54 protein-coding genes, 4 tRNA genes and 1 pseudogene (1 of these 59 running past the window's edge) are annotated in these 57,671 nt (G+C 52.3%); 26 read left to right on the top strand and 33 right to left on the bottom strand.

Annotation, left to right across the window (positions count from 1 at the left end):
* Positions 1 to 8 precede the first annotated feature (8 nt).
* Positions 9 to 701: a hypothetical protein gene (locus QGG23_02255; protein ID MDP6048259.1), complete on the bottom strand. Its 693-nt coding sequence runs from the start codon at positions 699 to 701 to the stop codon at positions 9 to 11.
* Between the two features lie 114 nt (positions 702 to 815).
* Positions 816 to 2,045, bottom strand: coding sequence for an MFS transporter (locus tag QGG23_02260; protein MDP6048260.1), 1,230 nt, complete (start codon positions 2,043 to 2,045; stop codon positions 816 to 818).
* Between the two features lie 254 nt (positions 2,046 to 2,299).
* Here QGG23_02260 and QGG23_02265 point away from each other — a divergent pair, with 254 nt between their 5' ends.
* The 5 genes and pseudogenes from QGG23_02265 (at position 2,300) to QGG23_02285 (ending at position 6,111) form a co-directional block, all read left to right on the top strand.
* Complete coding sequence (locus QGG23_02265; protein MDP6048261.1) at positions 2,300 to 3,430, top strand: ArgE/DapE family deacylase; 1,131 nt, start codon at positions 2,300 to 2,302, stop codon at positions 3,428 to 3,430.
* A gap of 59 nt (positions 3,431 to 3,489) precedes the next feature.
* Positions 3,490 to 3,768 carry a hypothetical protein gene (locus tag QGG23_02270; GenBank protein MDP6048262.1) on the top strand — a complete coding sequence of 93 codons (279 nt, stop codon included), beginning with the start codon at positions 3,490 to 3,492 and terminating at the stop codon, positions 3,766 to 3,768.
* A 21-nt stretch (positions 3,769 to 3,789) separates the two neighbouring features.
* Positions 3,790 to 3,990, top strand: a pseudogene (locus QGG23_02275) (thiamine pyrophosphate-binding protein).
* A gap of 68 nt (positions 3,991 to 4,058) precedes the next feature.
* Positions 4,059 to 5,048, top strand: coding sequence for a thiamine pyrophosphate-dependent enzyme (locus tag QGG23_02280; protein ID MDP6048263.1), 990 nt, complete (start codon positions 4,059 to 4,061; stop codon positions 5,046 to 5,048).
* Between the two features lie 220 nt (positions 5,049 to 5,268).
* Positions 5,269 to 6,111 (top strand): prephenate dehydrogenase/arogenate dehydrogenase family protein, encoded by an 843-nt coding sequence (locus tag QGG23_02285; GenBank protein ID MDP6048264.1) that lies wholly within the window; start codon positions 5,269 to 5,271, stop codon positions 6,109 to 6,111.
* A gap of 39 nt (positions 6,112 to 6,150) precedes the next feature.
* Here QGG23_02285 and QGG23_02290 read toward each other — a convergent pair whose 3' ends face one another.
* The 9 genes from QGG23_02290 to trpE all read right to left on the bottom strand — a co-directional run bounded on the left by QGG23_02290 (position 6,151) and on the right by trpE (position 14,335).
* The gene (locus tag QGG23_02290) at positions 6,151 to 6,420 is read right to left on the bottom strand and encodes a TIGR04076 family protein (GenBank protein ID MDP6048265.1); all 270 of its coding nucleotides are present in this window, start codon (positions 6,418 to 6,420) and stop codon (positions 6,151 to 6,153) included.
* A 13-nt stretch (positions 6,421 to 6,433) separates the two neighbouring features.
* Positions 6,434 to 7,816, bottom strand: a complete 1,383-nt coding sequence (locus QGG23_02295) for a TrpB-like pyridoxal phosphate-dependent enzyme (GenBank protein MDP6048266.1) — start codon at positions 7,814 to 7,816, stop codon at positions 6,434 to 6,436.
* 91 nt (positions 7,817 to 7,907) lie between these two features.
* The gene (trpA, locus tag QGG23_02300) at positions 7,908 to 8,729 is read right to left on the bottom strand and encodes a tryptophan synthase subunit alpha (protein MDP6048267.1); all 822 of its coding nucleotides are present in this window, start codon (positions 8,727 to 8,729) and stop codon (positions 7,908 to 7,910) included.
* Positions 8,719 to 9,891 carry a tryptophan synthase subunit beta gene (gene trpB / locus QGG23_02305; protein ID MDP6048268.1) on the bottom strand — a complete coding sequence of 391 codons (1,173 nt, stop codon included), beginning with the start codon at positions 9,889 to 9,891 and terminating at the stop codon, positions 8,719 to 8,721. Before trpB ends, trpA begins: the two co-directional genes overlap by 11 nt.
* Positions 9,888 to 10,535, bottom strand: a complete 648-nt coding sequence (locus tag QGG23_02310; protein MDP6048269.1) for a phosphoribosylanthranilate isomerase — start codon at positions 10,533 to 10,535, stop codon at positions 9,888 to 9,890. The genes trpB and QGG23_02310 overlap by 4 nt, the downstream gene beginning before the upstream one ends.
* Positions 10,532 to 11,308 carry an indole-3-glycerol-phosphate synthase gene (locus tag QGG23_02315; protein MDP6048270.1) on the bottom strand — a complete coding sequence of 259 codons (777 nt, stop codon included), beginning with the start codon at positions 11,306 to 11,308 and terminating at the stop codon, positions 10,532 to 10,534. The genes QGG23_02310 and QGG23_02315 overlap by 4 nt, the downstream gene beginning before the upstream one ends.
* Positions 11,301 to 12,362 (bottom strand): anthranilate phosphoribosyltransferase, encoded by a 1,062-nt coding sequence (gene trpD, locus QGG23_02320; GenBank protein ID MDP6048271.1) that lies wholly within the window; start codon positions 12,360 to 12,362, stop codon positions 11,301 to 11,303. The genes QGG23_02315 and trpD overlap by 8 nt, the downstream gene beginning before the upstream one ends.
* Before the next feature lie 3 nt (positions 12,363 to 12,365).
* Positions 12,366 to 12,944 (bottom strand): aminodeoxychorismate/anthranilate synthase component II, encoded by a 579-nt coding sequence (locus tag QGG23_02325; protein ID MDP6048272.1) that lies wholly within the window; start codon positions 12,942 to 12,944, stop codon positions 12,366 to 12,368.
* The gene (trpE, locus tag QGG23_02330; protein MDP6048273.1) at positions 12,941 to 14,335 is read right to left on the bottom strand and encodes an anthranilate synthase component I; all 1,395 of its coding nucleotides are present in this window, start codon (positions 14,333 to 14,335) and stop codon (positions 12,941 to 12,943) included. The genes QGG23_02325 and trpE overlap by 4 nt, the downstream gene beginning before the upstream one ends.
* Positions 14,336 to 14,761: 426 nt before the next feature.
* Between trpE and QGG23_02335 the strand changes: the two genes are divergently transcribed.
* Both QGG23_02335 and QGG23_02340 read left to right on the top strand, forming a co-directional pair.
* A complete protein-coding gene (locus tag QGG23_02335) occupies positions 14,762 to 14,935 on the top strand; it encodes a hypothetical protein (GenBank protein MDP6048274.1) in 174 nt (57 codons plus the stop codon).
* Between the two features lie 66 nt (positions 14,936 to 15,001).
* Positions 15,002 to 15,196, top strand: a complete 195-nt coding sequence (locus tag QGG23_02340; protein MDP6048275.1) for a hypothetical protein — start codon at positions 15,002 to 15,004, stop codon at positions 15,194 to 15,196.
* On the opposite strand, the gene QGG23_02345 is transcribed toward QGG23_02340, so the two are convergent.
* The 5 genes from QGG23_02345 to QGG23_02365 are packed head-to-tail and all read right to left on the bottom strand — an operon-like array spanning position 15,183 to position 21,650.
* Positions 15,183 to 15,935: a hypothetical protein gene (locus tag QGG23_02345; GenBank protein ID MDP6048276.1), complete on the bottom strand. Its 753-nt coding sequence runs from the start codon at positions 15,933 to 15,935 to the stop codon at positions 15,183 to 15,185. The genes QGG23_02340 and QGG23_02345 overlap by 14 nt on opposite strands.
* 1 nt (position 15,936) lies before the next feature.
* Positions 15,937 to 17,367 (bottom strand): DUF58 domain-containing protein, encoded by a 1,431-nt coding sequence (locus QGG23_02350; protein MDP6048277.1) that lies wholly within the window; start codon positions 17,365 to 17,367, stop codon positions 15,937 to 15,939.
* A gap of 9 nt (positions 17,368 to 17,376) precedes the next feature.
* Positions 17,377 to 18,354 (bottom strand): MoxR family ATPase, encoded by a 978-nt coding sequence (locus QGG23_02355; protein MDP6048278.1) that lies wholly within the window; start codon positions 18,352 to 18,354, stop codon positions 17,377 to 17,379.
* Between the two features lies 1 nt (position 18,355).
* Positions 18,356 to 19,588: a hypothetical protein gene (locus QGG23_02360; GenBank protein ID MDP6048279.1), complete on the bottom strand. Its 1,233-nt coding sequence runs from the start codon at positions 19,586 to 19,588 to the stop codon at positions 18,356 to 18,358.
* The gene (locus QGG23_02365) at positions 19,578 to 21,650 is read right to left on the bottom strand and encodes a transglutaminase domain-containing protein (protein ID MDP6048280.1); all 2,073 of its coding nucleotides are present in this window, start codon (positions 21,648 to 21,650) and stop codon (positions 19,578 to 19,580) included. The genes QGG23_02360 and QGG23_02365 overlap by 11 nt, the downstream gene beginning before the upstream one ends.
* A gap of 235 nt (positions 21,651 to 21,885) precedes the next feature.
* Here QGG23_02365 and QGG23_02370 point away from each other — a divergent pair, with 235 nt between their 5' ends.
* On the top strand, positions 21,886 to 23,016 hold the full coding sequence (locus QGG23_02370; GenBank protein MDP6048281.1) for an arginine deiminase family protein: 1,131 nt from the start codon (positions 21,886 to 21,888) through the stop codon (positions 23,014 to 23,016).
* Positions 22,997 to 23,287 carry an arginine deiminase family protein gene (locus QGG23_02375; GenBank protein MDP6048282.1) on the top strand — a complete coding sequence of 97 codons (291 nt, stop codon included), beginning with the start codon at positions 22,997 to 22,999 and terminating at the stop codon, positions 23,285 to 23,287. The genes QGG23_02370 and QGG23_02375 overlap by 20 nt, the downstream gene beginning before the upstream one ends.
* A 283-nt stretch (positions 23,288 to 23,570) precedes the next feature.
* On the opposite strand, the gene QGG23_02380 is transcribed toward QGG23_02375, so the two are convergent.
* The 3 genes from QGG23_02380 to QGG23_02390 all read right to left on the bottom strand — a co-directional run bounded on the left by QGG23_02380 (position 23,571) and on the right by QGG23_02390 (position 27,391).
* Positions 23,571 to 24,650: an IMP cyclohydrolase gene (locus QGG23_02380; GenBank protein ID MDP6048283.1), complete on the bottom strand. Its 1,080-nt coding sequence runs from the start codon at positions 24,648 to 24,650 to the stop codon at positions 23,571 to 23,573.
* Between the two features lies 1 nt (position 24,651).
* Positions 24,652 to 25,245: an IMP cyclohydrolase gene (locus QGG23_02385; GenBank protein MDP6048284.1), complete on the bottom strand. Its 594-nt coding sequence runs from the start codon at positions 25,243 to 25,245 to the stop codon at positions 24,652 to 24,654.
* Positions 25,246 to 25,939: 694 nt separating this feature from the next.
* Complete coding sequence (locus QGG23_02390) at positions 25,940 to 27,391, bottom strand: IMP dehydrogenase (GenBank protein MDP6048285.1); 1,452 nt, start codon at positions 27,389 to 27,391, stop codon at positions 25,940 to 25,942.
* A gap of 210 nt (positions 27,392 to 27,601) precedes the next feature.
* Here QGG23_02390 and QGG23_02395 point away from each other — a divergent pair, with 210 nt between their 5' ends.
* On the top strand, positions 27,602 to 28,552 hold the full coding sequence (locus QGG23_02395) for a D-glycerate dehydrogenase (GenBank protein ID MDP6048286.1): 951 nt from the start codon (positions 27,602 to 27,604) through the stop codon (positions 28,550 to 28,552).
* 153 nt (positions 28,553 to 28,705) lie between these two features.
* Positions 28,706 to 28,912 (top strand): hypothetical protein, encoded by a 207-nt coding sequence (locus QGG23_02400; GenBank protein ID MDP6048287.1) that lies wholly within the window; start codon positions 28,706 to 28,708, stop codon positions 28,910 to 28,912.
* On the opposite strand, the gene QGG23_02405 is transcribed toward QGG23_02400, so the two are convergent.
* Both QGG23_02405 and QGG23_02410 read right to left on the bottom strand, forming a co-directional pair.
* Positions 28,899 to 30,017: an ATP-NAD kinase family protein gene (locus QGG23_02405; protein MDP6048288.1), complete on the bottom strand. Its 1,119-nt coding sequence runs from the start codon at positions 30,015 to 30,017 to the stop codon at positions 28,899 to 28,901. The two genes, QGG23_02400 and QGG23_02405, sit on opposite strands and share 14 nt — an antisense overlap.
* Before the next feature lie 61 nt (positions 30,018 to 30,078).
* A complete protein-coding gene (locus tag QGG23_02410) occupies positions 30,079 to 31,335 on the bottom strand; it encodes an ArgE/DapE family deacylase (protein ID MDP6048289.1) in 1,257 nt (418 codons plus the stop codon).
* Between the two features lie 78 nt (positions 31,336 to 31,413).
* On the opposite strand from QGG23_02410, the gene QGG23_02415 reads away from it, so the two are divergent.
* Positions 31,414 to 32,439 (top strand): alcohol dehydrogenase catalytic domain-containing protein, encoded by a 1,026-nt coding sequence (locus tag QGG23_02415; protein MDP6048290.1) that lies wholly within the window; start codon positions 31,414 to 31,416, stop codon positions 32,437 to 32,439.
* A 9-nt stretch (positions 32,440 to 32,448) separates the two neighbouring features.
* Here QGG23_02415 and QGG23_02420 read toward each other — a convergent pair whose 3' ends face one another.
* Positions 32,449 to 32,952, bottom strand: a complete 504-nt coding sequence (locus tag QGG23_02420; protein ID MDP6048291.1) for a GNAT family N-acetyltransferase — start codon at positions 32,950 to 32,952, stop codon at positions 32,449 to 32,451.
* 199 nt (positions 32,953 to 33,151) lie between these two features.
* Between QGG23_02420 and QGG23_02425 the strand changes: the two genes are divergently transcribed.
* The 3 genes from QGG23_02425 to QGG23_02435 all read left to right on the top strand — a co-directional run bounded on the left by QGG23_02425 (position 33,152) and on the right by QGG23_02435 (position 36,799).
* The gene (locus QGG23_02425; protein MDP6048292.1) at positions 33,152 to 34,339 is read left to right on the top strand and encodes an MFS transporter; all 1,188 of its coding nucleotides are present in this window, start codon (positions 33,152 to 33,154) and stop codon (positions 34,337 to 34,339) included.
* A 599-nt stretch (positions 34,340 to 34,938) separates the two neighbouring features.
* On the top strand, positions 34,939 to 35,949 hold the full coding sequence (locus QGG23_02430) for a radical SAM protein (GenBank protein MDP6048293.1): 1,011 nt from the start codon (positions 34,939 to 34,941) through the stop codon (positions 35,947 to 35,949).
* Between the two features lie 13 nt (positions 35,950 to 35,962).
* Positions 35,963 to 36,799 carry a biotin/lipoate A/B protein ligase family protein gene (locus tag QGG23_02435; GenBank protein MDP6048294.1) on the top strand — a complete coding sequence of 279 codons (837 nt, stop codon included), beginning with the start codon at positions 35,963 to 35,965 and terminating at the stop codon, positions 36,797 to 36,799.
* 24 nt (positions 36,800 to 36,823) lie between these two features.
* Here the strand turns inward: QGG23_02435 and QGG23_02440 are convergent, their stop codons facing one another.
* Entirely contained in the window at positions 36,824 to 37,831 is a 1,008-nt protein-coding gene (locus tag QGG23_02440) for a radical SAM protein (protein MDP6048295.1), read from the bottom strand.
* Positions 37,832 to 38,418: 587 nt separating this feature from the next.
* On the opposite strand from QGG23_02440, the gene QGG23_02445 reads away from it, so the two are divergent.
* On the top strand, positions 38,419 to 39,378 hold the full coding sequence (locus QGG23_02445; GenBank protein ID MDP6048296.1) for a hypothetical protein: 960 nt from the start codon (positions 38,419 to 38,421) through the stop codon (positions 39,376 to 39,378).
* 253 nt (positions 39,379 to 39,631) lie between these two features.
* On the opposite strand, the gene QGG23_02450 is transcribed toward QGG23_02445, so the two are convergent.
* A tRNA-Thr gene (locus QGG23_02450) sits at positions 39,632 to 39,704 on the bottom strand.
* Between the two features lie 130 nt (positions 39,705 to 39,834).
* On the opposite strand from QGG23_02450, the gene thiL reads away from it, so the two are divergent.
* Positions 39,835 to 40,827, top strand: coding sequence for a thiamine-phosphate kinase (thiL, locus tag QGG23_02455; protein ID MDP6048297.1), 993 nt, complete (start codon positions 39,835 to 39,837; stop codon positions 40,825 to 40,827).
* A 177-nt stretch (positions 40,828 to 41,004) separates the two neighbouring features.
* Positions 41,005 to 46,548, top strand: a complete 5,544-nt coding sequence (locus tag QGG23_02460) for a DUF4011 domain-containing protein (protein MDP6048298.1) — start codon at positions 41,005 to 41,007, stop codon at positions 46,546 to 46,548.
* Between the two features lie 10 nt (positions 46,549 to 46,558).
* Here QGG23_02460 and QGG23_02465 read toward each other — a convergent pair.
* Positions 46,559 to 46,635 (bottom strand) — tRNA-Asn (locus tag QGG23_02465).
* 210 nt (positions 46,636 to 46,845) lie between these two features.
* Between QGG23_02465 and albA the strand changes: the two genes are divergently transcribed.
* From albA to pth2, 4 genes are all read left to right on the top strand, one after another.
* A complete protein-coding gene (albA, locus tag QGG23_02470) occupies positions 46,846 to 47,121 on the top strand; it encodes a DNA-binding protein Alba (protein MDP6048299.1) in 276 nt (91 codons plus the stop codon).
* Positions 47,122 to 47,181: 60 nt separating this feature from the next.
* The gene (locus QGG23_02475; protein MDP6048300.1) at positions 47,182 to 47,694 is read left to right on the top strand and encodes a hypothetical protein; all 513 of its coding nucleotides are present in this window, start codon (positions 47,182 to 47,184) and stop codon (positions 47,692 to 47,694) included.
* 71 nt (positions 47,695 to 47,765) lie between these two features.
* A complete protein-coding gene (gene aspS, locus QGG23_02480) occupies positions 47,766 to 49,052 on the top strand; it encodes an aspartate--tRNA(Asn) ligase (GenBank protein MDP6048301.1) in 1,287 nt (428 codons plus the stop codon).
* On the top strand, positions 49,053 to 49,421 hold the full coding sequence (gene pth2, locus QGG23_02485; protein MDP6048302.1) for a peptidyl-tRNA hydrolase Pth2: 369 nt from the start codon (positions 49,053 to 49,055) through the stop codon (positions 49,419 to 49,421).
* Between the two features lie 8 nt (positions 49,422 to 49,429).
* Here pth2 and QGG23_02490 read toward each other — a convergent pair whose 3' ends face one another.
* The 4 genes from QGG23_02490 to QGG23_02505 all read right to left on the bottom strand — a co-directional run bounded on the left by QGG23_02490 (position 49,430) and on the right by QGG23_02505 (position 52,434).
* Entirely contained in the window at positions 49,430 to 50,029 is a 600-nt protein-coding gene (locus QGG23_02490; protein MDP6048303.1) for an exosortase/archaeosortase family protein, read from the bottom strand.
* Between the two features lie 193 nt (positions 50,030 to 50,222).
* Positions 50,223 to 50,384, bottom strand: a complete 162-nt coding sequence (locus QGG23_02495) for a zinc finger domain-containing protein (protein MDP6048304.1) — start codon at positions 50,382 to 50,384, stop codon at positions 50,223 to 50,225.
* Positions 50,385 to 50,420: 36 nt separating this feature from the next.
* Positions 50,421 to 51,623, bottom strand: coding sequence for an NAD(P)/FAD-dependent oxidoreductase (locus tag QGG23_02500; protein MDP6048305.1), 1,203 nt, complete (start codon positions 51,621 to 51,623; stop codon positions 50,421 to 50,423).
* Positions 51,624 to 51,633: 10 nt separating this feature from the next.
* On the bottom strand, positions 51,634 to 52,434 hold the full coding sequence (locus tag QGG23_02505; protein ID MDP6048306.1) for an FKBP-type peptidyl-prolyl cis-trans isomerase: 801 nt from the start codon (positions 52,432 to 52,434) through the stop codon (positions 51,634 to 51,636).
* 561 nt (positions 52,435 to 52,995) lie between these two features.
* Between QGG23_02505 and QGG23_02510 the strand changes: the two genes are divergently transcribed.
* Positions 52,996 to 53,133 carry a hypothetical protein gene (locus QGG23_02510; GenBank protein ID MDP6048307.1) on the top strand — a complete coding sequence of 46 codons (138 nt, stop codon included), beginning with the start codon at positions 52,996 to 52,998 and terminating at the stop codon, positions 53,131 to 53,133.
* Positions 53,134 to 53,163: 30 nt separating this feature from the next.
* Positions 53,164 to 53,328, top strand: a complete 165-nt coding sequence (locus QGG23_02515) for a DNA-3-methyladenine glycosylase (protein MDP6048308.1) — start codon at positions 53,164 to 53,166, stop codon at positions 53,326 to 53,328.
* 178 nt (positions 53,329 to 53,506) lie between these two features.
* On the opposite strand, the gene QGG23_02520 is transcribed toward QGG23_02515, so the two are convergent.
* Positions 53,507 to 54,208, bottom strand: a complete 702-nt coding sequence (locus tag QGG23_02520) for a hypothetical protein (protein MDP6048309.1) — start codon at positions 54,206 to 54,208, stop codon at positions 53,507 to 53,509.
* Between the two features lie 834 nt (positions 54,209 to 55,042).
* On the opposite strand from QGG23_02520, the gene QGG23_02525 reads away from it, so the two are divergent.
* Positions 55,043 to 55,870, top strand: coding sequence for a M55 family metallopeptidase (locus QGG23_02525; GenBank protein ID MDP6048310.1), 828 nt, complete (start codon positions 55,043 to 55,045; stop codon positions 55,868 to 55,870).
* Positions 55,871 to 55,937: 67 nt separating this feature from the next.
* Here the strand turns inward: QGG23_02525 and QGG23_02530 are convergent.
* A tRNA-Ile gene (locus QGG23_02530) sits at positions 55,938 to 56,015 on the bottom strand.
* 87 nt (positions 56,016 to 56,102) lie between these two features.
* Here QGG23_02530 and QGG23_02535 point away from each other — a divergent pair.
* Positions 56,103 to 56,178 (top strand) — tRNA-Glu (locus QGG23_02535).
* Between the two features lie 41 nt (positions 56,179 to 56,219).
* Here QGG23_02535 and QGG23_02540 read toward each other — a convergent pair.
* Both QGG23_02540 and QGG23_02545 read right to left on the bottom strand, forming a co-directional pair.
* On the bottom strand, positions 56,220 to 56,894 hold the full coding sequence (locus tag QGG23_02540; GenBank protein ID MDP6048311.1) for an anaerobic ribonucleoside-triphosphate reductase activating protein: 675 nt from the start codon (positions 56,892 to 56,894) through the stop codon (positions 56,220 to 56,222).
* On the bottom strand, positions 56,891 to 57,671 hold the 3' portion of the coding sequence (locus tag QGG23_02545; GenBank protein ID MDP6048312.1) for a ribonucleoside triphosphate reductase. 1,340 nt of this gene lie beyond the right edge of the window; the window shows 781 of its 2,121 coding nt (coding positions 1,341-2,121); the start codon falls outside the window, past its right edge; it ends in the stop codon at positions 56,891 to 56,893. Before QGG23_02545 ends, QGG23_02540 begins: the two co-directional genes overlap by 4 nt.

Consider the following 57,671-nt stretch of genomic DNA (forward strand, 5'->3'; position numbering starts at 1 on the left):
CAACCCCCCTAGGAGCGTGAAAAATCACTTGTACCATCAACTCGGCTTCCCTCCGCATCCCCTCTTCTATACCTATCGTAGATGTCGATGAAGGTTAAATTTAGTATTTGGCCGAAGGCAGCTGCTAGGATACCCCCCACAATGGGGACTCTTTCCAGTACCAAGTAGCCTATGATGGTCACGAGCAGTATTACAATGATGTCCCTCAAGTCCTTGCCGAGGACTCTGAAGGTTTGGTTAAGCGCGTCGCCGATACCCGTCTCGTCAACGACGATTATCACCATCAAGAGTATCGCGATGGGTGTGAGGACTATGGTTAAATAGAATATTCCTGCGATAATAGATGCCACGAAGAATGTCCCAATTCTCCCCGTGGCGTAACTGAAACTGCTTCCCAGATCCAACGGCTCGTTCATATAAAGGTCGCGGGACATATCTATCGCCATAAAGTTTAATATTAAGAGCACGACAAGTCCGAAAATCGAGACTATTAACCCGCCGCTCTCCCAGAACTGCATCGTGCTTGAGATGAGTCCCCCTATAATGACCGGGAGGAAGACCATAGGGTTAGCCATAGCCATATTGAAACTCCAAAATAGATGGTCGCTAGCCCTCGCATTTTTTCCTCCTCTGGCTGAACCTCCTCCGGGCTCCATTATACGTTCCCCACAACTAGGGCAGAAGGCGAGGCCTTCATCCATCTTAACTCCACATTTTTGACAGAAAGACCCGCTATTCATCGCTAGATAAAGAAGAGGACACAGGGTTAAGCCTTCCTCCTCGGACCATGGTCTTGCACAGAGGCGTAGAGTCTTTTATTCTACTTGTTGCAGTCTTACACCCGTCTCTGGGACTTTCCAACGAAGAAGGGGCATTCTCAGCATTAGATCTATGAGGAATGGGATGAGGAAGATCAGATAGGAGTAGCTCCCTCGGTAGAGGAACCCGCTAATGAGGGGTGCCGGTATCCTGATAATGCTGCTGAAGGTGTTCGTGATTCCAAGCCATCTCCCTCTCTGGTTGGGAGGCACGAGCTCCAATGCGATGGTGTCGTAGGCTGTTGAGCTGAGCCCGATCCCCCTGAAGAACCAGGCAAGGACCAGCCATGAGGGGCTGGGAGCCAGGACCGTCATGATCATCCAGATGTACAGGGCGGGCCTGATGAGAAAAGTAGCGAACTTTCTCCCTCTTTTATCTGCAATCTCATTAATCGGGAGTGAGAAGATGATTGTGGCTAGGATGGATACCGTTGTCATGATTCCCAGGGTGAGCGCGTTAGCCCCTTTTATCTTGGCTGCATAGAGGAACGTGAATGGCTCCATCATCCCCCATACCATGGACCCAAGTCCACTCACAATCAGCCAGGTCTTAAGCCCTTTCCCCTCAGAAAGAATCTCTCTAAAGTCTTGGAAAACAGACCTTTTATCAGATCTAGGATGAGGAGGTACATCGTCAAGTCTCCTGTAGATATAGGCGTATAGAATCGCTAGTCCAACTGCCTTTAAGTAGAAGAGGGGGCGGATGCCCTCGACGTTTAGCCCACCGAAGTACCCCACGATGAGAGCGGCGGGGATGGGTGCGATGATCCCTACCGTTTGGCCAAAGATCTGCCTAAGTCCAAAGCCGGTGGCCCGGTCCCCGTCCTTAAGGGCGTTTGACATAATTATAGTTTGGCTGCGGAACATCAGAGCCATCGTGAAAGGATCTAAGGCCATGGAAATGAGGATCCATGTCCAGTCTCTAGCTGATGCCATGAGGGCACTCATGATGATCTGGATTAGCATCCCAACCCCCATCACCTTCTTCAGGTTGTAGTTATCGGAGAGCCAACCTGAGGGGAGAGAGATGATCATGTTCACCGTGGCGCTGATGCTTCGGATCCCGCCCAGAGTGATGGCATTCGCGCCCAGACCAGTAGTGTAAATAGAGAAATAGTTCCTCGTGAGGTTCATTAGGAAGTTTGATCCTGCGCTTCTCACCAGGATCATCCGGTAGTTGTGGCTTTGCTTCTTGATGAAGCCTCGCACTTCATTTAATTTTACCAACCACACTCACCTTAAGTTGAAGACTCCTCAGGGATTCCTTATTTAAGACTCTCTCGTTGATTAAGGTTCTTTTATCTGGGCAGGGGTTACCCTCTTTCTGTTTGAGAGCCAGTGGAACCTCGTGTTTTTTTTGATATAGCCTGATGGTATTCTGGACAAACTAACTTTGTGTAAGGTCTTAATAGCCTCTGAGATCGTGACCAAAAGGGGTGACACATGGATGAGTTCACGACCTAGTTGATGCCTATGAGACCATAGATCTTCTAAAAGACCTCGTAAGGATCAACTCGGTCAACCCTAGTCTTGTTCCAGGTGCTCCTGGAGAAGCGGAGATAGCTGGATACATAGGGAAATACCTGCAAGACCTCGGCATGGAGACACATATAACAGAGATAAAGCCGGGTAGAGTGAACGCCGTTGGCGTCCTCAAGGCTGAGGGCGAGGGCCCCGTTCTAATGCTCAATGGACACACAGACACCGTGGGAATAGAGTACATGGAGATCGATCCTCTAGACCCTGTAATCAAGGAGGGGAGGCTTTACGGAAGGGGGACTAACGACATGAAGGGAGGTCTCGCAGCGATTCTCACCGCTACAAAGGCTCTCGTGAATTCAGGTAAGGAGTTCCGAGGCGATCTGATCGTCGCGGCAGTCTGTGACGAAGAGTTCGCAAGCATCGGTACTGAGGCCCTCATGAAGGAAGTCGACATCGACGCTGTGATCGTCTGCGAGCCCACCGAGTTCCAGATCCTCGTTGCTCACAAGGGATTCGCGTGGATTGATATTGAGACTCGTGGGATCTCTGCCCACGGGAGCGCTTGGCAGATCGGTGTGGATGCCATTGCAAAGATGGGGAAGGTCCAAGTGGGCCTTGATAGCTTCCAAGAGGAATCGCTGATGAAACGCTCTCACAGACTGGTGGGGCCCCCCTCAGTCCACTCCTCTATCATCGTCGGGGGAAGAGAGTTAAGCACTTATCCCGATCGCTGCAATCTCAAAGTAGAGAGAAGACTCATCCCTGGGGAGACAAAGGAAGATGTCGAAACCGAGCTGGAAAGCCTTTTGACTTCTATCAGCGATATCGATCCAAAGTTTGACGGGAGTTATGAGATCACCTTTTTCAGGGGTCCCCTCGAGGTTTCCACTGACTCCGAGATATGTAGGGTACTCATCGAGTGTTCCCAGGAGGTAAGAGGGGAGACCCCTCACTTCGTTGGAGGTTCAGGTTGGATGGACACCCAGATCATTGCAAAAAAAGGAGCCTTCGCTGTGGCCTTCGGTCCAGTAGGCTCAGGGTCCCACGCGGCGGTGGAATATGTTGATATTGACTCTGTTGTCAATACTGCTAGGGTTCTGGAGCGGGTGGTTCACAGGTTCTGCGGCTGAAGCATTCTTTATAACCGGATTTTTTTCCTAGGGTGGGACTTAGCCTAGGGGGTATCCTTTTGAAAGCCGAAGCCGTAAACGGCCTGGTCAAGATACTTAAGGCGGAAGTATTAACGGAAGTATGCACTTTTCCTACCAACATTTTCACTAATGCATGCTGCGAGGAGGGGATCCCCAACTTCATGGTCCGAGATGAGTGCTATGCCGTGGCGGATGCCGATGCCTTTTTCCATGTATCCAACGGGAAGCGTTTCGGTGTCTGCTCTGTGATGGAAGGTCTCAACCTAGCTGGCACACAGATGGCGTACGGTGCCCTTGCCCAGGCGTACGAGGACTAGTCGGCCCTTCTCTGTCTCACCGATGGGGTACCCGACGATTCACTAGGGATGCCCAGATATAGTATTAATGACGCGTTCCAGAGCGTCACCAAATGGAGCGGATACATCAACGCAGCTAAAAGGGTCCCGGAGTTCATGAGACGAGCCTTTACAAGCCTCAAGAACTGGCTCCCCGGCCCAGTACTCCTTCAGCTTCCTCGGGCCTGGGGAAATATGACATAGAGGAATTCCCCTACTCCCGGTCAAGAGTTGGAAGACTATGACCCGATCCCAAAGACGTTGAATTTGCCATCAGGACATTTCACTCCTCAGAGAGACCCCTCATCATCGCAGGCCAGGGGACCTTCTACGCTGATGCATGTCAAGAACTCCTTAGCTTCGCAGAGCTGGCAAAAGCCCCTGTCCTCACTACCTTGAATGCAAAGAGCTGCTTCCCCGAGGACCATCCTCTATTCATTTGTGTCCGGGGGGATCCCGCCGAATATTTCATTAAAAGATCCAATCTTGTTCTCGCCATCGGTTGTGGTCTCTCGCCCTCGCTCTTCAGCCAGGGTATTTCAAGCGCGTCGGCGAAGAAGATCATCCATTACGTTGTTGAGGAGTCTAATATTAACCGAATATATCCAACAGAGCATGCCGTGGTTGGGGATACAAAGCTCGTACTTTGGCAGCTAATCGTGGAGCTTGATAGACGGGGGGCTCTCAAGAGGAAGGATATTACAAATGAGATCGAGGCAGTCAAGAGAACGAAGGCGGAGAAATATGACTCCTTAATGGAGTCTGGAGAGCCCCCCGTTAATCCTTACCGGGTTTATGCTGAGATCATGGCCTCTCTAGACCGGAAGAACCGCTTCGTTACACACGAGTCTGGAAATACCCGGGACCAACTCAGTACTGTCTATGAAGCCATTATCCCCTACGGATTCATGGGCTGGGGAAACGTTTCCACTCTTGGCTTTAGCCTTGGGGTCGCAATGGGGGCCAAGCTCGCGATGCCTGGACGCGAGATAGTTAGCGTAAATGGGGACGCCGGCTTTAGCTACCAGGTAGGCAACTATGAAGCGGTGGTCAGTAGCAGGTTGGGGATCACAACGGGTCATATTAACAACTCAGGATACAGCCCTGTCTTTTGGGGCAATGGTCACTCTCCCTACACCTCAGAGGTTACCCCTTTTGATATCGTTAACACCTCCAGAGTTGTAGAAGGTTTGGGGATCCACTCAGAGCGGATTGAAGACCCTGATGAGGTCGCCCCAGCGTTGGGGAGCGCTTTGAAGTAGAACGCTACAGGGAATCCGGCGTTTATTGAAGTTCTCTGTTCCATGTACCCGGTCTACGGTGGATGGTTAAGAGCGTGACTTTGTAGCCTCAGAAGCAAGTACCCCCCTTTTTCTCCTAGTCCCCCTTGAATGGGTATGTAAACCTAACGAGAAGCATTAAATAAACCCCGTTTCACTATTTGGTTCCATCTAAGGGGGATCGGGATGATAACAACCATTCTTGGAGCCGGAAAAATGGGTGAGTGTTTTTACCAGGCTCCTAACGGAACAGGGTCATACAATTAAACTGTACGATGTCAAACCGAGAAAAGCAAAAGCCTTGGCGGAGCGTTACCGCTTAGAGCATTCGACCTCACTTCCTGAGGCGGTATCCGGTGTGGACCTCGTTTTAATCTGTGCAACGACTGAAACAGTGCCCGGGCTTGTAACTGATGTAGAGCCCCCTAAAGGATCTGATACTATCATCAGCGAGATAGCCTCGTTTAAGATGAAAACGATACCAGCTTTAAAAAAATCCGGGGGAATCCGACCTCTCTCAGTTCACCCCATGTTCGGACCTGATATAGACACATTCAAAGGGGAGACTTTCGCGGTCGTCAGCGTCAACGATTCCCTGAAGGAAATGGAGATGGCCAGAATGCTTTTTCCAGGGGCGAAACTTATCCCTTTGACCCCAAAGGTCCATGATCGATGCATGGCCTCCATTCTGTCCCTCCCTTATTTCATGAACCTCGCTTTCGCCTGCGCGTTAACGGAAGGGGATCTCCAACTCATGAAGGAGCTAGCTGGCCCCACCTTCAAGATCCAGATGTCTGTAACCCAGTCCATCGTAGGGGAGTCGCCAGAACTCATCCACTCCCTAGTTAATGATAACGTGTTCTCGTGGGCGTTATTCCAGAAATTCATTAAGGAGACCCAACATCTCGCCACGCTTTTCGAATCCGGGCCCAAAAGCGTAGCCCCTCTCGTCGGAGATCTAAGGGACTTCTTTGGGGGAGACGTCAAACTAAAATCTGCCAGGGCCTTAAGGAACCTGATGTTAGAATCATTGAAAAAAAATTAGCGGTGTAATTCATCGTTCCCGAAGGGAATGTAGCTCACCTTAGAGAGGTTCTATGGGAATTATTTCCATGATCACGTTTCCTTGGGGGTCCGGGCAGTGGACCTCCCAGGTCGTTGACATCCAGTCCCCGGGTTCATCGATCTTCCTCTGTTTGGCCGGCAGGAGGGGGAGGATGGCGTTAAGGGCCCAATAGCAGAAGTGGCCATCTGGGATGCTTATCTGTCCTCCTCTGACGATGAAGTAGTCCCCCATCTCGATGGTGTCACAGTGTCCCTGGATATCCTTGACCACTATCTTTAGATCCTGCATCAGCACATCTCCGTCATTTATTCAGGCCTGGGTACATCATCTTAACCCTATTAACGCTCTGATCGATCCGTTCCTGGGACATCGAGAAGGGCTTTAGATTCCCGGCAAGGTAATCATCGTAGGCCTTCATATCAAAGTAGCCGTGGCCGCAGAGCAGGAACAAGAGCGTCTTCTCCTCTCCGGTCTCCTTGCAGCGGAGAGCCTCGTCTATGGTGGCCTTAATGGCATGGGCGGGTTCTGGTGCAGGGATTATCCCCTCCGTCTGGGTGAACAACTTGGCGGCCTCGAAGGTCTCTATTTGATTATAGGCCTTGGCTTTGATAACTCCCTCATTTGCCATAAGGCTGAGGCTTGGGGCCATGCCGTGGTACCTAAGCCCCCCGGCGTGGATGGGATCCGGAACGAAGTCATGGCCAAGAGTATGCATCAGTACTAACGGGATCATCTGCCCCGTGTCGCCGTGGTCGTACATGTACTTCCCAGCTGTTATACTTGGGCAAGCTGTGGATTCTACAGCGGTAAACTTAACATCCTTAGGTGCAATCCCTTTAACCTTATCCAAGTAGAAGGGCTCCATGATCCCAGCGAAGCTGCTTCCCCCCCCAACACAACCGATGATCTGATCTGGGTAGTCCTCAGCCATAGCCATTTGCTCCTGAGCCTCAAGGCCAATGACAGTCTGATGCATCAACACATGATTTAGTACACTGCCGAGGCTGTATTTTGCTCCCTCGTCTTTAACGCAGGCCTCAACGGCCTCGCTAATAGCCATTCCCAGGCTCCCTGTGCTATCTGGGTTCTCCGCCAGGAATTTCTTTCCAATATCTGTGCGATTGCTGGGACTAGGGTGAACGTTTGCTCCGAAAAGTTCCATCATGTTTCGTCTGTAAGGTTTTTGATCATAGCTGATACGGACCATATAGACCTCGACATCAATATTGAAGCATGATCCGGCAAAAGCAAGGGAGGACCCCCATTGACCTGCTCCCGTCTCGGTGGTTAGCCTCTCGACTCCCTCTTTCATGTTGTAAAAGGCCTGGGCGATTGCCGTGTTGGGCTTATGGCTCCCTGTTGGGCTGACCCCCTCGTATTTGTAGTAGATCTTGGCGGGGGTCTTTAGCGCTTTTTCGAGGCCCCTAGCCCTGTACATGGGCGTTGGCCTATAGAGACGATAGATATCCCGTACCTCTTCAGGTATCTGCACATATCTATCCTGGCTGACCTCTTGTCTGATTAGCTCATTCGGGAATAGCGCCTGTAGCATCTTTGGATCTACTGGCTCTTTGGTCGCTGGATTCAGAATGGGCTTCAACGGAGCAGGAAGATCAGGTAGAACACAGTACCATTTTTTTGGTATTCGATCCTCTGTCAGGAGGATCTTCTTACTAGATCCGATTGACACATCGCTTTCTCCTTTTTATTAAATATGGTTTTCTTCACGTTATTACTTTAAATAATTACCGTCTTTGGGTTTGAAATCATATACTCTATCCTTTTCTAGGGTAACCGTTAATGCATCCTTTCTTTATTCGTATGGAAAGCTCCGCCACTTCTTCGAGGGTAGCTTCAGGCATCCTGGTTCTTTTCTCGTATATCTTAGCGAAGACGCTTCCAGCGATGACACCGTCAGCACCCGCAGCCATGAGAGCCTTTGCTTGATCGCCCCTCGATATGCCAAAACCGGCCATAAGCGGGATTTCAGTGTACCTTCGCACTCTCTTGATGAGCTTCAGGGTTGATCTGCTGACGGAATCCCTGGCTCCCGTGACCCCCTCGACGTTCATGACGTAGAGGAATCCGGAGGCTTTTTCCGAAATACGCCTAAGTCTGGACTCAGTCGTGGTAGGAGCTACTTGAAGAATCACATGTATCCCCTTCTTTCCTCCCTCTTCCAACATCTCCTCTGCTTCTTCAAAGGGGAGATTGGGGACGATGACTCCTTGGGCCCCTGCTGACCCTATTTCCTCCAAGAATTTACCGACGCCCATATTGTAGGGAATGTTATAATAGGTCGTAACTATGATTGGTTGCTTTATTCCTGCTTCCCTCAGCTGTTGTATTCCCAGTATGCACTTTGAGGGAGTGGTTCCCATAGCAAGGGATCTCTCGCAAGCAGCTTGGAATGTAGGCCCATCGGCCGTGGGATCTGAAAAAGGTATACCCAACTCGATGAGGTCAGCTCCATTGTCAGCGAGAGTCTTTATCAACTGCTGAGAGAAAAGAGGAGTCGGGTCTCCATAATAGACGTGCGGCATGAACGCACCTTCGCTACGATCTCTGAGTCTTGACAGCGTTCCCTCAAGTTCCATAAATATGCCTCATAATTGTGTCAATATCCTTGTCGCCCCGTCCCGAGTAATTCAAGATTATAGCAGCATCATTCTCGAACTCCTCTTTATGCTTCATCATATAAGCCACGGCGTGGGCAGTCTCGAGGGCGGGGATCATCCCCTCCATCTTAGCCATCGTCACGACGGCATCAAAAACGTCGACATCAAAGGAATAGCCTGCCTTAACCCGGCCTATCTCACAGAGATGGGATATTTCAGGGCCCCTAGCAGGATAGTTCAGACCGGCCGATCTGGTCTTTGATGGCATCACCTGTCCCTGCTCGTCTTGGAGGACCTGCATAAGGGCGCCGTGGATGATTCCCGGCCTCCCTAACTGGAAGGCTGCTGCGCTGTTTTCCGCCCCAAGCCCTTCTCCGCCCCCTTCAATGAAGTAGAGTCTGACCCCCTTGTCCCCAGTGAAAGCCTTGAACATTCCCAAGGCGTTACTCCCTCCGCTCCCTGCTGCGATGACCGCATCGGGAAGCTCCTTTTCCTTTTCAAGAAACTGCTGCTTGGATTCCTTCCCGATGACGGATTGGAAATCCGCCACAATCAAGGGAAAGGGGTGAGGCCCTACAGTGGACCCCATCAGGTAGAGGGTGTCCCCGGAACATGACGCCCACTCTCTCAAAGTATCCGAGACTGCGTCCTTCAATACACCGTTACCTATATCTACGGGGACAATCTCTGCCCCGAGGAGCTTCATTATCCTCACGTTACTGGCTTGTCGCCTGATGTCCTTCACACCCATGAAGACCTGAACCTCCAAGCCACATACTTTCGCGGCCATAATGGTGGCGATCCCGTGTTGCCCTGCGGCTGTCTCGGTGATTACCCTTCTCTTCCCCATCTTCTTGGCAAGCAGAGCTTGGCCAAGGGTATTGTTGAGTTTGTGGGAGCCGCCACTGACAAGATCTTCCCTCTTCAGGTAGACCCTGCAGCCGACTTCTTCGCTCAACCTCTCGGCGTGATAGAGGGGGGTCGGCCTCCCCCCGTAGTCTTTCAGGAGCTTTTGATACTCTTCTTGGAATTCGGTGTTCGGGATTATCCGTTCGTAAGCTTCCTCCAGCTCTATTAAGGCGGGCATAAGGATTTCGCTTACATATTGTCCCCCATATCTCCCGTATCTTCCCTTCCTCATAGTTCGATCTCCTTTACTTTTCCAATAAACGACGCGATCTTTTCATGGTCTTTGATTCCGGGGCTCGATTCAACCCCTGTACTGACATCTACCGCATAGGGTCTTACTGTCTGGATAGCTTCCCAAATGTTTATTGGGGTTAGCCCTCCAGCCAGTATGAGCCTCTCTGGGCCTATGTTTTCTCTAATCTTTTTGCCAATCCACCAGTCATTAGTGATTCCGGTTCCTCCGTGTTTTCCGGGGATGAATGTATCCAGCAGAACCGCATCAAATCCCCATGCTTCTTCCGCAGCTTTCAACACCCTTCCCGGCTCTGATCTAATACCTTTTATCAGAGTGGCTCCTGGGATCGCCTGCCTAATCTCCGCAACCTTAGGAACGCCTTTCCCGTGTATTTGGAGAATATCCGGCCTGACTCTATCATATGTCTCTGTGAGGTCGCTAAGAGTGTTAGGAACCATCACTAGGACGCTAGAGGTGAACACAGGGACCTGCCTTACGAGACTCGCCGCCTTTTCGGGAGAGAGATTTCGCTTGGACGTGGGGACACCAACGACGAATCCTATAGCGTCTGCTCCAGCACCTATAGCTGCAACTAGGTCCTCGTCCCGGGTGATTCCACAGATCTTAATTCTGATCTTCAAGCTTTGACGAACCTCTTTACAGTTTCCCTTATATCCCTAGTCTGCATCAATGCCGAGCCAATGAGGAAAGCCCGGGCGCCGGTTTCCTTCAGGCGAAGAAGGTCTTGCGGAGTCTTGACGCCACTTTCGCTTACTATTATTTTATCTTCTGGATGGATGCTCTCAAGGATCCTCTCAGTCACTCCAAGGTCTACCTCTAGAGTCTTTAGGTTTCTATTGTTTATCCCGATCATATCCGCGTCGCTTTGCAGAGCTCTCCTAAACTCCTTTTCCGTGTGGGTTTCTAAGAGTACTTCTAGACCCTTTTCGTGGGCCAAGGAAATCATCTCATCGAGCCCATATGCGCTATGCCCTCTTTCGAAGAGGGCTTTTATGAGTAGAATCACATCTGCTTGTGTACTGGAAGCGGCCTCAATCTGCTCTGTATCAATGATAATGTCCTTCATCAGAATGGGTACCTGAACCGCCCCTCTGACTTTACGTATCGAATTTAATTCCCCATTAAAATGGATCGGCTCTGTGAGCACGGAGATCCCGGTAGCCCCTCCGTTAACCATCTCCAGCGCCATTTCTGCGGGATTGATATCGGTCCTTATTAAGCCTAGAGAGGGGGAGGTCTTTTTAATCTCTGAGATGACGGCATTCGTCTGGCATTTCTCAATGGTATCCTTCAGGCTTAGTCCGGAGTGGCGAGTCTTGTGGTCAACCTGGTAGTAACCTTTTGATACCGTTTTTTTTGCATCAGCTGCAAGGATATCTAAAAAATCACCCATACCTGTCCTCGAGCTCCTCAAGCCTAGATATATCTCCGCCAGATGTCTTCACAAGAGTCTTGAGCTTATTGTAAGCCCCTCCACTCCCGATCGCCTCCCGGGCCACTTCCATCCCGCTCATAAAGTCATCCGCCTTCCCGCCGATGACTATCCCCGCCGCGCCGTTCACCAATACGATCTCTGTCTTAGGATCTTTAGACCCCTCGAGATCATTGAGTATCCTGTATGTGAGCTCGGCGTTCTCATCTGGACCTGCTCCCCTAATCTCTTCCGAACTAACCTGCTTCACTCCAAAGTCCCCGGGCATCGCCTCGAAGGTCCTAATCTCTTGGTCCCTCAGCCAGGAGATCTTTGTGGCTCCTACAGTTGAGATCTCGTCCAAGCTGTCGAGACCGTGGACCACCATAGCTTCCTCACTCCCCAAGCGTTCTAGGACCTTTGCAAGGGGTTCAGTAAGAGCCGGGTCGTAGACGCCAATAAGCTGTGCTGATGCTCCAGCCGGGTTGGTGAGGGGGCCTAGGATGTTGAAGACAGTTCTGAGGCCTAGCTCCTTCCTAGGCCCAATTGCGTGTTTCATCGCAGGGTGAAAAGCTGGTGCAAACATGAAGCCTATACCCACCTCCTCTATTGACCTTTTAACCTCATCCGGGCCTAAGGCGAGGTTGAGCCCTAGCCTCTGGAGTACGTCCGCGCTACCACATAGGCTTGTGACCGAACGGTTTCCATGCTTCGCGATTTTCACACCAGCCCCTGAAGCGACAAATGCTGCGGTGGTGCTGATGTTGAACGTGTCCATCTTGTCCCCACCTGTGCCACAGGTATCTACCAAGCGTCCGTTAACTTTGGGGCTAATCTTATGACAATACTTCCTCATGGCTGAGGCGAAGGCGGATATCTCCGCTATAGTCTCTTCCTTCATCCTAAGCGCTGTTAGGAATGATCCTATCTGGGAATCCGTTGCCTTCCCTGACATGATCTCTTCCATGGTTTCCTTAGCCTCCTCGAAGGAGAGACTTTGTTTCTCAACCAATTTTCCGATTGTTTTCCTGATCACAGTTTACATCTCCAGGAAATTGGTAATTATCCTCTTCCCGCTAGTTGTAAGAATAGATTCAGGGTGGAACTGGACCCCCTCTATTGGGAACTCAACGTGCCTGACGCCCATGATTTCACTGTCATCAAGGGATACCGCGGTCACTTCAAGACAGTCTGGGATAGAACCTTTTTCCCCGACAAGGGAGTGATAGCGTGTTGCCTCCAGGGGATTCTCGATTCCCTTAAAAAGGCCCTTCCCGTCATGCGTGATGATACTGGGTTTGCCGTGTACCACCTTTCTGGCCCTAATCACCTTTCCACCATAAGTTGCAATGATTCCCTGGTGGCCCAGACAGACGCCTAGGGTGGGGACCGTGGGGCTCATCCTCCTTAGGATCCCCGAGCAGACCCCGAAATACTTGGGGTCCTGAGGGTCACCAGGCCCTGGAGAGATGACTATCTTGTCAGGGTTCATCTGTATCGCCTCCTCGAGGGTTATCTGATCGTTCCTGTAGACAACGGGGGCTCCTCCAAGCTCCCCTACGTACTGGACGAGGTTGTAGACGAAGGAGTCATAGTTATCGATTACGAGGACCTTCAGCTGTCATTACCTCCTGCAGCCTCGAGTGCCTTTAAAAGTGCTGCAGCTTTGTGTTCCGTCTCATACCATTCCTTCTCCGGGTCCGAGTCAGCCACGATGCCTCCGCCTGCCTGAATGGTAGCTCTATTCCCAATGGCGACTAGGGTTCTTATCGTGATGGCGAAATCCGCATTTCCGTTATAGCTAAAGTAGCCCACGGCGCCGGCGTAGGGACCCCGTCTAGTTGGCTCTAATTCATCTATGATCTCCATGGCCCTTACTTTAGGGGCGCCAGAAACGGTGCCTGCGGGGAAAACGGCTCTCAAGGCGTCGTAGCTGTCCATCTCCTCTCGGAGGGTGCCCCTGACCTGGGTCACGATGTGCTGGACGTGACTGTACTGGTGGACCTGCATGTACTCTGGTAGGTGAACGCTACCGTACTTGGCAACCTTGCCGATATCGTTCCTCCCGAGGTCTACGAGCATCACATGCTCCGCCCGCTCCTTAGGGTCTGATATGAGCTCTTCTGCGAGACGCTTGTTCTCAACAGGGTCATCTACTCTAGGACAGGTCCCCGCTATGGGGAAGGTGTCAACGGTGTCCCCATCGACCCTTACCAGCATTTCGGGACTCGAACCTATGACCTGACGGTCCCCCATCTTCAAATAGTACATGTAAGGCGAGGGGTTGATCTCCCTGAGGCTCCGATAGAACGCAATCAGGTCGCCCTTAAACCCAAACTCGAAGCGCTTGGAGGGAACCACCTGAAATATGTCACCCGCGGCGATGTGCTCTTTTGCCTTGGCCACGGCTGCCATGTAGTCTTCCATGGATATGTTCGTCATCGGCTTCTTGAACTTAATGGGAGCGAAGTCGTTGGGCTCCTTGAGGAGACTATTGATCTCTCCAAGGCGGTATTCATCAGTGTAGCAGTAGTATTCTTTCCCCTCCACATGGTCAAAGATGATCCCATCATCGTAGACCCCCATCTCCAAGTCAGGGAAACCCAAATCGTCTATAGCATTAGAGGGGAGTTTCTCCCAATGCCTTATTGCATCATATGTGATGAAGCCCACGGCTCCCCCCACGAGCCTGAACCTCTGGAATGTCGACGCCCTCCCCTCGAGGGTTTTTTTTACTATATCCAAGGGGTCGGAGGTATTCTCGACCCTTCTCTCCCCTGACCTCATATTCTTGATGACCGCTTTGCGCCCCTTAACAGTGATAATGAGACGCGGATTGAACCCGATGAATGAGTACTGCGCCAGCTTCTCAGGGCCCTCGATGGATTCTAACAGATAGGCATAGTGGCACCGCTTAGAGATCTTTGTGAAGATCTCAATGGGGGAGTTACTGAATGAAAGCTTGACTAGATTCACCTTTAGTGGTTGCTTCAGATTCTGAACCTTCACCCTTTTTCCCCTCTCCCTCTTTTTTTAGGCGTATGAGTGGTCCGCTTTCCAGCTTTTTCTCTTCTAATTAAACTGTTCGTTGAGAATGGTACATGATGCATATCGGCATCAATGGGACCCTCTTGGAGTCATAAGCGTTTCTCTAGGTCGATTATTTTTAGAATTTCTTGGGGCATTCTGTCCTCCGTCAGGAGGATCTTCTTATCCAGTCCAAGTGATACACGCACATTTCTCCTTTATGGATACTTTCAATTCCCCTACCTAGCCTTATAATCGTTTTGTTATCAGGCGCCCAATTCAGGCTAACCTATTGAGAGCAGGATATTGACAACAATCACCCCGTCGCGCGCTCCACTATCCTCTATATGACGAAAAGGCATAACGCCGATAATTAAAATGAATTCACATTATGGATGAACATAACCCATGAGACTTAACGGCGGAGTTCAAGCGGCTCATAAAGACGCTGAAGCTCTCCCAAATAGTCCCCTTAAAACACTAAGAGCCGACCCCTATGTTGTAGATGGAAAATCCATTGTTGCCCTTGTCCGGTCTGATGACCGGAAGAAGGGGATAAATCACGCACTGCCCCTCATTTGAGGCATAAGACCCCTAACGAAAGGGGTTAAAGGAGAGATCATAATCAAACCAAATGGCAATCACGACATGCCCTTTCCCCGTAACTCCGACCCGGAGACGGTCAGCCTCATAGCTGAATCATTGATAGCTGACGGGTTTGACCCGGGGATGATTGTCATAGGTGAAATGTCTGGAAAATACCGGGGTCTCCCAACCCGTGTGACGATGAAGAACTTGGGTCTTGAAATTTTTATCTATTCTTCTGTCATCAAACGCCTTTAGATGCCCTAGGAGGCAAATTACCTGCTCCGCTCTGGTTTCCCCCTCCTTTAAGATATAGGACTGTTGCGGCTGTGATGAGGAGGATAGAGACGACCCCGATAATTAGGTGGGGATATGGCAATACGGCGGCTTTCTCCGTCAGTAACTGGTTCACGTAAGGGAACCCGAAGTAGACCCCCGTAGATATCACCACCGTTCCAGCTACAAGTTGACTCAGATAGACCATCTGTCCTCGGGAAATCTCTTCGATGTCGTCTTCTTCAGCGCCCCTCTCCTTAAGCTCCGACCGCATCTCCTTAAACCTCATAGTGTACCTGAGGGTGAGGTAGGTGGCTTGGAGGAGGAGGCCGACAACGAAGACCCAATGTACCGTCACGGCCGTTAGGGACTCATAGGGTAGGATGAGGTTGATCCAGTTGAATGTTGAGAAGTCGAGAACAGAGGGGAAGAACATAAGCATATTGAGGCTAAAGAGTCTCCCGAACCCAGTCTCGTCCCCTTTCCGCCAGAACGTAAACGAGAGGGCCAGAGCCAGACCGATCATAATGAGGTCTAGTGACGACCCGCTCTCACCAGTGGGAGAGCCTCCGAGAAAGGACGCTATAGGCCCAAAAATGATAGCCATGTATGGCCTCGCCCGCCAGTAGAGGCTCGTCTGTACCATGGTTACAGCCGCCATGTACGTAGAGACTATCGCGAGCACAAACTCCGAGCCCCTGATGAATGTGGCTGTATTCATATTATGCCCTCTGCTTGATTAGTGCCTGAGCAAAGCTCTGAGTATGGGGGTTCCAGTTCACCACAGTAGCCCCCATCTTTCTTAGGACCCCCGTAAGGGGCTTGTTCCGGAAGTCGAGGAGCTTTGCCGCGATTTCCTCTACCTCCCTCTGCGCAGCAATCTTATAGCCCTGGATATTGAATACGATTATGGAGGGCTTCATCTTTAGCCTCCCTGAGTATTTGTAGAGTTCCTTTATCCCTGCGTAGAGTGCGTCCGTCTTGGAGGCGTCGAGCATCGTGATGATTATAAAGAGGGGGAGTGTGCCCACGATATGGCGGCGGCAACTATGGATCGCCTCCTTGAGACTCTCTCCACTGTATCGGATGTCCACGTTAAGCATCTCCCGTAAGATCCTAAACTGCTGCTTCTTTCCCGTGTCGGGGAAGAGGTACCGGCTGAGGGAGGGTTCCCTTGTTCCTCTGGCCTCCTCTACCTTGACTTTAGTTTCCATTTGATCCATCCCGAAGAATGTGTTGTCGAGATCAGGGGTATCTTGGGTCCTTTGGTAACTCCCTTCCCACTCATGGGCATCGTAGTCGTAGATGCAGAGCCCGACTTGGCACTCCCTGCTCAGATAAAAGTCGGCGAGCCCCAGGGTGGCTCTCACCGCATATTCCATGGTGTTCTGCACTGTGGTGCCCAGTGACATATGGGTAGCACTATCTAGGAAGATCCAGACCATCTTCTTCCCCTCCTTCTCGTACTCGTTAACCTGGAGGGCCGAGGGGGAGCTACTGAGTCGTCGGGCGGTGACCTTCCAATTGATGTTTCTGTAAAGATCGCCAGGCTGGTAGTCCCGGACCTCAAGGAAATCTGTGGTGGGAAATCCAAACGTGATCCGGGCCTCCATGGGCATCGGGATCCGTGTAATAGCCTTTTTTTCACGTATCCGGCGCACGAACATGGGTCTCGGCTGGACGATATAGCTCCGGGGCGCCTGGGCTTTCCCTATTTGGTTATCTGTAATCTGGAGGGGGTGGCGGGTCTCGTACTTGACATCGTTGAGCTCGTACATGCCACGCTTGGCACAGGTGGCGCGGTAGCTAATAATCACCTGTTTGTCCTTGACCCCCTTCCAGAAGAATTTAACGTTGGTTCCCTCGTCAAGATTGAAGCTAGAAGGGATGCAGTCGTTGAAACTGACTAGACCAACGCCCCCTTTTACTGTGGCGGTTAGGGTGTCCGCTATTTGGTTGTCTACCCATATCTTAGCATCCTCCCCTTTTCGACTAACTGTGATGTCTTGAGGTTGCCTTATGAGGACTCCGATAGCAAGGAAGACGATGGGGAAGAGGCCCAGGACAACAAATATGAGGTTCCCCAGAAACATTCCCATCACCATGAAGGTAATGCCGCTTACAATGATTTCTTGGGTGCTTTGTGTGATCACCTAATCCCCTCACGGATTGGAAGTGAACTCCTTGGGGACCTCGACCTGATCCACGATCTCCTTCAGGATCGCGGAGACGCTGAACGTCCCCTCGATGGCGTACTCCATCTTCATGATCATTCTGTGGCCTAAAGCATTGTTCACAAACATCTTGACGTCATCGGGGGTCACGAAACTCCGTCCCGCGATCGCAGCGTGGGCTCTCGACACTTTAAGGAGGCTGAGTCCCCCCCTCGGGCTGGCGCCTACTTCAATCATAGGGTGGCGCCGGGTGAGCCTGACAATATCGCTGATGTAGTCGATGATCTGGTCATCGACATATATCTCGGTCTCGATGAACTGCTGCATCGCAACAAAGAGGGCCTGATCTGTCACCGGCTTAATGAAGTTGGTGGGGTCATCCCTGCGCCAGCCGATGCGTCGCTTCAATATGAGGCTCTCTTCGGCCTTTGTGGGGACATATCCCATGCTGAGCTTTATGAGGAATCTATCCATCTGGGCTTCAGGGAGTGGATAGGTGCCCTCGAGTTCGATGGGGTTCTGGGTCGCGATGACAAAAAAGGGAGCGCTGAGCTTGTGGGTCTCCCCCTCAATTGTGACTTGGCGCTCCTCCATCGCCTCTAGGAGGGCCGACTGGGTCTTTGGTGGGCTCCTATTGATCTCATCAGCAAGAAGGATGTTTGTGAAAATAGGGCCCTTCTCCAATACGAACTTTGACTCCGCCATCCTCCAGACCCTGGTTCCAAGGATATCAGCAGCCATAAGGTCCGGGGTAAACTGGACCCTTCCCCAGGTGCAGCCTGTAACCCTTGCGAAGACCTTTGCAAGGAGGGTCTTACCCAGGCCCGGGTAGTCTTCGAAGAGGATATGGCCGTTGGCCAGGCCTGATGCCAGAAGTTTCTTGAGCAATAGGTTGTTCCCTACGAAGTACATACCTATGCCGTCTAGGACCTTTGTACAGACATCTTTTACTTCCCATACGTTCATCTTAGATTTCTTTCCTTAATTCCGTGACTTTACTCGATTCTTGCTGAAGGGATTCCCCGCCCTCCACAGGCCCCCTTGAACCGGGGGGAATTATTCTTCCTATCGTTTTCTGGAGAAGGCTGAGGCGCCTCAGCTTATTTTCTTCTTCCACCGCTTCAGCTCGTCCCGAACGGGCCATCTCTGGGGGATTCTCATCTCTATAGTTGATCAGGGGGGCTAAAAGCCCCGAGATCTCGTCGTGGTCTGCCTGGTTCTCGTAGAGGAATAGTGCAAGCCGTACTAGGAGCCTCTCCCTGTTTCCCCGATCCACGAAGTCGTCGATAACCTCAGTGAACCCAATGAACCTATCCCCCTTGTATGTCCTGATCTCCTGTATGTGTTTTTTCCACTCCCCGCGGCGGTTCTTGATTATGATGGATCCCTGCATTCCCCGGCGCATCACGGTGAAGATGATCGCCGCGAAGACGCAGATGCCCGTCCATTCAATATATGGGCTTAGGTCCTCTATGCCCGGAGCGTATGATTTGAGACCTCCGAGGAAGAACCCGAAGTATAGGGCTCCTATGAGGCTTAGGGAGACCGAGAAAAGATAGTTCCCCGCGATATTACCCGTCGCAGCCAAGTAGGTGTTCTTCGAGGACTTAAAGATAGCAAATAGGGTGAATACCCCAGCGATGGTGATGCCGAGGCTCACGAAACCCGTGATCCCCTCCGCCATACCAGGGGGCATCGACGCTCCGCTGGTGCTTATGAAGAGTGAGATCAGTTTCAGGACGATCTGGCCTATCATGAAGATGGTGGCGCTAATCGACGCTGCTTTAAGGGCTAGGGATTTCCGTAACCGAGCAATAGTCGAAACAACATTGTAGACTAGGAGCACACCAAAGGCCCCCGAGATAAGTAGCCCCGCCTGAGAGAATGCTTGCCCTGGTTGAAGGACCAGAAACAGGGCAAAGAACGAGGCGAATCCCGCGGCATAGAGAGTTCCTGTCAGGACCTCAGCGAGTATCCCCTCCAGTGTGATGGAGATAATGCTCGCGATGTAGAATATAGTGATTGATGTGAGAAGAGGAATCAGGATGATATCCATATTCGCCTTGGCCATCTGGTCAGACATGGGGAGGAAGTTTCCGAGGTCCCCGAGGCGAAGGTCGTTAAAATAGATTAACCAGCCTAGTAACCCAGCTAAGGCAGCCCAGATCACTGTTCGGCGGACGCCTTCTCTATTTTCCATATTCAATCATCCCTCCAAGCAGCTCGACAGCAGCAAGGCTTTTCTCATACATCTCCTGGCTTGGGTTCGATGCGCTGTAGTCTGCAATCTCGAAAGCAGTTATGAGGTACTCGAGGGCAGGTCTCCCATTCTCTGGGATCCCAGGCAAGACAGCGTCCTGGAACTCTCTCGGTGTCAAGCTGTCATCGATCCCCACAAGCCTTCTCCTAGATCTAGTGTAGAACCAGTTGAAGAGTTTCACTATCCCCTCCTTATAATCTCCGTATTCTCGGGGAATCTCTTCTTCGACCTCTTCGACAACGGCAGTTTGTGCAATGGCCTCCTTCTTGCGTGTAAGGGTCAAAACACTCCACATCACAACAGCGAATCCTATGAAGATAATCAGATTATAGGGAAAGGTCGTGATGAACATGAACACGCTGGGCTTTAGCGAAGGGAGGATCCTAATAGCGACCCCGAAGCTGCTCTTGGAGCCTATATAATAGTCTGAGTCTTCCAGTACTAGCTCTACCGTTTCGTTCCCTATGTTATCGAAGGTGTGGCTGATGTGAATATTTCCGTTCTTATCTGTGCGGAGATTCCGGGTCTCGCTATCCACTGTGATCGCGAGGGTCGCGTTCGGGATGGGCTGCCCATTGGATTTATCCAACAAGATCCCGTAGATCAAAACCCGGTTGCCAACATAGGCCATTGGCGGGGCCTGAATAGTAAGGTTAGTATCCGCCATGATCCTGATGGGGGGGTCGCTCCACGACTCGCGATAGGCCCCTCCCGGTAGGGTATGGGCTATCAGGTTGTAGTCTCCCACTGCCAGCTCTGAAGCGGCACCGCTCGTGATGTTGAAGACCCCGTTCCGGACTATCCCTGAACCCGAGGATGCGTCAGTCTCATTCTTTTTAAGGGTGAGGAAGACTTCCACAGTGAGACCATGAACCCCTGTCCCGTTTTTCAGGGTAACTGTTCCGTGGACCTGGAATGTCCCACCTTTGAGGGCGACAGGATCGTTGTATGTGATGTTGGTCACCGTCTCATAAGTTTTCACCTTGGGATCCCTCTCCTCCTCCCTCTGAGGGGTCGCATCAAAGGTGATCCAGCCCAGCTCCTCAAAGTGGACCTCTGCCCAGAAGTGGGCATCTCTTTGGAGCACAAACTGGAAGTCTGCATCTGGTTTGATAAGGTATCCCGCGACAGGTCTCACAGCCATGCCTAGGCTCCGTGCTAGGAGGACGAAAGCAGAGTTAAACTGGGTGGAGAGCCCCTTCTTCTCCTCGAATAAGAACCACTCGACTGGATCGGTACCATTTGGGGCCCTCTTATAGGCTTGGCTGTACTCATATTTTGACTTGAGATAATCCTCGAGGGCCTTCAGCTTCTCGTAAGGCGAGGAGACACCTACAACAATGCCTTGTGCCAGTTCCCTGAGACTATCACTCTTCTCCTCTGGGATCTCGAGATAATCTGTGAACGGGGTATCCTTGGCAGATCTGAAGGTTCGCTCCGTGAACCGGTATACCTCACGATCGATCCCATAGGTCCTGTTGAGAGCCTCAATGCTGTTGAAGAGCTCGAGGTGATGGTTGTACTCTATATCTTCAAGTCCCCCGATGCGGATGGTGTACAGGGTCCCTGGGATGGTCCCAATTATCGCGGAGATTGGTCTAACCGTGAAGAAGAACCTCTGCGCGAACGCCGCTCCCCGGGGCTCGGGCTCCATCTCCTCCCCACCATATGGTACCCATCCCCCTGCCTCTACAGGCTCCCATGTCCCATTCGCATATCCCGCCCCGACGGAGGTTCTCAGATAACGAGTCCCAGGTGAATAAACGATCTCGAAGAGTATCCTCTTCCCTCTACCATTACCCCCCTCAACCTGTAGTACCTTAGTTTGCCGCAGTTCCCCTTTTCCCCTCTGGGTGCCCACATCGGCCCCAGGTACGCGCTTGGTCCCGGTGTTGAACTCGATTTTTGTGATATCGCCCAGAATGTCTATGGCGACAGATATTAGCCCCACGGAAAAGAGGAGCACTGCTAGGAACACCGCGAGCTTTTGATAACCCTTCATCCGTTCAGTTATTCCCTTCAGGTGTTTTATCTTTTATTGGATCAGCGGCTATGTCTTTCTAACCTTTAAGCTTAAGGACACCCACTTGATTTTATTTTTCTATACATAAACGGACTAACAATATCCCATTGTTTCAAGCAAAAAAGTTATAATTCAGGACCCTTCAAAAACTTTGCTTGTTTTCAATTGTCTCTTTTCTTATTAAACTACCAATTTTCATAAGGCCTTAGGGCCAATGGATTCCTATATGTGGAGAGTCAGATCTGAGGCTGGCCCCCTCCGGGCCGTCTTGGTACAGGAGTCCTTAGAGCAGTTCTGGGAGGGGAAGCTCCCCTTTGTTGGAATCGAGTCAAACCCCAATTACTTGGTTCGGTGCCCCCATGCCGATATCGAAGGGGGCCGGGAGCAATGGTTGATGCTTCCCCGATTCCTTAAGGAGGAGGGGGTCCAGGTCTTTGAGGTAGCATCGATTCTGGAGAAAGCCGTTGATGGAGCCACAGAGGGGGAGAGACGGGAGATGGTGAAGGCAGTCTGGAAGGGGATGTCCATCGCCCCGGAGCCCGTGGACCTCACGGCCGAGCATCTCCTTTGGGGGTATCCCTCCAAGGCCTACTACGACGAGGAGGCCGATAGGGTTGTGCTCCCCGACTTCCAGAGGGTTGGCTGGCCCTATCCTCGGGATACCAGCTTTACCACTCCAGTGGGCACAGTAATTTGCAACATGAGGCGTTACAGCCGCCGCTTTGAGCCTAGGGTAGTAAAATTATGTTACGAGTATGACCCTGTGCTCAGGGACAAGATGAATGTGATCTGGGACGCCAACGAGGCGGATCCGGGATTCACTGAACCCCTTTGCATTGAGGGAGGTGATACACACATCATTGACGAGGAGACAATTGCGATAGGTCTAGGCCAAAGATCCACATTCACCGGTTTCACGATGACCGCGAGGAAACTCTTCGAGGCGGATTGCAATGGGGAGATCCGGAACATCTTGGCAGTGAAGATGCCCGACTATCCTGCCTCTAATTATATGCATCTCGATGTAGTCATCAACTATCTGGCAAGGGGAAGAGCACTGGTTATGCCATATTTCTTCGAGAGCGATCTCGTCCCGGATATGCCTCCAAGGGGGCTGTTCCTCAAGACCCTGGAGGCAGTAAGGATGGGGAGCGAGGCGGATGACAGATCCATGGAGCCCGTGGTCCATCCCCACGACTTCAAGGATGCTGGGAGCTGCGCAGTCTACACCAAGGGGAAGAGTGGTCCTGAGCTGGTGAGACGAAAGGCTAGCTTGGTCGACTACCTTATCGAGGAGGAAAAGCTCGAGCCTGACGGCATAATCTATGTCGGGGGGGCTCCCTGAGCGTGAAAATGATGTTGAGCATCTGATGTTAGCCCTGATGGAGCAGGCGCGAGGAGCCTCTAACATTGTCACGATCAGGCCCGGTCTTGTCGTCGCATTCGAGAGGAACAACGCCACGAACAAGACCCTTAGGGATCAGGGGATAACCGTGAAGGAATGGCCGGATAGCTATCTCGACCTGCTGGGGGCCCCCATTGTTCCACCTCACCCCTATGGCGGGAGCTTGCTTGAGACGCGCGCGTTAGCGACCCCATTTTTCCATAGGTTGTAGATCCTAGTGGGGCACTCGAGTGAATTTTGCAATCCTCTTGGCGTGACAGCTGTCGCATATGATATCATCGAGAGTTAGAGGAAGCTCATTGCCTGACCAGCTCTTCACAACTACACTGAACCAAAGCATGAGGCATAATTTGCCTGGGTGGCAGGATAGTCCTAACACGCGTTGCATTTGATATTGCAGATCCCCCAGTTTGTTTCATCTATTATATACGCTTGAAACGGGAAACTCTAGATTCAACGGTTCTGAACGATAAAACTTTTTTTAGGTATGGTACCTAGAAATGCCTGAAGCAACGTTCATCGGTTAACACCATTGCGATTCCGTTCTCATCGCTGGCCTTCCTGACCGACCTGTCTCGTATCGATCCACCCGGCTGTACGCAGGCGGCCACACCATAATCCGCTAAGAGATCGATGCTATCCCTGAAGGGAAAGAAGCCGTCAGAGGCTAGCACCGAGCCGGGAAGCTCTTCACCATGCCCTCTTGCCATCACTTTCTCTAGGGCTAACCTCACCGCGGCGATCCTGTCCTGCTGGCCGGTGCTAACCCCGAGGGTCGCCCTGCCCTTTGAGATAACAACTCCATTGCTACGGACGTTCATGCAGACGTACCATGAGAAGATAAGGTCGGCGAATTGTTCGTCCGTAGGCCTTCTCTCAGTGACAACCCGGAGGTCCTTGGGACCCCTAATTTTTGTGAGCATAGGGGCGGAGAGGACGATGGAGCCGTCCATCTGCATTGAGACCATAACGGGTCTTAGGGGCTCCCCTGCAAACCTGCTCATCTCCCTAAGGTTATCGACCTGGATCACTCTGAGGTCTTTCTTCTCCCCAAACAGCTCGAGCGCTTTATTATCATATGCGGGAGCCACGACTCCCTCAACGTAGCTCGCTAGAATCTCCTCAGCTGTCCCCTTGTCGACGTTGGTGTTAAATCCTACGACACTCCCAAAAGCTGCTAGACTATCGCAGTCCCGTGCTCTAGCATAGACCTCCCTTAGGGTGTCCCCGGGTCCCCTTAAGGTAGCTACGCCTGAGGGATTAAGGTGTTTCATTACCGCGCAGGCAGGCTCGTCGAAGTAGCGAACGATGTTCATGCTGTTGTTGACGTCCTCAAGGTTGGTCTGGCTGAGCCCCCCCTTCCCCGTCTTTAGTACCTTCATGGCTCCCGTGGTGAGGGGGCCCCTACTGGGACTGTAGAAGGCGGCTGGCTGGTGGGGGTTCTCACCGTACCTGAGACTTTTGGACTTGGTATACTCGATCTCCTCATCACCTATCACAAGTTTCATGGTCTCGGGAAAGCCTTCCTCAATCCTCGTCCTGTAACTCTTCCTCAGCGATTTTGGCTTTGACACCTTAGTTCTTCTCCAGGTAGTTTACGATAGCTAAGTCGTATTTCTTTGTCTGTTTAAATGCCTTGAGAGCATAATATTTCCGCATATCGGTTGTGAATTCCCCCTCGTTTTTTTCGAGAGCCTTTATGGTCTCAGGGTACTGGGCAGGCTCGGTAACCACAATAACGGAGTCATAAAGCAAGGCCGCCTTTGCAGCGGAGCGGACCAAAGTGGGTCCTCCGATGTCGATGTTCTCAACAGCCGAAACCAGGTCGGCGCCTCTTGCCGCGGCCTCCTTGAAGGGGTAGAAGTTACTCACCACTAGGTCGATGGGCTTCACCCCGTTCTCATTCATCCATACAATGTGGGTCTCATCATCCTTGTCGAGGAGGAGACCCCCGTGGACCTTGGGGTGCAGTGTCTTCACGAGCCCCCCGGGACTTTCAGGGTGGCCTGTGTAGACGGAGACCTCTACGAGCTCCTCATATCCAATATTCCTTATCCTTCGCGCTGTGCCCCCGGAGCTCACAATCTCGACCCCGAAGCCTCTTAGGGCCGTTACTAGCTCCTTTAGGCCGCTCTTGTCATAAACACTGATAAACGCTCTTTGTATCACACAATCCAACTCCTGGACAGTTCCTCAGCCTGCGCATCCCCTAAATGAGCCTTTCCATAACTGTCATTCTAAGTTAAGCTTGAAACCTACTGAAGGATGGAAGCCATGCAGGTGCATAATGGTAAATAAGGTGAGTAGGGATCCGCTCTGGTGGTTTGATGCCTGTACCCCGGAAAAGAGTCTTTCGCGATCGTTGCGCATTAACGTCCTTGATGGTACGTTCCACCTCCCTAAATATCTGGAACCTAAACCCAAGATCGCTTCCGCTTCTGTCTTCCCTCATCATGGTAACAGTATTCTCTGGATATAGAGCGTCCCAGATTTTGTTCACCTATTAAGCTCCTCTCTAGGGGCAGATGTGACCCCTGTGGTTTCAGTTATAACTAAGACGCATGTTCGTGTTGATAGAGACCATGGTGTAACCTGAATCTGGTGGGTTGTCGAAATGGTAATCCTCTGAATAGTCGACGCTCCTTTTCACTATGCGGACCAAACCCCCGTTATCAACTCTGAATCCTCTAAGATGATAAGTCAGGGTTAACGTGACATAGGAGCCTTGTGATGGTCTTGCCAGCGGGCTTGTTTTCGGCTTTTCTCAGCCAAGATCTATTCCTTAAATCTCAGGGACATTTTTTCCCTCCTTTTTGTGAAACCTTCCATGTATCGGAATATGGTTGGATGTTGAAAATGTGAGTCAGAGTTCCCTATTGGGGCCTGGTCTCATGACATCATGGGGCGCTATCTCCTTAGCCCCCCGTGATGTGATCCGTGCGAGCTTCGCCTTGTCCCAGATCTCGGGAACAGTCCTCGCCCCGATGTATCCCATCGCGGCTTTAAGGCCACCCACGAATTCGCTGAGAATATCGGTGACCGGCCCCCGGTAAGGAACCCAGCCCTCCACGCCCTCGGAAATGGCCTTACTCGGTTGGGAGTATCTGTCCTGGACGAAACGTTTCCTCCTGGCTCTGGGGCTCCCCATACCATAATACTCTTTGTAATATCTGCCCTCCAGTGCCACGAGCCTCCCCGGGCTTTCGCTGCAGCCCGCAAAGACGTTCCCCATCATGGCACATGAGGCCCCCACTGCGAGGGCAACTGCTATATCTCCCGGGTTCCTGAGGCCCCCGTCTGCGATGATCGGGACATCAGAGCCATAGTCCTTCACTGCGTCCGCTGCTTGGGAAACCGCATACAGGGTGGGCGCCCCGGCCCGGGTCACGACGCTAGTGCTACATATGCTACCGCTCCCAATTCCGACCCGGAGCCCAGCAACTCCGTCTAGCTTGGTCAGGCAGTCCTCCGCGGCCTCGTAGGTGCCGATGTTTCCGACAATAACCTCCGCTTTGGTCTCCTTGAGGATTTTTTTTGTTGCCTCGAAACAGTTCTTATTGTGGAAGTGGGCGACGTCCATAATGATGATATCCACATACGCGTCGAGGGCCTTAGCCCTATCCAGGTCGAAGGGTGAAGTCGCAGCGGCACAGATCAGGCGTCCCTCTTCATCTCTGAGTGCTTCAGGGTAGGTTCCTTTGAGTGTGATATCCTTCATCGTCATGAGACCACTGACCCTTCCCTTTTCATCTACAATAGGGAGCTTCTCGATCTTGTGCTCGTGGAGAATTCTCATCGCCTCTTCGAGGCTCGTCTCCTCGGTGCCCGTAATCACGTTTTCGGTCATAACCTCGCTAACCTTGAGCACCTTGTTTGCGAGGCGGACGTCTCGCAAAGTGACGATACCCGTAAGGTTATCCCCGTTCCCCACGACAGGGAATCCGCTGATATTGTGCTCATTCATCAGTCCTAGGATCTCTTCAACGGTGTCCTCAGAGTTCACCGTGACGACATCTCTTATAATGAGGGCCTCGGCACGCTTCACCGCCCTGGCCATGTCTACCTCCTCCTCCGCGGTACAGTTCCTGTGGAGGGCCCCCAGACAGCCGTTCCTAGCAAGAGCGATGGCCATTTCGCTCTCGGTAACGGTGTCCATAGGGCTAGCAATAAAGGGGGCATTAAGGGGGATGTTGGGCGTTACATGGGTCTTCACTAACGCCTCTTCAGGCTCTACGTTCGTCCATCCAGGGAGAAGAATCACGTCGTTGAAAGTAAGAGCGTTATCCGCATTTTTGAACTTGTCACGGAAACCCATTTTCTCTCACTCGATTTTAAAATCTCAGCAGGATCAAGACTTTTAACACTTTCGTTTTAAACAAAGGGGGCAATACCAATGCTCTCTATACCCGTATAGTGGGCTTGAGTATTTCAGATCACTGAAATCTATCCTGCCGAGACCCTTTGATGGACGCTAAGGTTTTATTCTTTTGGCGTCTAAACCGACCGTGAACCGGATTTGAGTAAAGTGCTGGTGGGAACCGGGAAGATCAACTTCCCTAAAGACCTCGCTGAAGGGCTTATGGACCTTGCTGAAGTGACCTATGAATCCCCGATGGATGAGTCATATTTCAAGGAGCTGAAGGAAGCTGATGCATTGATTGCAGGTATGGAGACTGTCGATGACGACTTCCTAGACAAGGCCCCCAAGCTTGGGATCGTGGCGAGGTTCGGGGTCGGCTATGATAGTGTTGACGTCAAGGCCTGCACCAAGCGAGGTATCTATGTCACCCACACTCCAGGGATTTTATCTGGGGCCGTGGCTGACCTCACGTGGGGGCTTATTCTCTCCCAGATGCGTGGCATCATCGAGTCCGATAGATACGTGAGGGAGGGCTGGGCTGGAAGGACTCGGAGCCTCCCCCTAGGTAGAGACCTCAAAGGGAAGATTCTAGGCATCATCGGACTCGGGAGGATCGGCATTGAGGTCGCGAAGAGAGCCCAAGGCTTCGACGTTGTCATCGTATACTCTGACATCTACAGGCGGAAGGACCTTGAGGAGTCTTTGGGGATGAGATACGTGAAGCTCGATGAGCTGCTTACAGGCTCTGATATCGTCACAATCCACGTCCCGCTGATTCCGTCGACGAGGCATCTCATCAGCAGCAGGGAGCTCAAACTGATGAAGGAGAATGCGATCATCATCAACACCTCCCGGGGGCCTGTAATTGACCAGGCAGCACTTGTCGAGGCCCTGAAGAAAGGACAGATCGGTGGCGCCGCTTTAGACGTGTTCGAAGAGGAGCCTTTGCCCGCCGGAGACGAGTTAGCTGGGTTGGGGTATACAGTACTCACGTCCCACATCGGCTCAGCTACAGTGGAGACCCGTAGGAAGATGGCGGAGGTTGACGCCATGAATGTGAGGGCATTTCTGGAGGGGAGGACTCCTCCGAACCTGGTCCCCGAGCAGAGGAAATAGCTTCCTCCGATCACTCCACTTATCCCCCTCTTTTTCGACCGAGTCTTTTTCTCATCCAAAGGATAATATTATTAGCCGGTTTCCATACGAAACGATTTACCAAGGGGTGGCGATGATTTCATTCACCCTTATATTCCCAACCCAGTCCTTGATGTGAAACAAGAGATGCTCCGGGAGATCGGGCTTAAGATTCCGTGGAGGCAACAGTGGACTCCGGAGGAGGTGGGAGAGCTGGTGCTCTTCTTCACCTTGTATGAGTCCCCGTACATCACGGGGGTCATCATGGTCGTTGAGGGTGATAACGCTCTCCAGGAGGAGTTCCTTAGTCCTACCCCCGAAATAGGGATTATTGTGCCCTGACCTTGTAGACAGATCTCCTGGCGTACCCAATGATAACCTTGCGGTAGCCAGTAAGCATCTTATCCACTTCAGGGTCCCCAGTGTCCACCAAAAGAGTTCTACCTTTGAGGTTAGCTAGCTTCCCGGGGGACGCGACGATAATCAGATTCTTCTCCCCCACGCTCCTGATCACCTCTGGGCTAATCTGCTGGTTTCCCCTACCTAGGATAAATCCCTGCCCTCCGATGATTGTGACAATGATCTTTGCCCGTTTTCCCTCGATGAGCGTGAGGAGCATCTTTTCGTTCACATCAGAGGCCACAAGGCTCCCGTTCTCAATAACATCCACCCCGAGCAGGGTTTTTTCAAGCCCCAGCTCTTTGGCGATGGGCCTCGTAGTGGTGCCGGGGCCAATAATATAGAGGGTGTCCACCTCCATCCCCTCCACCACCTCGCTTGCAATGGCCTCTAGCCTGATCTCCTCGGAACCCCTGGTGGCCTCTTTGGAGCCCTGGACCAGCGCCTCCTCGTAAACGACCCTAAGGTAACCATAGAGCCGAGCGGAGAGCCTATTATTCCTGTAGGCCTCCTCGTCAATATCCATCACCTCGAGCTCTTGGACGGTTGTCAGATCCCCCTTCATATATTTCACTGCGATGTCTCCGGCCCGGGTGGGGTTGATGGCAAACACTCCTGACTGGATCTTGACGCCAGCAGGGATGCCGAGGACAGGGACCTTTCCATTCACCGCTGCATGAATGTCTCGAGCGGTGCCATCCCCCCCGGCAAACAGAATAAGATCGACGCCCAGCATCATGATCTCCTTGGCGGCTGCCCTGGTGTCATTAGAGGTTGTGTTCCCTTTGGTGATCTCGCCGATAACAGTGGGATCGAAGCCCGCCCCTCTTGCTTCTTCTTCTCCCATCTCGTGAGGGTATGTGATGATCTCTATCGAGTCCTTGAGGGATACGAGCCTCATCAACGCTTCGACTGCGCGGCTCGGAGCAATGGAGACTGCACCGAGTTCCCTCGCCTTATCCAATGTCTCCTGCCCGTCGGTGCCCTTAAGCCCGACCCGGCCCCCCATCCCAGCCACGGGGTTTACGATAAGTCCAAGCTTCTTCAAGTCCTCTCCCCGGAATTCTATTTACTTCCCTTTTCCTCACTAAAAAATAGGTTGTGGGGCCTCAGGGCTCCTCGTATCCACAGAACCTGAGGGCGGTGAGGGCAAGGACCCTTGCGGCGGTCACCAGCCCCTCAATTTCGACGTACTCATCAGACGTATGGGCCTGCCTCACGTCCCCGGGGCCGAACAGGACCGTGGGGACACCCCCCGTGTTCACAAGGTGGCGCATGTCGGAGGCGTAAGTCATCCCCTCTAGCTGCGCCTGTTTCCCTGTAGCATCAGAGTATGCTCTCTGCACCTTCTCTACGATGGGGTGGTTAGTCTCGATGTTAGCTGAGTCGAACTGATATCCGTTCCAGTCCAGCCTCGGAGGGTTCTCTTTTAACCATGGGTCCGTCTCGGCGGCTATGGCCTCCTCAACGCTCCTTCTGGCGTCCTTGACTCTTTCCCCCACGATGACACCAACTCTCCCCTGGAAGACAAGACTCTCGGGGACGGATCCGGGCCAGTTGCCTCCTTGGATAGTTCCAACGTTTATTGGGTAAGGGATTCCGTAGCGGGTATAAAGGGGGTCATCGATCCCTTTATTCCTCCTAGTCTCAAGATCTCTAAGGACCTTGAAGAGGATTATGAACTTTTCAATAGCACTCACCCCCTCCTCCCTGATGCAGGCGTGGGCAGAGCGCCCCGACACCTCAACGGTGAACGCGAGAGCGCCCGAGTGGGCGGGGGCCACCTTCCCCTCGGTTGGCTCCATGACTATGGCGGCGTCGGCGATGTGTCCCCTGAGGACGGTTGAGAGGGCCCCGACTCCGCCGTCCTCCTCCCCGATGACGCTCTGGATAGAGAGATCCCCCTTCAACTTGACACCGACGTCGATAATTGCCTTTGCGGCGTAGATGGCGCAACAGAGACCCCCCTTCATATCGGCGACCCCCCTGCCATAAATCCTATCGCGTACCACGATACCCTCCAGCGGGGGATGCCTCCAGTTCTCCTCTTTCCCTAGGGCTACGGTGTCAATGTGACCGTTGAAGATGAGACTACGGTCCTTTTCCGTGCCTTTTAGGGTGCCTACGACTCCGAGTCCCTCCTCCCGTTGGATGGACATACTGAAGCCAGGATGGCTTCGAAGGGTGTCGAAGTCTAGATCCCAGATATCGACGTTTAGACCCAACTCTCTTAGCTTCGCGGCGACATTCCTCTGGGCTGAGGACTCTCTGCCTCCATAGCTGGGGATTGAGACTATCTCCTGCAGGTACTCCAACATGGAATCGGTGTTTATACTCTTCAGCACCCTTCGCTCCATGTCATTCATGTGCATCCATCTCCAGTGTCAACACTTAGTCTTCCCTTGGGAAACCGTTAAGAGATTTTAGGTCAAGTTGTCATCGACTTGAAGGCTGTCGTGAAGGCAAGGCCGGAGCCAGGTGTCGAGGTCAGGGAGATGGACATCCCCGTGGCAGGGCCTGGAGAAGTTCTTGTCCGTGTGAGGGCAGCATCCATCTGCGGGAGCGACTTGGGGATATATGATTTCACCTCTGCATACTCAGGCATGGAGCTACCGGTGGTGATGGGTCACGAGTTCTCCGGGGTGGTTGAGGCCATTGGTGAGGGAGTCGATGCATACTCAGTCGGGAACAGGGTGCTGAGCCGGTCCATAGTCTCATGTAGGAAGTGCCGGTTCTGCGTCGCTGGTATGGACAATCTTTGCGAGTTCTCTAGTCTCTTCGGAATACATCAAGACGGGGGATTCTCGGAGTACATCTCGGTGCCCCAAGGGGGCCTATACCAGATCCCCGAGGGGCTATCATTCGAGGAGGCCGCCCTGGTGGAGCCTCTGAGCAACGCGGCTCACTTCGTCAACGACGTGACCCCGGTTAACCTCGGAGACCTTGCCGTAGTCCTAGGTATAGGCCCCATAGGACTATTCTCTGCCCAACTCCTGCGACTCGCGGGGGCTAATGTGCTTATGACTGGGATAAGTGTGGACACCGAACGATTCAAGATCGCGAAGAAGCTGGGTCTCGAGGCTGTGAACATCGACGAGGGGGATCCAGTTGCCCTTGTATTGGGGCGCACCTCGAAGAGGGGCGCTGACATAGCATTGGTAGCGGTTGGGGCCTCATCAGCGGTGCACCAGGCTATCAGGTTAGTGAGGAAGAGGGGACACATCACCATCGTGGGTATATTCCCAGGAGAGATACCTATCCCTATGACCGAAATAGTTCGTAGGGAGATAACCCTAGCTGGGGCCTATGACGCGAGGGCAGAGAACTTTGAGGAGTCCATTGACCTCCTCCGGTCGGGGCGAATCAAAGCCACTGACCTCGTGACGCACAGGTTCTCCTTGGATGAGGCGGATCAGGCCTTCGGAATAGCCAAGTCAAAGGCGGGATGCAAAGTCCTTTTCACGCCTTGAGAGGGGTTCTTAGAACTTTTCAGCGAGGTTTTTTATCTCCGGGGCAAGCATCCGGAAGACTGTCCACTCGTCAAGGGGGAAAGCTCCGAGTTTATTGTAGAACTCCCAGCTGAGTTTGTTCCAGTCTAGGACGATCCAGTCCATCCTGGCGCAGTCCCTCTTCACCGCAATCTTCGCGAGCTCAACAAGGAGGCTAGTACCTATCCCCTGGCCCCGATACTCCTCAGGAACGAAGATGTCCTCCAGGTAGAGGGTAGGTTTACCGGTGAACGTTGAGAAGGTAAAGTAGTAAAGTGCGATGCCGAGGTAGTCGGGGCCCTCTCCCCTGGTCCTCTCCACAAGGAGGGCGCTGAAGATAGCGTCCTCACTGAAGCCGTACTTGCAGTAGAGTTCCTCTGTGGCGGAGAAACTGTCGATGAGCTTCTCGTAGACGGCGAGCTGCTTGATGAGGGTCATCAGGACAGGGAGGTCCTCCTCTACAGCGGGCCGGATCTTATATGATACTTCATCCATAATGGGATTTACCTCTTTGCGTTTATTGTTCTTTCGAGACCCAGCGCGTCCCTAACTCCATAGGGTAGAACGTGAATCCGTACAACGCGCGCGAGTGACTCAGGCTTCTAGACGATAATCCTTTTGTGAATTTTTGCCTTATAGCTAATCATATATTGAACCAACTGCGTATCCCTCTCCTCTAATAGGATTGATCGTTGTGGATATCCCCGAGGAGAATAAGGATCAACAGACACCGTTTATGGTCTATATCGCGATAGTGCTGCACATGTTGAACCACATGATTAGCGGGGCCCTGCCTATGCTCTATCCAGATATTATAGCCGAGTTCTCGCTTTCCTACTCCCAGTTAGGCCTCCTCCGGTCAGCCAACACCTTCGCGACCGGATTCCCCCAGATGTTCGTAGGATACCTTCGCCGCTGGACCGGCGGTAGGGTCCTTCTCGGGGTTGGGAACATGATCAACGCTATAATGAACGTTTTCGCCGCGATGAGCCGAGGGTTCTTCCAGTTCTTCAGTTTCAGGATCCTCGGGGGTATCGCGAGTAGCCCCCAGCACCCCATAGGCACCTCTCTGGTCACCTCTGCAACTGATCCATCAAAGCGAGGGCGGATACTTGGGCTTAACCAGTCGATCCCCTCTCTGGCGTTCACCTTTACCCCTCTCGTAACGGCATATCTGCTAACTAGGATGGCTTGGAGACCTGTCCTCGCTCTGCTTTCCATGCCCGCCCTCGTAGCATCGCTGGTCCTCCTCTTGTTCGTGAAGGGGACGCGCTCCTCGGAGGCAAAGTCAAGGAATGCTCTCTCCTGGACGAGGCTCCAGGAGGCGTTGAGGAACAGAAATGTGCTCTCTATCAGCGTCCTTCGGAGCGTAATGGCCTTTAGGATGGGGGTCCGGGCCTTCCTCCCCCTATATTTCATTGATATACTTGGCTTCACCTCTGGAAAGAGCGGCCTCTTATATAGCGTGTTGCTCAGCGGCGGTGTCCTCGGCCCCTTCTTCTGGGGGAATATCTCGGATAGGATGAACCGGAAGCCCCTCATCATTTGGATAACCATAGCTAGCGGTCTGGGCTACTTCCTCCTCAACTACGTTACAGGGTTCTGGGCCCTCGCGATGCTCCTCTTCTCTATTGGATTTATGGTACAGACCGTAGTGGTTCAGAGCGTTCTAAGTGAGAGCGTCGAAAAGTCCCAACTGGACCAGATTTTCGGGCTCTATTTCACTATAGGGTTTACAATCGCCTCCTTCTCTAGTGCGATATTTGGGTATATCGTAGAGTTCTACAGCTTTAACTGGGGATTCATGTATATCACAGTGATGACTCTTATCTCGCTTCTCCCGGCCTTATTTATTCAGGAGCCTCGGAACATTTCCTCCTAGAACAGAGGGGTATTAACCTCAGGACGTCGGATTCAGTTTAATCATAGTCGCGTCTGAAAATCTCCCAGGCTATAACACTCAAGATAAACAGCAGCAAGAGGATAACGAAAGCTGTGACGAGCCCTACGATAATTCCAGAGTTTATTCCATCACCCCCAATGGATCGACAATAACGATACTGTAAGGTGTTCTTTTATTTTTGGGAATATGACTCTAAATAGACTTGCGTAAATCTCAATAGTAAGCTTATCCAATCTGCGTCTCAATTAATATCTTCTCCATTAAATTTTACCGTCTTCATTTTAACTTAATGAAGCTGCTGTGTCCTTACTGTAACCTTGAAACAAACAGGCTGTCTCCTTGTCCACACTGTTATCGGCAATTCTGTCCTAGGTGCACCCCGTCTACAATCCACGAATGTCCGTTTAAAAGTGACTGATCCATTATCCGTTTGGGATTGTCTAGAAAATTTTCCGATCAGTGATATCCGCTATGCTGTTGATGATGACTAGCCTCCCGTTAAACGCGCGCTTCCCCAGGAGTAACGAAGTATATATCAAGCGGCTGGGATATTCCCATAAATCGCCTTGGTGATGCGGATGATCCCTGAGAAGGTGAAGGTGAGCACCGGTACTGCGGGGCTGCTTGGGCTGGATAAAATCAAGCTCAAGGTCAAACCAACCACTGCATATCTTATGACTCACACCGAGGAAGGATGCGTGGGCAACTGTAAATTCTGTCCACAGGCTAGAGAGAGCCCCTCCGACAACTCCCGGCTATCCCGTGTTCTCTGGCCCACATACTCCGGCAAGGCTGTTCTTGAGGCTCTAGGCCGAGCATCGGAACGGGAGCTGATGCGCATCTGTATCCAGGCCATAAACTACCCCGGATATTTTGATGACGTCCACGGTCTCCTCCAGGGAATCGCGGCTGTCACGGATATCCCTGTCTCCTTGGACACGTGTCCCCTCACCGGGGACCAGTTGCGGAAGTTGAAGAAGGCGGGCCTGAATAGGATAGGCATTCCCTTGGACGGGGCGACCCCTGGGATCTTCAACAAGGTAAAGGGGTCGGAGGTTAAGGGACCTTTCAGCTGGGGTGAACACATGAAAGCCTTGTCAGAGGCGGTGGAGATCTTCGGGCGGGACCGGGTGATGTCTAATCTGATCATCGGCCTTGGGGAGACTGAGGAGGAGGCGGCGAAATCCATACAGGATCTGATGAATAGAGGTGTCCAAACTAGCCTCTTTGCATTCACACCAATCCGTGGTACCCTACTCCATAAGCATCCCCAACCTGCCTTGGACATGTACAGGCGGGTCCAGATCGCCCGGTATCTGATTACCCTCAGGCACGTCCGATTCGATGACATGAAGTTCGACGCCAGGGGGACCATCATTGGCTTCGGGGCCGATCCAAGCGTATTCTCCGGGGTCCTCGAGAAGGGGGATGCTTTCTGTACCAGCGGCTGCCCCGGATGCAACAGGCCCTTCTACAACGAGAGACCCTCGGCCCCATTGTTCAATTATCCCCGAGACCTCACCCCCGAGGAGGCGGTAACGGAGGCCGAGCGGCTAGGCCTGAGGAATTGGATACCCCCAAGAAACTAGGAGGTATAAAATCATGGAAAGCCTCACCGATCCACCACCTGCGACTTGGAGGCTGATCAACACTAAGTGGTCTGACGGCGCTATGAACATGGCCATTGACGAGGCCATTATGCTTTCGGTGGCTAAGAATCAGTCCCCGCCCACGCTGAGGTTCTACAGATGGGAGCCTCCCTGTGTCTCGGTGGGGTACTCTCAATCGATCCGTCATGAGATTGACCTGGAACGGTGCCGGGAACGGGGGTACACCTGGGTGCGACGTCCCACCGGGGGCCGGGCGTTACTCCACATTGACGAGTTGACCTACAGCGTTGTAGCCCCCCAAGAGGAGCCCCGGGTAGCGGGGGACATTATAACTTCTTATCGCGGACTGAGCCTGGGGCTGGTGGAGGGTCTCAGGACCCTCCACGGTGGAGTCGTCCAGGCGGACCGTATAGAGACCGGGAAGGAGGCCGAGAAATCTGCTGCATGTTTTGACCTGCCTTCCCATTACGAGGTGACGGCGTACGGGAAAAAGCTCATCGGTAGCGCCCAAGTCCGCAAGAATGGGGTAGTACTACAGCATGGCGCATTGCCATTGGAAGGGGACGTGTCGCGCCTTGTCGACGTCTTGGCCTTGCAAGAGCCAGACAGAGTTACACTTCGAGGTAAACTCTTAGAGAGGGCAATAGCTTTGGATGAGGTGGTAGGTCGAGTGGTGCCCTTTAATAAAGTGGCAAAGGCTCTAACTGTTGGCTTTAGTAGGGCTTTAAATATAAACTTCACTACAGGGAAGCTGATCCCCTTTGAACGAGAGATGGCTAAGCGTCTCATCATACGATACACTGGGGACGAGTGGACGTTCGTCAGATAGAAAGAGTCGTTCTTTCCTAAATATTTAGGATACCTTTCTTATGGTCAGGTATTCGAGTTGCTTAGGTATAGCGCAGCAGCCGTCTAGATGCTTCACAATGAATCCTTCGTTGTGAGCGTACTTAACCGTGGATCTGGAGGGGAGGACGACCCTGTCGGCACCTGCCTGAATCGCGAGGCGCTCTTCCAGAGTTTTCTCAGCTTTTGGGCGCATACATCCGATGGCGATGCTTGTGTCGCTGTGCATCAACCTCGCCGCGGCCACTGTCTTGGCTATGACCTCGACAGAGGGAGGTGTCACGTTCTCCATGCCTGTCCCCCTAGTTGGGACGAGTGCAATGATGACAATAATGTCTGGGTTGATGTTTCCGATGATCTCTAGCGCCCTAGCTTCTCCCCTGATCTCCCCAAAGTGGAGGCCAGCGCATACGTGAGGGATAAGGTAAGAGACTTGGGCGTCCCTTAAATTGATGAGAGTTTCGGCGTAGTCCTGGACTGTTGCGTCCAGCCCATAGACCTTTTTGATGGTATCGTTGCTCCCGACGACATCCATAGAGACAACGTCAGCTCCTGTGGAGGCTATTTCCTCAGCCTGTCGGGGGTTCAGAAGTCCTGTGTGGAGGTTTACTATGAGAGATGTATTTTCCTTCACCCACGTGATCGCGCTGAGGAACTCTTCGAGGGGAACATGCCCTCTTGGATCCGAGCCGCCGCTCACAAGGACCCCTACCCCGCCCTCCGCATCAAGTCTGGAGCAGTAGTCCTTGAGCTTCTTTGGGGTATCTGTGTTATCCATCCCTGAGAGGAAGTGGCCATTGCAGTGCTCACATTTCAGCGCGCACTTGGCGCCTGTAATCGAGACACTGGGGAACCGGGGCTGGGGGATAAGGAATCGGAGCTCCCGCCCAAGCCGTTCATCCCTCAGGGCTCCAGCGATCTCCAGCATGCTCCCGGGGAGACACTCTAAGGATAGTATGCTCTCCGCCTCATCGACAGAGATATTTCCCTTCTTCAACACGTTCAGATTCAGCAAGCAATCTCCCTCGGGCTCATCACGTGGCGTTATCCTCTACCCCCATTTTAAAACCTTTTTCAACGTGGGATATTCAGGACGTGGGAGTTTAGCTTCTCTAAATAAAAGCGATGTTGTCTGGGAAAGCCGCGGTAGGGTGTTTTGTGTTGCTTCGTTTGAAATAGAACCTTCCATTCATCCTCACAAGTGTGGCAAATTCCAGGAGAACGAAGACCCCCGTATCGGTTGTTACCTTAAAGATTTCTCGCTTTGATAGCTGACCACCAACCTAAATATTTCCCTGAACCTCTCTTTCGCGCGATGCTGTCCCGCGTCATGGTCCATTTTGGGGAGTCGGATAAATGTGGGCTATGCTAGTTGATGATGAACACGCGCGCCACTTTTTGGGGGTCGAGAGGAGTTAAGAAGGAAGAGAAGGCTCCTCCCTTTTCCTATCCTGCTAATGATCAGCATAAGGATGAGAACGAAGTCTACGCGCCTGATCGCGAGAAAGGGGGGCCTCAGGAAATAATTAGCCTCCCAACAACGATGATATTAACCCTCACTAAGATAGTTTTTCTGAAATGGTTTCCGTGCGCGCTGAAAGATTGCTCGATGAACCGATCATCACTAAGGCCACGCATCCGAGCATCGGTGCGAACATTCAAGGGCCCTCACTCATTCGAGTGCCGGACTGGCTGGAAGAGCGGTTAGGTCACTACTACCTTTATTTCGCAGACCACAAAGGTAGCTATATCCGGCTGGCTTTCGCTGATGACCTTCTGGGCCCGTGGACTGTGTATCCCCCGGGGAGTCTAAAGCTGGAGCAGTCAAAGTTTCCCACTACTCCCCTAAAATCCACCCCGGCAAAGGTTGAGGACGCTAGGACACGTGTCAGATCGACGGGCTTAAACTTAGAGGGGTTGGGGCATCACCTCATCAAGGAGTGGACGTGGCCCCACATCGCATCCCCTGATGTCCACGTGGACCACGGAAATGAGCGCATTGTTATGTACTTTCACGGCCTAGAATCCTTTGGCGAGCAGTTGACCCGGGTTGCCACCTCCCTGGATGGAATCAACTTCAATGTTAGACCCGAGATACTTGGTGGAAACTACTGGCGTGCCTTTACCCGAAACCGCTACACATACGCCTTAGCAATGCCGGGGCAGTTCTACCGTTCGAGAGACCCTCTATCCGGATTCGAGGAAGGACCGTTGCTTTTCAACCCGGACATGCGACACGCGGCGCTCCTGAAAGACAACGACACACTGAATGTATTTTGGACACAGGTAGGACACACACCAGAAAGGATCCTGCTGAGCACCATCGACATTTCGGGCGACTGGAAAAGCTGGAAGGAGAAGGATGCAACAGAGATACTTCGACCCGAAACCGACTGGGAGGGAGCAAACGAACCCCTAGAGCCTTCAGTGCGAAGCGTTGCATATGGGCACGCCAATCAACTGAGGGACCCCGCAGTCTACGTTCAAGACGACGATATATATCTACTCTATGCGGTCGCCGGCGAAAGTGGCATCGCGATTGCTAAACTGCACTTCGATTAAGAACGGGGATAAACTCCCCTGAAACTCAAAGAGTGTGCAGAAAAATCCAAGTGGGATGAACGGCAGGACCCTTGAGCTTTTTTCGACCGTCCTCTTCTCGTCACTTTGTTTCTCCGTGAAATGTCTTGCAAAATCCTGAACTCTCGACAACCCCCTGTCAGAACCAAACTTTAGAAACATGTAGTCCTAGCCTTAATCAAGAAAAAGACCTATCCGCACGCGTAGTTCTCCCAAACCATCCGCATTAAATAAGAGCCTCGGGCGGGAGTCGAACCCGCGGCCAACAACTTACGAGGCTGCCGCTCTGGCCACTGAGCTACCGAGGCATACTCACAAAACCCTAGACAATCCCTGATTAAAAATAGCTACGGTTCAATCCCTTGCCCTAGGGTCGCGATCCTCAAGGCACTCTCAAACGTTTTATCTGCATCCTTCCCAACACACACCCGATCACATATGGCAACGGCAGGGGAGATCGGCGAACGGGCTCTTATAGAGCGCATGCATCGATGGATCACCCCCATGCCCGGAACGCCTCTCCCCTTATGGGAGGACGCTTCTGCCATAGACCTCAGGGATGGCAGAGTCGCCGTCCTGAATACCGATATGCTGGTTTGGGAGACCGATGTCCCTCCTGGGATGACCCCCTACCAGGCGGCGAGGAAGGCCGTTGTCATGAACTTTAGCGATCTTGGGGCAAAAGGAGTCCCACCCCTAAGCTTCATGGCATCCATCGGGATACCCCGAGACCTCGAGGTGGAGATAGTCGAGGAGATGGCCAAAGGATTTGAGGCCGGCACTCGGGAGTACGGGGGATACGTTATCGGAGGAGATACAAATGAAGCCTCGGACATCGTTATTAGCGGAGTCGCCTTTGGTGTTTCATCGAAGGAGAGGATCATGACCCGAAAGGGGGCCAAGCCCGGTGAAATCCTTGCCACCACGGGGCCCTTCGGTCTTACTGCCGCCGCCCTCAAGACCCTCCTCACGGGACTGGAGGCTCCCGAGGGCCTAAAGGAGGCTCTGGTCCAATCAATTTATAATCCGAAGGCCCGGATTCGGGAGGGAATCGCCCTCGCCGAGTCTGGCGCAGTAACTTCCGCCATCGACTCCAGCGATGGACTCTCCGCGAGCCTCCACGACCTCTCCCGGAGCAGCAAAGTCGGCTTCAGGGTTGAGGCCCTTCCGATCCCCCCCGAAGTGGTCGCGTATGCTGATCATCATGAACTAAACCCGGACGATCTTGCCCTTTATGGTGGGGAGGAATACGAGCTGGTCTTCACCGTAGAGGAGGGACGTCTCGAAGAAGCCCGGGAAGCCTTAGCCCTTGTAGGATGCAGACTCCTAGAACTCGGCGTAGCTACCTCTGAAACAGACATCAGAACCGCCAAAAACGGAGTGGAGACCTCTATTGAAAAACGGGGCTGGGAGCACTTTATGGGGGCCTAAATTGGGGCTAGAAACCCCCTTAGAATTATTTTTAGTTAATGAAACATGTTTATACCCTCTCAATATAGGCTTTTTCCATGCTTTCCTGCGTGATTTTTCCTGCTCCATCTTGGGAGGCTGGAAATACCTTTATTCATGAGAAACGCCATGTTTATCACAGGAGGGTTAAAACAGCCTATGAATTCGGCTTCCCTATCCAAAGTTCTAAGCAGAGTCGACGATTGGAGGCTCAAACTCATTGATCTGAGCAGGAGGAATCGCTTAGTCAACTTCAGGCCCACCCGCAGCTCTAATCTTGAGTTTTGTAGACCTAGTATCAACCCTTTCTTCGAGAGACTCGTTGTAAAGGATAAATCTTGGTCGATCTGGGAGCCCCCTGAGGACTCTGGGGAACCCCCACGCAGGATCCGCCCCCGGAAAACCCAGATTGTTCCCAAAGAGATCAAAGCCGCCCGAGTACGTCGGGTCCTTAGGAACCTCTCGAGGCGCTCCGCCTCTGAGTACCGAGAGAGAGGGGTCCGGATCCTCTACGTCGCCTTCGGGACGCTCAGCTGGCGCGAGGTAGGGTCTAACCAGCCCCTTGTCTCCCCCATAGTCCTTACCCCCGTGGAGCTCACCCGGAAGACCAGCAGGGATCCTTACACGGTCCAGATTCCCGCCGTTGAGGACGAGGCTATTCTCAACCCTGCTCTCAGGCTCAAGCTTCACTTAGAGCACAAGATCGAGCTCCCCCCGCTCTTCGACTGGGACGAAAACTCCCTTACAACCTACCTCGCTGAGGTCCAAGAGACTATCCGAGAGACCGGCTGGGAGGTAGAGGACCGGGTTCATATGGGCCTATTTTCGTTCCACAAGCTGGTAATGTACCAGGACCTTATGGATAATGTGGATACCATCATAGAGCACCCCTTAATCCAAGCCCTCGCCGGAGTGAATCCCCCCCCTGTAGCGAGGGGGCCTCTGCCCAAAGCCGGGGAGCTGGACAACCTCGACCCCAAGGAGGTCTTTCAGGTTCTGGACGCTGACAGCAGCCAGCAGCTCTGCATCCAGTATGCTCTTGCAAGGCAGAGCTTTGTGATGCACGGCCCCCCAGGCACCGGAAAGAGCCAGACCATCGCGAACATGATCGGCGAGTTTATCGCCCGGGGAAAGACTGTCCTTTTCGTCAGTGAGAAGATGGCTGCTCTTGAGGTTGTTTACAACCGTCTCCGAGCTCGGAACCTGGAGGATTACTGCCTTGAGTTACACAGCCACAAGGCCAACAAACGGGACGTGGTGGCCGAGCTCAACAGGGCCCTCAACGAACACCTCAAAACTCAGGGCGCGATGAACGAAGAAGACCTAGAGCGCCTTATCGCTAGGCGGAATCAACTCAACGATTATGTGAGTGCACTTCACAACCGCAGAGAGCCCATCGGGTATAACCCCTACCAGATCTTTGAGGCTTTAGTAAGCCTTGAAGAGATCCCTCTTTTTCCAACAGGATTCAGGGCCTTCGACTCCTTGGACCAGAGGAAGCTCCTTGAACTCGAGGACAAGGTCAGGAGGCTCTCCAATGCTTGGAGGGTTGTCGAAGAAGGAGATATCTTTCCATGGAATGGGTGCATCGAGGAAAATTACACCCTAGAGACACGGTCTCAATGGATTCACCTCTTAGAGAACACTATAGCGACGGCAAACGATATGGAAATAGCCTCCGAAGAATACGCTCAGATCCTGGGACTAGAAATCCCAGGCACGATAGAGGAGTACGAGCGTCTCCAGAAGATTACTGAGCTCATTAGCGCGACACCAAGGCCCCTCCGGAAATGGCTTGTAGACGCAGACCTTCGGACTATACAGTCTCTCGTTGAGAAGAGCCGGAAGCAGTGGGGCGAGTACTGGGCCTGGGTGGGGGCCCTCGAAAAGGATTACGATACTAGACTGATCCTCATACCCCCAGGAACTGCGGGCAGGATCGAGGAAGCTTGGGAGGGCCTCGCAGAGCTCCTCGCCCCGATATCGGAGGGTGACGGGGGTCTTCTCAAACACTTGCTGGGTCTGGAAGCCTTCCTGAGGAAGGTCTCGAAGAGGCTCAAGGAGCTGAAGGGGAGCGCCGAACAGATCTCCTCATTCCTTGGGTTGAAGGGAGAAGTTGAAACCCTAGAGAAGGTCACTTTTATTTCCAAGCTCGCCCGAATGTGCAAGACTGAGTTCAGGCCCATGAGGTCATGGCTCGACCGGAGTGGCCTAAATGAGGCCACACAGCTTTTGGAGACACTAAAGAACGATCACTCTCATAGGGAAAAGCTTAGGGAGAGGCTTAAAACCTATGATGACGCTGTCTTAACCCTGGAACTCGACGAGATAATCGAGTACTTGGAGGGCCCCGGTAGCTCTTTCTTCAGGGTATTGATGCCCAGCTACTACAGGGCCAAGGGAGCCATCTCCAAGGTGACACAGGACGGGGGGTTCCCAGCGACGGCCGTCGAGGATCTCAAGGCTGCGCGAGAACTCCGCGGAATTCTAGAGAAGCTGGACGCAAACCTCGAGAAGGCTAGGAAGACTTTGGGCATCTACTACAAGGGTAAGGACCCCGACTTTGATGGAGCAGAGGTAGCCCTCAAGAACGCCTCCAATACCCTCCGATTAGCCGGGACCTCTAGAGCCCCAAAGACCCTTAGGGACAATCTATCCGTATACTCGGAACCGAACGAGACCCTCCTCCGGTACAGTGAAGCGCTGTCTGGATCCCTTACCGAATGGAGAGCTGACGAAAGGAAGCTACGAGGGGTGCTTCCCTCGAAATTAATGACGAATTCTGGGGTCTCTATGCGGAAAAGTGGCTTCCGGGAGGTGGAATCTTGGGCGATGGACTCGTTGGAAAAGCTTGTAAACCTTTCTAGGTTATCATCGGGAGCGTTGGCAACACGTCTCCACAAGCACCCGGCGACCTTTGTGGGTCTAGTGAAAGACCTGAGGACCGTAGAGGAAATCCAGAGATTCGAGGATGAGGTGGACAGCCGCTCTGAGGAGATGAGGGACATTTTTGGCCTACTCTATAGTGGCCTCAGGACGGACTGGAACGGGGTCCTCGAGGCACTGGGGTGGACTCGGACGCTAATCAGAGCCCTCCCCCGAGGGGTCTCTGAGAGGTTAGCTCAGGGCATCTCTCAGGATGGACCCCCTCTTCCCCCTGATCCCCTTATCGGGGAGAGGTGGAGCAATATTTCTCTATCCTTGGACTCCATCGATGACCGTTTCGAGAGAGAGCTTTGGCCTGAGCCAAGGGGACGTTTGACTCTTGAAAAGGTGAGAACAAGTCTAGGTGTCCTTCGATCCAGGATTGATGACCTCCAGACCTGGGTGGACTTTAACACCCAGGAGACCGAGATCAGGAATGCAGGGCTCGGGCAATTCCTTGAGATCCTCATAGCCGAGAGGGTCGAGAGGGATCGTCTTGTAGACGTCTTCAGGAAGGCCATGTACCAGGGGCTCTTGGATGCCGTATTTAAGGAGGATGCAGTCCTCAAGAATTTTAGGGGACAGGACCATGAGCAGCTCATCAAGGATTTCCAGGATCTGGATCTCCGTTTCATTCAATTGACCTCCCAAAGGGTGATCGAGATCGCCAACGAGCAAAAGCCCCAGGGGGTCTTCGTTCAAGCCCCAGACTCGGAGATCACTGTGTTGATGCGGGAGGCTGCGAAGAAGCGTCGCCATATGCCCTTGAGGTACTTATTCGAGCGTATCCCGAATCTTGTTAGGAGGTTGAAACCCTGCCTTATGATGAGCCCTATCAGCGTGAGCCAGTTTCTGATCCCCACGGGGGCCCAATTCGATCTCGTGGTCTTCGATGAGGCCTCTCAGATCTACACCGAGGATGCTGTGGGCTCCATCTACCGGGGGGATACCCTAGTGATCACCGGGGATCCGAAGCAGCTTCCGCCCACCCCCTTTTTTCAACATACTATAGATGATGACTTTGACTGGGACGAGGAGGGCTACGAGTTTGACGTCTTCGACAGCGTCCTCGATGAGTGCATGAGTATCGGCCTCCCTGTCAGGATGCTAAAATGGCATTATCGTAGCAAACATGATTCCTTGATCAGCTTCAGCAACGACAGATTTTACAACGGCAATCTCGTGCTTTTCCCCTCCTCAAGGATGGACTCAGACCTAGGTCTCGAGCTAATCCACGTTAAAGACGGCCTTTACGACAGAGGGGGCAGGAGAAATAACGTGAGGGAGGCCGAAGTAGTGGCTGATCTCGTCTTCGAGCACTTCGAGAGGCACCCTGAGAAGACACTTGGCGTGGTCACTTTCAGTTTGAGCCAGATGAATACCGTGCAGGACGCCGTGGAAGTCCGGCTCCAGGAGCATCCCACGTTCGAGAAGTTCTTCGTAGAGGATAGGCTCGACGGATTCTTCGTAAAGAATCTAGAGAACGTTCAGGGTGACGAAAGGGACGTCATGATCTTTAGCGTTGGATATGGCTACGACACAAATGGCAAGATAACGATGAACTTCGGTCCTCTCAACAAACAGGGGGGAGAGCGTCGCCTTAATGTAGCTGTAACCCGTGCCCGGGAGAAGGTGGTTCTTGTGAGTAGCATCAAATATGATGACATCAACCTCCAGGCAACACAGGCCGAGGGGGTTCACAGTCTTCATCATTATATGAGGTTTGCTGAGAGGCGCCCCCGGAACCTTAAGGACGTTGAGGCCCAAGAACATATCCTCATCTCCCAGTTGGACGAAAAGGTTGCCGAGGAGGTGAATCGCCTAGGTTACAAGACGGTGCCCTTGGTGGGCTCCGGGGCGTTCAGGGTGGACCTAGGGGTTTTAGACCCGGCTGATCCGAGTAGGTTTATCCTGGGCATCATGTGCGACGGGGAGAACTATGTGACCGCTGACACAGCCCGGGACAGGGATCGCCTTAGAATCCAGGTCCTGGAGAACCTTGGGTGGAGGATCCACCGTATCTGGGCTCCTGACTGGGTGCAAAGGCAGGATACCGAGGCGCAGAGGCTAGCGAAGGCTCTCAAAGATGCCAACGAGGAACCCAGACAGGAAGCGACGAAAAAGGCCTTGAAACCTCCCACCACGCAAAGGAACATCCTTAATCAGGTGAAGGTAGTGGACACCCCCCCAGGGGAGCTTCCTGGTGTGGAGCCCTATAGGTTTGTGAAGCTGAAACCCGATTACCTTTTCACTAGATACTCTCCGGATCACAGGGAGCGATATTTGAGGGAGTACCACTCCGAAGTGAGGCGGCTCCTACCCCAGCTGGTTAAAGGGGAGGGGCCCATCCACGTGGAGCTCGCGTTTAAGAGGATGAACAACGCCTTTAGGCTGAGCCGGGCAACGAACGCATTTAGAGTGGCCTTCCAGGAGGAGGTAGAGGTACTCGAGAAAGATCAAATTGAAATGAAGGGCGATTTCCTCTGGCCAAAGGGAATTGATTCAGTCCGGGTGAGAGCCCCGGTAGATGGCGTTACCGAGAGCTTCAGGCCCATAGAGTACATCTCCCCTGAGGAGATACTAAAGGCGTTGACTATGGTCACCGGGTACTCCTTTGGGATAAGGAAGGAGACTCTACTCAATGAGACAGCACGCCTCCTCGGATTCAAGCGGATGGGACCTAAAATTCTGGAAGCCTTGCAGCTAATCTATCATAGGGCTCTTAACTCCGGAAAGATAGGTCTAGAGGACAAACTCGTGGTCCTCAAGAAGCGTTAATTGAAGAATCTGGCGCCGCCGATCGGATTCGAACCGATGACCAACTGGTTAACAGCCAGACGCTCTACCGAGCTGAGCCACGGCGGCAAAGTCTACAAGCATATGGTAATACCCATATTAATCTTTGACTAGTATCGGTCGGCTACAATTCTAGACACTAAATCCCATATTTATCCTATTTTTATTGGATGCAAACAGTTTTTCACCGTTTTCCAAATTATTGAGAACGCGACAAACTTTTAATAGGTACGTTCAACAAGTAGCACACCTAAATCTAAGATATTTGGAGGAGTCAAAATGTCGAGATCGAACACCGTTTTCATTGGTAGAAAACCGGTCCTAAACTATGTGCTAGCTTGCTTGATCTTGCTCAAGAGCGCTGAGAAGGAAGTCTTCATTAAGGCGAGGGGAAGATCGATCAGCACAGCGGTTGGCGTGGTAGAAGTGATCAAGAATAGGTTCGTAAACGACTTGAAGGTCTTGGACATCAGCATTGGAACCGAGAGGCTTACATCTCCTGACCGAGATCAACCAACTAATGTGAGCAGTATCGAGATAAAGGTCATGAAATGAGAATAGCCAACTTGGTGTCTGACATCTGGCTTCTCTGGGAATCGCCGGAGGAACGGCCAAGTGCAAACACAACTATGTGAGTTCTGCTTGAAGAGTGGGATGCTCTGCAACATGTGTCAGGAAAAGGTCAATACAGGTGTAGTTAGCGATCTTTATCTGAAGGTGGCCCAGTATCTGCTAAAAGTCGAGAGAAAGAATCCCCAGCTCCAGAAGGGGAGGCTGGAGAAGGTGATCGATGTGGGGGGCTTCCTCGTCCTCGTGGTTGGACGGGGGGACCGTAACAAATTCATGGGGGATACCGGGAGGCTCCCCAGGGACGTGGGCGATGAGTTCAATCGAAGGGGCTTAGTCATAGAGGATGGTCTCAACGACCGGGGGTTCCTCGAGGACCTGTTCACGGGGCAGCACATTATTACCATAAACATTATCTGGCTCCCAGATGGCACCACGGAGACTCGAGTCGTACTTCAGGGACGCGGGGCTCGGCGCCTGAGCCTAAAGAGGCTTAACGCTTTGACGAGGATCGCGAAGGGGGTCCGGAACATGGACCTCAGGGTAGAGTACGTCTTCTGATCCACCAAAGTTCTTATTACTCAAGAGATTGTTAGCCCATAGGCTCTACAAGGATAGGTGTGTTACCTAGATTGTTTGAACGAGTTTACATTGAGGACTCCAAGGGGATGTTGGGGGAAACGGTCACCATCGCCGGATGGGTCACCCGGTCCCGAGATCTCAGGAAGATCATATTCATTGTGCTCCGGGACAAGACTGGAGACATCCAGATCACGGTGAAGAAAAATGGTTCCAATGATTTCGGTGATCTCGTCTTGGGCCGGGAGGATGTCCTCAAGGTCACTGGGAGGGTGGTGGAGACCCAGGTCGCCCAGGCAGGGATCGAGTTCATCCCGGACAGTATCGAGGTCCTGAATAAGGCACAGCAGCCTCTCCCTTTTGACCTGTTCGGCCCGGTGAAGGCAGAGATTGATACGAGACTCAACTATCGTTTCATGGATTTCAGGAGGCCAAGAAGCAACGCAATCTTTAGGGTACAGGACACTCTTCTGACGTCTTTCAGGAGGTTTCTCACGGACCAGAATTACCTTGAGTTTCAGCCCCCCTGTGTTATAGCTTCTGCGTCTGAAGGGGGAGCCGACCTGTTCAGACTCCCCTACTTCGAGAAGGAGGCGTTCCTCGCACAGAGTCCCCAGCTCTACAAGCAGATGTGTGCTATCAGTTTCGAGAAGGTATACACCATCACACCGATCTGGAGAGCGGAAAAGTTCAACACCCCTACCCATCTCAACGAGGTACGTCAGATGGATATTGAACAGGCCTTCGCCGACGACGAGACGGTGATGAAAGTACTGGAGGAGATCTTTGTCCATATGCTCACAGATGTTAATGAAAAGTGCCCCAAGGAAATGGAGCTCCTGGAACGGGAGATCATCATTCCCGAGTTACCCTTGAAGAGGATCACATACACCGAGGCTGTGGAGATGCTACAAGCCTCCGGAGAGGAGATAGCATGGGGTGACGACTTCTCGAAGCCCCAGGAGAGGAAACTCACAGAGCTGGTGGGGGATGAGGCGTTCTTCATGAAGGATTGGCCCAGTGTCCAGAAGGCCTTCTATGCTATGCCTTATGAAGATAACCCCGAGGTAGTCCACGCCTTCGACCTATTATACAGCGGAGTTGAGATTAGCAGTGGCACCATGAGGATTCACATCCCTGATCTTCTGAGGGAGCAGCTCCGGAAGAAGGGGCTCAATCCAGACAACTTTTTCCACTACATCGAGAGCTTCAGTTACGGGGCGCCCCCCCACGCAGGGTGGAGCATCGGGTTAGAGAGGCTCACCATGACTGTAACGGGGATGAAAAACATCCGGGAATGCTGCATGTTTCCTAGGGACAGAGACCGGTTGGTGCCCTAGGTGGGCAAAAACTCCTTCGGGTACAAGATGTGCATCGTTCTCCGAATGGACCTCGGGATGAGCACCGGGAAGCTTATCGCCCAGGCAGCACATGCCGCCGTCGGGGCATCGGATCTCGGTAAGAAAGAGAACCATAAGGCTTGGCGCAACTGGAGGGATAAAGGGGCCAAGAAGGTGTCATTAGAGGCCGAGTCCCTCAAGGAGCTCAAAGAACTCCAGAGTAAGGCAGTTGATCTCGATATCGTTAACATCATCATCCAGGACGCTGGCCACACCGAGGTGCCAACAGGTACCATCACCGCCCTGGGGTTGGGCCCGGATAAGTCTGATCTGCTAGACAAGGTTACGGGCTCGCTGCCGCTCATCTAGTAGGACGCCTAGTCTTTTCCCTTGACGAACATGGGCTTGAATCCGTCGAGTAGGGTGATTAGTGTGTCAGCGAACCCAGGAAGAAACCACTTGCTAATAGTAATAATAAGGATCGCAATGCCAATGACTCCATAGATGAAGCTTATCGGATAGTGGTAGGTATCTACCGTGGGATTCGTGAAGAACCATGTGAACGGAGGCAGATTGAAAGCCGTTAGGTAGACTATGATGAAGATTCGGGACAAATTCATGAGAAAGACAAGGACCCACCCGAATGCGAGGCTAATGGCCTTCCTTTGCCAGCTCCCTCTGTTAAGGGGTAGGATCAGGGCGACTAGGACACCCCAAACATGAATCGCTGTGCACTCCCGTATGATGATGACGTAGACGTCCCGGGCGCCCCCCATAAGGCTCAAATATGCGAGTCCATTGTCGACCCCGTTGCTTGAGGAGAGTTTCAGTAAGGTAAAAATTCCCGTCATGATCTCGGCTGTGAGCCTTTCGAGCCATGCGCTTGGGACGAGCTCGAACCCCCATGCAATAGTAAGGAATAATAGGATATAGAACAGAGTAGCCCGCATAGGCTCTGGGAGGCCTCTGACCGTCATTTTCTGTAATAGTTGTCCGACAATGAAATATATTTTTTTTGGCAATTCTGAAGTATCCCCAACAGAGCTCAAGGAAACGTTTCTCGCGGGAGTTTTCTGTAATGCTTAACAATCTACATTATATCAACCAAAACCCAGTATCACCAAATGGTGATCTGTGTAAATGTGCTGTTTGCGACGAAAAAACTCAAGCCTAGGGACCTTTAAACCCACATCCAGGACAGGTGTATGCCCTCCCAAAGAGTCTACACCTTTCACATCGTAAGATGGAGACGTTACCGCAGCTGGGGCACTGAAACTTTACGGTCTTCTCGCCGGGGGCTGTCCTCTTACTGCAGGAGATACAGGATGGCATTTTGCTCAGCTTACTATCAAGCCCACAGCCGATTATTTAAAGGTTAAATCGGCTCTTGAACTCCTCCAAGGCGAGGTGGCCAACAGTGCCCGTTAGGACCCGAAGCATCCCAGGGTGGGTGAGAGCCTTCCTGAGAAACTCGCTTTGAAGGTCCATATCGCCTTCTGCAATGAACTTCTCCAGGATCGGCTCAAGGCCAGCTGACTTGACTGATGCGAAAATCTTATTCATCCGGGGATCAGGAATGGAGTTTAGGAACCTCCGCATCCTGAGCATTGAGGAGAACTCCCCTCCAAGAGCCTCCCGCCACCTTTTATCGTATCGTCTGAGGAAACTCGCAGAGTAGTCTCCCTCTTCGAGGGCCTGAATCGCCGTCTCAGCAGCTATTATCGCGCACATACCCCCTAAGATGACTCCTCCCCCCGTGGTAGGTTTCGTGTGACCAGCAACATCCCCAACCAGGAGTATTCCTTCCCCGTGTGTCTTGTCAATAGGTCCCCCGGTTAGCACGGGCCATCTCGTGGGCTCTTCGCACTTCGAGAGCCCAAATCGGGCCTTGATGAAGCTCCTGAGGAGTTCCAAGGCGTCCCCCTTACTAGTAGCAAGGCCGCAGCGTATCTCGTCCTCTCCGTTTGGCACCGCCCAGGCGAACATTCCCTCTGCTAGTTTCTTCCCCAACCAGACTTCTACCATGTCAGATTCCAGTTGGGCGCCGGGGACGTTGGCGTTGATGCCCGCCAAGATACCGCTTTCCGGTTTATGGAGCCTCACTTTTTTAGCTAGAGCGCCAGAAACGCCCTCTGCATCGATCACTATACTTGCTTCGATTTCTAGGTCTCCCCTGACCCCGACAACCTTGCCGTTCGTAATGATAAAATCTCGGATACGGTGTTTTGTCTCGATCTCAGCCCCTGCGTCCCTCGCGGCATCAGCAAGATGTTTGTCAAAGACGGTTCTGTCCACGATGTAAGCCCGGGTCTTCCTGCCCATTATCCTGATCCCAGTGCCGTTCGGGGCGAAGGCTGTGCCTCCCTTGATCTCATGCCTGAGAAAATCGATGTTTGGTTCCACCCCGATGCGATTGAGTCCCTCGATGCTCAGGACCCCTGCACAGTGGTTAGGGGTACCTATCTTCGGATGCTCCTCGAAGACCTTGACTCGAATGCCTTGAGCAGCAAGCTCCCGGGCAGTGATGAGTCCCGCGGGCCCACCGCCGACGACGGCTACCTCCGTCCTCAAGGGGACTTCCCTAGCCGGCCCGCTTTATGACCTCGGTGTATTCGACCATGGCGATATCATCATAGTAGCGTTGGATATCGAGGGCAACGCCACTCTTCGCGATCTGGATGTTATCCCCAAAGAAGATCTCGTAGGGAATCTCGATTTTGACCTTTGTCTTCATTATCTTGATCTTGAAGAGGCTTAGATCAATTCCCATGAACCGACGCCCTAGGAGAGCCCTAATCTTATCCTCGTCGTTATCATGTTTGACACTAGGCTTGACATGGTAGACGATTCTTCTGCCTGCAAGAGGATGGTTGTAATCAAGCTGGATTCTACCCCCACCCATACTCCGAACAACTGCGGTTCTACCGTCTAGCGTCAATTGCTGCCCTACGACAGGGTTGATCCCTTTTGATCTGAGGACCCTGAAGGGGACCATCCTCACATTCTCCGGGTTCCTCTCTCCGAAGGCCTCCTCGGGGGGAATTTCTACCTCGGCTGTCTCCTGGAGCTTGAGGCCGACGAGGCGATCATCTAAGCCCTTGAGGACCCAGCCTTCTCCTATGACAACTAGCTTTGAGCCGTAGGTTTTCTCTTCTTCATGTATGTTCTCTCTCTTAGCGAGCTCCTCGTCTGTGGTGTCAAAAATCTCGTCAGTTTCCAGTGTCCTCCCGGTCATCTCCACTAGGATAAAGTCACCCTTCTCGATGACGGGCTCCTTTTTCTTGAGTTTCTCTTCTTTCACTGGCTGCTCTTCGGGAGCCGCCACAGGACCCTCTACGGGGTTTTCTTCCTGTTCCTCTTTGAACTTATCCTCTTCACTCATCGTGATTCCTTCAATGTTAACGTCTGATGACATCTGCCACTAAATGCTTGGACCCACCTCAGAAAAACATATTGAGGTTTAAAGTCTTTCTGTAAGGAGGAGGCATTACCGTTTAGGCTGTGCATCTTAGCTTGGATAACCGTTTAAAAAACTACGATTCAGATCCTTCTTTGTAAAATTTTCTGACAAGGACTCACCATCTGGAATACTATGAAAGAGTAACACATCAGATACCTCTGTGCGATAAGCCGTTCGGTGAGGAGGGAGATTCTCTGGGCCTCAAAAGAGGAGAGGTTAACCCCGAGGTGCTCAGTGAACCGACAAGGATTGATGAAAAATCACTCGCATAGCATCTGAGCATACTAGAATACGATTTCTTTATCCAAAAGCTAGAGATGGACGTCGTGGTCATCTATGGTCTAACCCAAGAGGGAGGCCATGGACTACGTGGACAAGTGAACAATAGCCGAAATGACGGAGACCCTAAATAGACCCGATCCGAAGAAACCTCTTCCCATTTCGTTCTAATCAAGGGAACCTGGGGTAGTTGCGCAGAGGATTTTGGGGAAGCGCCTCGTTCGTGTGCTTTACCGCGAGGTCCTGGAGGAGGATACCCTGGAGACCGGAGCATACTTTGGGGCCGGGGATATCGAATTGAGGGTCTTCCACGGGAGGAAGAAATACAATACCCTCATATGATGAGAACCTAGGCAGATCTTCATCTACACCATGCACTGGGTGTTCAATGTCGTTGTCCTTAAAGTCAATAAGATCGGTGCGGTGCTCATCAGGGCGATTGAGCCCACCCTGAGGATGGAGTCCATGCCAAACTATAGGCCCATAGACTCCTCGAGAGCTCTCACGAGCGACCCTCGGGAGCTGGTCCTCGCCTAGAGATCCATCTGGGCACTCGTGGTTCCTCTGTTCTAGGAACTAGAAGCGAGATCCGAATACTGAACTTAGGCTCAGATCCCGTAATCAGAACTTTGTAGGATCGGTATCACGAAAGACTAGACTTGGATCTCAGGTTCTACGTCAAAGAGAACCTGTAAGTGTCCCGGTGAGGGCGCCATCAATCTATGAGGGAGAAAAAGTCATCAGTAAGATAGCGGATGAATTCGTCGAGGCTGCTCTTACTGAACAGGGTGACAACGCAGTTCCGTGACACACCAACGGTGATTCCCCGCTTTTGTATCCCGAACACTACATACCAGATTTTCCCGTGCTCCTTGTAATCCTTGTAGAGTCCGGTGTCAGCTAGGCTTTCCCCGGCGAGGCAGAGCTTGTTGACCCCTGGGATGTCGACGTTGTCAAACCAGATAAGCCGAGTGGCCTGTGGGTTCGACTCGTGAAGGTTCATCAGGATTTCGTCAGGGATTCTGACCTCGACGATAGCTCCAGTGACCCCGAAGAGGATCTCGCTGACCTTGTTGGCAACATGGTTGGTGAGGAGCTTTTTGACCCCTCTGGCAACGCTGGGGGCCACTACAATTAGGAAGGTTCGCTTTTCATAGGGCTTTACCCAGAATGGGGCTTCCTCGGTAACGGGGGTCTCCACCATCTTCCTCTTGTAGTGCCGGGGCTTCACATAATCCCTCGCGAAGACCCCCTTAATGGAGTCCTCCGCCAGCTCTAGGTCGAGGACCTCCGTGAGGAGGGATATGACCTCCTCCCCTTCCCAGTCCTCCTCTTCCCTGAATGCCTGTAACTTTTCATAGACCTTAGCGAGGGATATCTTCTCTCTGATCTCGAACGTCTTGGCGGGCAGGACCATTTAAAAGAGTTATGAGGATCCTCAGTTTTAAGGTGAACGGACCTAGGATATTTTTTACGTTAAAAAATAAGAGATACAATCAGTGATTCAAAGTCTTATATCGCGGCGGACTTGGGTCTTCTCAACTGTAGATTCGTAACTATGGATGAGGATGATTCCATCGCGGAAGCAGTGGCCGTGAAGTTCAGGAGGATAACTTAAGTGGGAATAAGCAAGGGGGTAGAGGTCCTCATCGGAGAGAGGACTGTCTTGTGGATCTCTGGGGAATGACCGTGATCCCGAGGCGTATAAACTCTCCCTGCCACATCTTTTAGGAGTGGTGGTGAGAGAAATTCTGATGGATTCAGCAAGGAGGCGGGCTATTCCATTGCGGATCTCCAGACCCGTCTCGCAGAGAAGACTGCGGAGACTCCTAAAGGTGAGGGGGTCATGGGCTATAGGGAGGACAACTCCAAGCTGACTGAAAAGCGGTATCCCCCCCGGGGGGGGATCTTGATAGGACTATCAAGGATAATCCAGTACTCCTCTCCACGGTAGGAGGGCATTTTTCCATCTCTAACAGACTCGCGTTTGAGCTAGTAAAAGTGAGCAAGGACTCCCTTAATCCAGTTAGTGGGAGGTTTGACTGGAACCTCGAGACAGAGGATGTGACCGGAAATGGTGGTCTTAGAGGGACATCCTAACTGTGCCAAAAATGGAGAACGTCGACATCCCGGTAGACATGGCTATCCTCGACAGGAGGGTGATCTACCGACGGATGACCGCCTGAGCCTCGTGGGTTTCTCCTGAAAAGCATTTATCAGCGGAGTGTCAACCCTACATGGGAGATTCTAAATGAAAGTTTTCATCTCAGTGGATATGGAAGGGATATCCGGCGTCGTAGACGGGAGCCAAACGGGCCGTGATAAGGCTGAGTACAGGACGGGGAGGGCCCTTATGGTGGCCGACGTGAACGCTGCCATTGACGGTATCTTGGAGGTAGTCCCAGAGGCCGAGATCGTGGTGAGCGACGCCCATGGAGGTATGAGGAACATCGAGCCCGAAGTTCTCAATAAGGCGGCGGTGCTGGTCCGGGGGACCCCCAAGCCCCTCACCCAGATGGCAGGGATCGACAGCAGCTTCGATGCCGTTTTCTTTGTGGGATACCATGCTAAGAAGGGGACTAAGCATGGGGTGCTAAGCCACACGATCTCAGGGCGCACCATTGAGAGCGTCACCATCAACGGGATGGAGGTGGGTGAGACCGCTATCAATGCGGGGATCGCAGGCCACTTTGGAGTCCCATTGGTTTTCCTAGCGGGGGATCAGTCGACAGCTCAGGAAGCGAAGGAGCTGGATCCCGGCATTGAGGTAGCGGTGGTGAAAGAAGCCATTGGGCGAACCTCAGCTAGGTGCCTCCACCCCGATATCGCGAGGGCCCTTATCCGGGAGAATGCCACAAAGGCCTTGAAAGGGGGAGTGACCGTGAAGCCATTCGTGTTTAAGACTCCAGTGGAGATAGTCGTCAGGTTTACCAACTCAAGATTAGGGGATGCTGTTGAGTTTATGCCCTCCGCTGAGAGGCTCGACGGAAAAGGGTTCAGGTTTATTCAAAATGACTTCCTCGGGGCCTTTAACGCACTGAGAGCCTCAATCTTCATTGCCAGTGCCGTCTCCACTTAATCTCATCTTTTCGCGGGCGTGAGAAAAAAGACGGCTTTAGACTCGTGCATGAATCAATGATTTTAAATGGTGGGCCCGGAGGGATTTGAACCCACCACCACCTGGTTATGAGCCAGGTGCTCTAACCAAACTGAGCTACGGGCCCCCAACAAGATACCTGGCCAACCCAGATAAAAACACCACCCCAACCCGGGAAAACATATAAACGCCCCAATACCAATAACCCCCCCTGGCTCCGGTGGTGTAGTCCGGTCAAGCATTCCAGCCTTTCGAGTTGGAGATCCCGGGTTCGAATCCCGGCCGGAGCACCTATCCAGGGATGAAAGCTTCTATTTCCCATGTCCTCGGGCTAAATCCTTAGAATAACTTCATCTACGTAGCTTTCCATAAGCTCCCCGAACCCTTTAATCACTCCCCTTCCGAAAGGCTTTACCTCTCGAAATTCCGGGTCCAATGTGTCACCAGAGACAAACTGCTGGAACGCGAACCGTCTAGCTCCTGATACAGCCCTTCCCATCTCTAAAACTGCTCCTTCATCCACTAAGCCTGGAACCACGGTGCACCTGAACTCATAATCCTCTCCCTTCGCAAGCAGCAGCCCCACGCTCTCTATTAACGCCTCAGAGGAACCACCTATCTCACCGTAACGCCCGGGCGCAGTCTTAATATCCATGGCAACATAGTCAACGAGCGCCAGACACTCCCCCAGCACGTCTGGCCTCATTCCATTAGTGTCTAGTTTTACCGAGAAGCACTTTTCCTTCAGCCTCTTGAGAAACTTCGGGAGCCCTTCTTGATAGGTGGGTTCTCCCCCTGTTATCACCACAGAGTCGATGAACCTTCGTCTCTTTCCTAATATGTCTAATGCCTCATCCTCTGATAGGAAAGGCCCCTCAGGCTCAATTACGATTCTCCAATTTTGACAAAAAGGGCACCGGAGATTACATTCCGGCACAAAAAGAATAGAGGACACCCGATCAGGGTAGTCCACGAGAGTAGATTTCTTGAACCCGCAGAACCTCACTCTTGATTAGCCTCAACCAGGCTCACGCCCCTATCATAGGTCTCACGCATTCGCCACTCCGATCGCTTCCCGTCGTTCCATTGATCAACAGGCCTGAGATATCCCACGACCCTTGAGTAGACTTCCGCAGGGGAGTTACACTCGGGACATTTTGGATGATTCCCGCGGAGATATCCGTGGCTCTGACAGACGCTGAAAGTCGGGGTCAAAGTAAAGTAGGGAACAGAAGAGTTTTCTGCAATCTTCCGCACCAGATCAGATGCAGCCTTCCAACTAGGAGCTTGCTCCCCTAAGAAGGTGTGAAGAACAGTCCCGCCCGTATAGAGAGGTTGAAGCTTGTTCTGATGCACCAATGCCTCAAAGACATCATCGGTGTAATCCACTGGGAGATGCGTCGAGTTAGTGTAGAATGGCTCTGCACCTCCCGACATATAACTCTCGTTTGCCACTGTGATGTTCGGGTACTTCAACTTATCAATCTGTGCTAGACGATATGATGTGCCCTCAGCAGGACTTGCTTCGAGGTTGAAGATGTGTCCCGTCTCTTCCTGGTAGTCGGAGAGTCTTTCTCTCATGAAGTTCATTACCCTCTCAGCGAAACTGAGCCCCTCGGGGGAGGCAATACTTGTGTCCATCAGATTCAGGCACGCCTCGTTCATCCCAACGAGGCCTATCGTTGAGAAGTGGTTCGCCCAGTATGAGTCAAAGGCTTCCTTAACTCTGCGCAGGTAGTATCTTGAATACGGGTATAGCATTTTCTCTGTGAACCTCTCTACC

Source organism: Candidatus Bathyarchaeota archaeon (assembly GCA_030739585.1).
GTDB lineage: Archaea > Thermoproteota > Bathyarchaeia > TCS64 > TCS64.

Excerpts from the sequence above, each read along its gene's own strand:
- QGG23_02430 (MDP6048293.1), top strand. The coding sequence starts at position 34,939 with ATGATCCCTGAGAAGGTGAAGGTGAGCACCGGTACTGCGGGGCTGCTT.
- QGG23_02340 (MDP6048275.1), top strand. The coding sequence starts at position 15,002 with ATGCCCTTTCCCCGTAACTCCGACCCGGAGACGGTCAGCCTCATAGCT.
- QGG23_02520 (MDP6048309.1), bottom strand. The coding sequence starts at position 54,208 with ATGGTCCTGCCCGCCAAGACGTTCGAGATCAGAGAGAAGATATCCCTC.
- QGG23_02315 (MDP6048270.1), bottom strand. The coding sequence starts at position 11,308 with ATGGGTGATTTTTTAGATATCCTTGCAGCTGATGCAAAAAAAACGGTA.
- thiL (MDP6048297.1), top strand. The coding sequence starts at position 39,835 with ATGGCAACGGCAGGGGAGATCGGCGAACGGGCTCTTATAGAGCGCATG.
- QGG23_02390 (MDP6048285.1), bottom strand. The coding sequence starts at position 27,391 with ATGGGTTTCCGTGACAAGTTCAAAAATGCGGATAACGCTCTTACTTTC.
- QGG23_02345 (MDP6048276.1), bottom strand. The coding sequence starts at position 15,935 with ATGAATACAGCCACATTCATCAGGGGCTCGGAGTTTGTGCTCGCGATA.
- QGG23_02490 (MDP6048303.1), bottom strand. The coding sequence starts at position 50,029 with ATGACGGTCAGAGGCCTCCCAGAGCCTATGCGGGCTACTCTGTTCTAT.
- trpA (MDP6048267.1), bottom strand. The coding sequence starts at position 8,729 with ATGGAACTTGAGGGAACGCTGTCAAGACTCAGAGATCGTAGCGAAGGT.
- QGG23_02375 (MDP6048282.1), top strand. The coding sequence starts at position 22,997 with ATGTCGGGGGGGCTCCCTGAGCGTGAAAATGATGTTGAGCATCTGATG.
- QGG23_02420 (MDP6048291.1), bottom strand. The coding sequence starts at position 32,952 with ATGGATGAAGTATCATATAAGATCCGGCCCGCTGTAGAGGAGGACCTC.
- albA (MDP6048299.1), top strand. The coding sequence starts at position 46,846 with ATGTCGAGATCGAACACCGTTTTCATTGGTAGAAAACCGGTCCTAAAC.
- QGG23_02505 (MDP6048306.1), bottom strand. The coding sequence starts at position 52,434 with ATGAGTGAAGAGGATAAGTTCAAAGAGGAACAGGAAGAAAACCCCGTA.
- QGG23_02460 (MDP6048298.1), top strand. The coding sequence starts at position 41,005 with ATGAATTCGGCTTCCCTATCCAAAGTTCTAAGCAGAGTCGACGATTGG.
- QGG23_02365 (MDP6048280.1), bottom strand. The coding sequence starts at position 21,650 with ATGAAGGGTTATCAAAAGCTCGCGGTGTTCCTAGCAGTGCTCCTCTTT.
- QGG23_02515 (MDP6048308.1), top strand. The coding sequence starts at position 53,164 with ATGCACTGGGTGTTCAATGTCGTTGTCCTTAAAGTCAATAAGATCGGT.
- trpB (MDP6048268.1), bottom strand. The coding sequence starts at position 9,891 with ATGAGGAAGGGAAGATACGGGAGATATGGGGGACAATATGTAAGCGAA.
- QGG23_02525 (MDP6048310.1), top strand. The coding sequence starts at position 55,043 with ATGAAAGTTTTCATCTCAGTGGATATGGAAGGGATATCCGGCGTCGTA.
- QGG23_02355 (MDP6048278.1), bottom strand. The coding sequence starts at position 18,354 with ATGAACGTATGGGAAGTAAAAGATGTCTGTACAAAGGTCCTAGACGGC.
- QGG23_02370 (MDP6048281.1), top strand. The coding sequence starts at position 21,886 with ATGGATTCCTATATGTGGAGAGTCAGATCTGAGGCTGGCCCCCTCCGG.
- QGG23_02255 (MDP6048259.1), bottom strand. The coding sequence starts at position 701 with ATGGATGAAGGCCTCGCCTTCTGCCCTAGTTGTGGGGAACGTATAATG.
- QGG23_02360 (MDP6048279.1), bottom strand. The coding sequence starts at position 19,588 with ATGGAAAATAGAGAAGGCGTCCGCCGAACAGTGATCTGGGCTGCCTTA.
- QGG23_02335 (MDP6048274.1), top strand. The coding sequence starts at position 14,762 with ATGAGACTTAACGGCGGAGTTCAAGCGGCTCATAAAGACGCTGAAGCT.
- QGG23_02495 (MDP6048304.1), bottom strand. The coding sequence starts at position 50,384 with ATGCCATCCTGTATCTCCTGCAGTAAGAGGACAGCCCCCGGCGAGAAG.
- QGG23_02435 (MDP6048294.1), top strand. The coding sequence starts at position 35,963 with ATGGAAAGCCTCACCGATCCACCACCTGCGACTTGGAGGCTGATCAAC.
- QGG23_02290 (MDP6048265.1), bottom strand. The coding sequence starts at position 6,420 with ATGCAGGATCTAAAGATAGTGGTCAAGGATATCCAGGGACACTGTGAC.
- QGG23_02410 (MDP6048289.1), bottom strand. The coding sequence starts at position 31,335 with ATGAATGACATGGAGCGAAGGGTGCTGAAGAGTATAAACACCGATTCC.